This is a genomic window from Paenibacillus agaridevorans, from assembly GCF_003112455.1.
Lineage (GTDB): Bacteria > Bacillota > Bacilli > Paenibacillales > Paenibacillaceae > Pristimantibacillus > Pristimantibacillus agaridevorans.
Genome location: NZ_BDQX01000430.1, coordinates 147,000 through 204,670, shown reverse-complemented (window position 1 = coordinate 204,670; position 57,671 = coordinate 147,000). Strand labels below are relative to the sequence as shown.

37 protein-coding genes and 2 pseudogenes (1 of these 39 only partly in view) are annotated in these 57,671 nt (G+C 48.4%); 31 read left to right on the top strand and 8 right to left on the bottom strand.

The window, feature by feature from the left end:
* From PAT3040_RS33005 to PAT3040_RS32915, 19 genes are all read left to right on the top strand, one after another.
* Nucleotides 1–133, top strand: partial view of an ABC transporter permease gene (locus tag PAT3040_RS33005; protein WP_108996006.1) — the 3' portion only. The gene continues 1,175 nt to the left of window position 1, outside the view; only the last 133 of its 1,308 coding nucleotides appear in the window; the start codon falls outside the window, past its left edge; its stop codon occupies nucleotides 131–133.
* A gap of 58 nt (nucleotides 134–191) precedes the next feature.
* The gene (locus PAT3040_RS33000; RefSeq protein ID WP_146200626.1) at nucleotides 192–674 is read left to right on the top strand and encodes a small multi-drug export protein; all 483 of its coding nucleotides are present in this window, start codon (nucleotides 192–194) and stop codon (nucleotides 672–674) included.
* 377 nt (nucleotides 675–1,051) lie between these two features.
* Entirely contained in the window at nucleotides 1,052–1,819 is a 768-nt protein-coding gene (locus PAT3040_RS32995) for a sialate O-acetylesterase (protein ID WP_181376992.1), read from the top strand.
* A 486-nt stretch (nucleotides 1,820–2,305) separates the two neighbouring features.
* Nucleotides 2,306–3,259, top strand: coding sequence for an ABC transporter permease (locus PAT3040_RS32990; RefSeq protein ID WP_108996004.1), 954 nt, complete (start codon nucleotides 2,306–2,308; stop codon nucleotides 3,257–3,259).
* Between the two features lie 11 nt (nucleotides 3,260–3,270).
* Entirely contained in the window at nucleotides 3,271–4,158 is an 888-nt protein-coding gene (locus tag PAT3040_RS32985; RefSeq protein ID WP_108996077.1) for a carbohydrate ABC transporter permease, read from the top strand.
* Nucleotides 4,159–4,247: 89 nt separating this feature from the next.
* Complete coding sequence (locus PAT3040_RS32980; protein ID WP_108996076.1) at nucleotides 4,248–5,864, top strand: extracellular solute-binding protein; 1,617 nt, start codon at nucleotides 4,248–4,250, stop codon at nucleotides 5,862–5,864.
* 73 nt (nucleotides 5,865–5,937) lie between these two features.
* Complete coding sequence (locus PAT3040_RS32975) at nucleotides 5,938–8,178, top strand: helix-turn-helix domain-containing protein (RefSeq protein ID WP_108996003.1); 2,241 nt, start codon at nucleotides 5,938–5,940, stop codon at nucleotides 8,176–8,178.
* A 164-nt stretch (nucleotides 8,179–8,342) separates the two neighbouring features.
* Nucleotides 8,343–10,433, top strand: a complete 2,091-nt coding sequence (locus PAT3040_RS32970) for a glycosyl hydrolase 115 family protein (protein WP_108996002.1) — start codon at nucleotides 8,343–8,345, stop codon at nucleotides 10,431–10,433.
* Nucleotides 10,434–10,767: 334 nt separating this feature from the next.
* Nucleotides 10,768–18,081, top strand: coding sequence for an Ig-like domain-containing protein (locus PAT3040_RS32965; protein WP_108996001.1), 7,314 nt, complete (start codon nucleotides 10,768–10,770; stop codon nucleotides 18,079–18,081).
* A gap of 437 nt (nucleotides 18,082–18,518) precedes the next feature.
* Nucleotides 18,519–19,532 carry a LacI family DNA-binding transcriptional regulator gene (locus PAT3040_RS32960; protein WP_181376991.1) on the top strand — a complete coding sequence of 338 codons (1,014 nt, stop codon included), beginning with the start codon at nucleotides 18,519–18,521 and terminating at the stop codon, nucleotides 19,530–19,532.
* A gap of 118 nt (nucleotides 19,533–19,650) precedes the next feature.
* Nucleotides 19,651–21,009, top strand: a complete 1,359-nt coding sequence (locus tag PAT3040_RS32955) for an FAD-dependent oxidoreductase (protein WP_108995999.1) — start codon at nucleotides 19,651–19,653, stop codon at nucleotides 21,007–21,009.
* Between the two features lie 130 nt (nucleotides 21,010–21,139).
* Entirely contained in the window at nucleotides 21,140–26,140 is a 5,001-nt protein-coding gene (locus PAT3040_RS32950) for an S-layer homology domain-containing protein (protein WP_108995998.1), read from the top strand.
* A gap of 178 nt (nucleotides 26,141–26,318) precedes the next feature.
* Entirely contained in the window at nucleotides 26,319–28,025 is a 1,707-nt protein-coding gene (locus PAT3040_RS32945) for a hypothetical protein (protein WP_108995997.1), read from the top strand.
* A 254-nt stretch (nucleotides 28,026–28,279) separates the two neighbouring features.
* The gene (locus PAT3040_RS32940; RefSeq protein ID WP_108995996.1) at nucleotides 28,280–29,926 is read left to right on the top strand and encodes an extracellular solute-binding protein; all 1,647 of its coding nucleotides are present in this window, start codon (nucleotides 28,280–28,282) and stop codon (nucleotides 29,924–29,926) included.
* 91 nt (nucleotides 29,927–30,017) lie between these two features.
* Entirely contained in the window at nucleotides 30,018–30,986 is a 969-nt protein-coding gene (locus PAT3040_RS32935) for an ABC transporter permease (RefSeq protein WP_087566199.1), read from the top strand.
* Nucleotides 30,987–30,998: 12 nt separating this feature from the next.
* A complete protein-coding gene (locus PAT3040_RS32930) occupies nucleotides 30,999–31,880 on the top strand; it encodes a carbohydrate ABC transporter permease (RefSeq protein WP_087566200.1) in 882 nt (293 codons plus the stop codon).
* On the top strand, nucleotides 31,880–32,929 hold the full coding sequence (locus PAT3040_RS32925) for a zinc-dependent alcohol dehydrogenase (RefSeq protein WP_108995995.1): 1,050 nt from the start codon (nucleotides 31,880–31,882) through the stop codon (nucleotides 32,927–32,929). The genes PAT3040_RS32930 and PAT3040_RS32925 overlap by 1 nt, the downstream gene beginning before the upstream one ends.
* A gap of 78 nt (nucleotides 32,930–33,007) precedes the next feature.
* The gene (locus tag PAT3040_RS32920; protein WP_181376990.1) at nucleotides 33,008–34,405 is read left to right on the top strand and encodes an extracellular solute-binding protein; all 1,398 of its coding nucleotides are present in this window, start codon (nucleotides 33,008–33,010) and stop codon (nucleotides 34,403–34,405) included.
* 155 nt (nucleotides 34,406–34,560) lie between these two features.
* Nucleotides 34,561–35,187, top strand: a complete 627-nt coding sequence (locus PAT3040_RS32915) for a LysE family transporter (RefSeq protein ID WP_108996075.1) — start codon at nucleotides 34,561–34,563, stop codon at nucleotides 35,185–35,187.
* On the opposite strand, the gene PAT3040_RS32910 is transcribed toward PAT3040_RS32915, so the two are convergent.
* Nucleotides 35,176–36,528, bottom strand: a complete 1,353-nt coding sequence (locus PAT3040_RS32910; RefSeq protein WP_108995993.1) for an amino acid permease — start codon at nucleotides 36,526–36,528, stop codon at nucleotides 35,176–35,178. The two genes, PAT3040_RS32915 and PAT3040_RS32910, sit on opposite strands and share 12 nt — an antisense overlap.
* 230 nt (nucleotides 36,529–36,758) lie before the next feature.
* On the opposite strand from PAT3040_RS32910, the gene serA reads away from it, so the two are divergent.
* Together serA and PAT3040_RS32900 are read left to right on the top strand one after the other, a co-directional pair.
* A complete protein-coding gene (gene serA / locus PAT3040_RS32905) occupies nucleotides 36,759–38,351 on the top strand; it encodes a phosphoglycerate dehydrogenase (protein WP_108995992.1) in 1,593 nt (530 codons plus the stop codon).
* Between the two features lie 22 nt (nucleotides 38,352–38,373).
* Nucleotides 38,374–39,117 carry a YggS family pyridoxal phosphate-dependent enzyme gene (locus PAT3040_RS32900; RefSeq protein WP_108995991.1) on the top strand — a complete coding sequence of 248 codons (744 nt, stop codon included), beginning with the start codon at nucleotides 38,374–38,376 and terminating at the stop codon, nucleotides 39,115–39,117.
* 19 nt (nucleotides 39,118–39,136) lie between these two features.
* Here the strand turns inward: PAT3040_RS32900 and pdxR are convergent, their stop codons facing one another.
* From pdxR to PAT3040_RS32880, 4 genes are all read right to left on the bottom strand, one after another.
* A complete protein-coding gene (gene pdxR / locus PAT3040_RS32895) occupies nucleotides 39,137–40,570 on the bottom strand; it encodes a MocR-like pyridoxine biosynthesis transcription factor PdxR (RefSeq protein ID WP_108996074.1) in 1,434 nt (477 codons plus the stop codon).
* A 168-nt stretch (nucleotides 40,571–40,738) separates the two neighbouring features.
* Nucleotides 40,739–41,386, bottom strand: coding sequence for a glycosyltransferase (locus PAT3040_RS32890; RefSeq protein ID WP_108995990.1), 648 nt, complete (start codon nucleotides 41,384–41,386; stop codon nucleotides 40,739–40,741).
* 81 nt (nucleotides 41,387–41,467) lie between these two features.
* The gene (locus tag PAT3040_RS32885) at nucleotides 41,468–41,707 is read right to left on the bottom strand and encodes a translation initiation factor 2 (RefSeq protein WP_256975478.1); all 240 of its coding nucleotides are present in this window, start codon (nucleotides 41,705–41,707) and stop codon (nucleotides 41,468–41,470) included.
* Nucleotides 41,708–41,913: 206 nt separating this feature from the next.
* Nucleotides 41,914–42,882: a metallophosphoesterase family protein gene (locus PAT3040_RS32880; protein WP_181376989.1), complete on the bottom strand. Its 969-nt coding sequence runs from the start codon at nucleotides 42,880–42,882 to the stop codon at nucleotides 41,914–41,916.
* 142 nt (nucleotides 42,883–43,024) lie between these two features.
* Between PAT3040_RS32880 and PAT3040_RS32875 the strand changes: the two genes are divergently transcribed.
* Entirely contained in the window at nucleotides 43,025–44,128 is a 1,104-nt protein-coding gene (locus PAT3040_RS32875) for a hypothetical protein (protein WP_108995988.1), read from the top strand.
* Here the strand turns inward: PAT3040_RS32875 and PAT3040_RS32870 are convergent.
* The gene (locus PAT3040_RS32870) at nucleotides 44,117–44,980 is read right to left on the bottom strand and encodes an AraC family transcriptional regulator (protein ID WP_181376988.1); all 864 of its coding nucleotides are present in this window, start codon (nucleotides 44,978–44,980) and stop codon (nucleotides 44,117–44,119) included. The two genes, PAT3040_RS32875 and PAT3040_RS32870, sit on opposite strands and share 12 nt — an antisense overlap.
* A 151-nt stretch (nucleotides 44,981–45,131) precedes the next feature.
* Between PAT3040_RS32870 and PAT3040_RS32865 the strand changes: the two genes are divergently transcribed.
* Complete coding sequence (locus PAT3040_RS32865; RefSeq protein ID WP_373863996.1) at nucleotides 45,132–47,618, top strand: glycosylhydrolase-like jelly roll fold domain-containing protein; 2,487 nt, start codon at nucleotides 45,132–45,134, stop codon at nucleotides 47,616–47,618.
* A 119-nt stretch (nucleotides 47,619–47,737) separates the two neighbouring features.
* On the opposite strand, the gene PAT3040_RS32860 is transcribed toward PAT3040_RS32865, so the two are convergent.
* Nucleotides 47,738–48,607 (bottom strand): helix-turn-helix transcriptional regulator, encoded by an 870-nt coding sequence (locus PAT3040_RS32860; RefSeq protein WP_108995985.1) that lies wholly within the window; start codon nucleotides 48,605–48,607, stop codon nucleotides 47,738–47,740.
* Nucleotides 48,608–48,807: 200 nt separating this feature from the next.
* Here PAT3040_RS32860 and PAT3040_RS32855 point away from each other — a divergent pair, with 200 nt between their 5' ends.
* Complete coding sequence (locus tag PAT3040_RS32855; protein ID WP_108995984.1) at nucleotides 48,808–49,965, top strand: Gfo/Idh/MocA family protein; 1,158 nt, start codon at nucleotides 48,808–48,810, stop codon at nucleotides 49,963–49,965.
* An 18-nt stretch (nucleotides 49,966–49,983) separates the two neighbouring features.
* Nucleotides 49,984–50,091: pseudogene (locus PAT3040_RS39345) on the top strand (Gfo/Idh/MocA family protein); the annotation flags it as partial.
* Between the two features lie 263 nt (nucleotides 50,092–50,354).
* Here the strand turns inward: PAT3040_RS39345 and catA are convergent.
* Nucleotides 50,355–51,086: pseudogene (gene catA, locus PAT3040_RS32845) on the bottom strand (type A chloramphenicol O-acetyltransferase).
* A gap of 236 nt (nucleotides 51,087–51,322) precedes the next feature.
* On the opposite strand from catA, the gene PAT3040_RS32840 reads away from it, so the two are divergent.
* The 6 genes from PAT3040_RS32840 to PAT3040_RS32815 all read left to right on the top strand — a co-directional run.
* A complete protein-coding gene (locus PAT3040_RS32840; protein ID WP_108995982.1) occupies nucleotides 51,323–51,922 on the top strand; it encodes a TetR/AcrR family transcriptional regulator in 600 nt (199 codons plus the stop codon).
* Between the two features lie 71 nt (nucleotides 51,923–51,993).
* Nucleotides 51,994–53,208: an MFS transporter gene (locus tag PAT3040_RS32835; protein WP_108995981.1), complete on the top strand. Its 1,215-nt coding sequence runs from the start codon at nucleotides 51,994–51,996 to the stop codon at nucleotides 53,206–53,208.
* Between the two features lie 278 nt (nucleotides 53,209–53,486).
* The gene (locus tag PAT3040_RS32830) at nucleotides 53,487–53,852 is read left to right on the top strand and encodes a hypothetical protein (protein WP_108995980.1); all 366 of its coding nucleotides are present in this window, start codon (nucleotides 53,487–53,489) and stop codon (nucleotides 53,850–53,852) included.
* 504 nt (nucleotides 53,853–54,356) lie between these two features.
* Nucleotides 54,357–55,235: an ABC transporter permease gene (locus tag PAT3040_RS32825; RefSeq protein WP_256975492.1), complete on the top strand. Its 879-nt coding sequence runs from the start codon at nucleotides 54,357–54,359 to the stop codon at nucleotides 55,233–55,235.
* A complete protein-coding gene (locus PAT3040_RS32820; protein ID WP_108995979.1) occupies nucleotides 55,235–56,104 on the top strand; it encodes a carbohydrate ABC transporter permease in 870 nt (289 codons plus the stop codon). The genes PAT3040_RS32825 and PAT3040_RS32820 overlap by 1 nt, the downstream gene beginning before the upstream one ends.
* A gap of 45 nt (nucleotides 56,105–56,149) precedes the next feature.
* Nucleotides 56,150–57,671 (top strand): extracellular solute-binding protein (locus tag PAT3040_RS32815; protein WP_108995978.1); only part of this gene is annotated, 1,522 nt, incomplete at its 3' end.

Below are 57,671 nucleotides of genomic sequence, written 5' to 3'. Positions count from 1 at the left end.
CGGCATCCTGCTCGTCTCGATCTACGTGTCGGTATACGTCTCGGCTAAAATCTACCGCACGGGCGTGCTGATGTACGGCAAACGTCCTTCGTGGAAAGAGATTCGTAAGGCTATGAAGGCTTATAAGATTTAAACATCGCCATTGTAATCGATGGTAGTAAAGGTATGACTTGGAAAAGGATGATGACAAGTTGGAACAATTTTTGCAGCAGCTGCAAGATTCAAATCCGATATTACAATTCTTTGGGGTTATGATTGTGGGAATGATCCCATTCATCGAAGGATACTTTGCAGTACCTGTAGGGATTGCGATCGGGTTCCCAGCAGTGTTGACGATCGTAGCAGCAATCGTCGGGAACTGGATTTCGGTTATGGTTGTTATCCTGGCTAGTGATCGCGTTAGGCAGTGGCTGCAAAGAAGAAAACCTTCTGAACGTAAACAAGAAAAGCACAATAAACGTCTAGAACGCGGGCAGAAGCTATTCCAAAAGTACGGTGTTCCCGGAGTGTCGCTTCTAGGTCCTTTGTTGATAGGAGATCATATCGCGGCTTTAGTTTGTATCGCATCGGGTGCATCGAAACGATATGTGATGATTTGGCAGACGATTGCCATAGTAGTATGGGCTGTTGGAATGGGGATTCTGGTGTTGTTAGGAATTAATGTTGTAAAGTAGTTATGAAGAAATATCGGATTATTCGGATTTGAAATGAACCCAAATTGAATCCAGGACGTCTCAAAAAGCATGCTTTTTGAGACGTGTTTTTTTTCCTGGTTTTTACGTTTCAAAATGCCATGATTTGAATAATGAAACGTTTCCTCTTATCTAAGTAAATTTTGAGACGATTATCATGGAGGAATAGTATGAAGCTTAAATATGGCAGGGTTTTGGCTAAGGATCAGAATCCAGAACGGCAGTTCGTCAAGTTTCGGGAATAGTTTTTTATTGACAAGAAGAGTGGTAAGAATTTCGAAAGACCAATAGCTTTTCAAAAAATTAGATATAACTTATATTAATGAGATAGAATTTTCAGAGGATGGTGGTAATAAAGAATGATCGACGTCGATTTAGTCATGTTCATGGGACAATCCAATATGGCTGGCAGGGGGACTGCTGCCGATGCGCCTGATGTACCAAGTGGATTTGGTTATGAGTTTAGGGCGATATCTGACCCGACTAGGCTATACCCCATAAAAGAACCATTTGGAATAAATGAAAACAATGCGATAAGCGGTGTTACAGAATCAATAAAAACGGGTTCAATGATCTCTTCCTTTGTTATAGGGTATTACAAAATTACACAACGTCCAATTGTTGGTGTATCGTGTTCCAAGGGAGGAACCTCAATCAACTTATGGCAGCCGAAGGGGGCATTTCTAAACGATGCAATTGCAAGATTTAATGCGGCCAATAATTGGCTCACGGCAAACGGCTATACGATAAAAAATAAATTCATGGTTTGGTGTCAAGGTGAGACGGATGGTGATAACGCGATGTCAGAGGGAGAGTATACAATCAAGCTTAAGACAATGGTTGATGGCATGATAGAAGCCGGCCTCGAAAGCTGTTATATCGTTCAAATCGGAAACCATCGAGATCATACAACGCTTTATGCTCCAATTATTCAGGCGCAAACAGCTTTTTGCAATACATACGAGAAAGCGGTTTTAGTCTCTACCAAATTTTCGGGAATGGCGGCAGCTGGATTGATGAAGGACCCGTTCCACTACACTCAAGCTGGCTATAATATAACTGGCACTGATGCTGGTAATAATACGGCGGTTCATATTACTACAAGAAATATTGAAAATGCCCCCTAAAGGTATTTTCTTGTCAACATTATATGAAGTATGGATGGTCGCACTCTCATTGGCGACGCTTAAGTTCTAATTAAACAAGAGCAATCTGATTAAAGGAATACCTATAAGTAGAATGATTACTAAAGCATGAAACCCCGTCGACCTCGGCGGGGTTTCATGTTTTTTCAGCGGTTTCCTATAGCATGCTCAGGGAGCAGTTCATTTTAGATCTTTCGGCCTAAAAAACTGCCTTCCTTATACCTCATATTGTTTATTCTTTTATTATTAATTAGTCGTTTAAACTTTAAAAGCCTTTCCGATGACCGAAGACTACTGAGCTTAAAACCCAGTCATACCAAGGCTTTCGGAATTCGGAATATGTGCAAGAAAAGAGTCTATTGTCCCATAACGTACGGCTCTCGTATAGTGTGGTTAGTCGACTTGGTCCTGAACATCAGTGAGCAAGCCAACAGACTGATACACAACATAGAGAGAAGGGCTGAGCGAATGGATCGGAGAGCGACACCTGCACCAAACAATTCTCTGCCGTTAGTAAAACGCCGGCAGGCAACAGGGATATGGAAGGATTACCAGCTGTATCTTTTGCTCATTCTTCCAATCGCTTATTTTATTCTATTCAAGTATGTACCGATGTACGGTGCCGCCATTGCATTTCAGGATTACAGCATTTTTAAAGGCGTAACGGGCAGCGAATGGATCGGTTTTGAGAACTTCAAGGAACTGTTCAGGATGAGTCAGTTTTACGAAGTCGTTCGAAATACGTTAATGCTAAACTTCCTGGATCTTGCATTTTCATTTCCAGCTCCCATTATTCTAGCTCTTCTTCTCAATGAGTTGAGCGTAGTCTGGTTCAAAAAGAGTGCGCAGACGCTTCTCTATTTACCGCATTTTATTTCATGGATTATTATTGGTGGTCTAGTGTACCAAATGTTCTCCAATCAAGGCGGTCTTGTCAATAACGTGGTGAACGCTCTCGGATTCGATTCGATTCCATTCCTGACAGAGAAAAATCATTGGCTGCTTGTGTATCTAGGTACGGGCATATGGCACAGCGCCGGGTGGGGTACAATCATTTATTTGGCAGCTTTGACCGGAATTAGTCGAGATTTATATGAAGCTGCGGACGTTGACGGCGCAGGTCGACTGAAAAAAATGTGGCATATTACACTTCCAGGTATTCGTCCTACGATTGTCGTCATGTTAATTATGCAACTTGGTCATATTATGACGATTGGTTTCGAACGGCCGTTCGTTATGGGTAATGCCCTTGTTATGGATTATGCTGAGGTTATCAGTACGTTCGTTTATAAAGCTGGCTTACAGTCCGCGCAATTCTCACTTGCGACAGCAATGGGATTGTTCCAAGCCTTGGTCGGACTTGTGTTCGTTGTTATAGCTAACTCCATTGCCAAGCGCTTTGGAGAACAGGGAATATGGTAGGGGGCGAGAGCATGACAAATACAAGCACAGCAAAATTAAAACGAATTCGGTTATCGGACATTGCGATCATGATCATTGTTGGGATAGCCATGCTTATGTGTTTGGTTCCGTTCCTGCATATTATCGCCGTTTCGCTCAGTTCAAAGCAAGCGATTATATCCGACCAGGTGACGATTTTTCCAGTGGGATGGGACTGGGAATCTTATAAAATTGTATTCCAGGACGCCAGGATGCTGCGTTCAATGGGTATTACGATCGTTCTAACGGCTGTATATACCGTGGTCTGCATGATCATGAGTATATGCGCGGCTTATCCGTTAACCAAGCGCCAACTGAAAGGTCGCTCGTTTTTTATGATGATCATCGTCTTTACGATGTTTTTCAGCGGCGGGTTAATTCCGGATTATTTGCTAATCAAAGAATTGGGGATGCTGGACAGTATGCTTTCGCTTATTTTGCCAGGCATGATTAGCGCGTTTAACTTGATTATTTTGCGTTCTTTCTTCACTTCGATACCAGAAAGCTTGGAAGAATCCGCCTACCTGGACGGTAGTTCGCATATTGGAACCTTGATTCGAATTGTGCTTCCACTTTCGCTTCCCGTTCTGGCGACCCTAAGCTTATTTTACGCTGTATCCAGATGGAACGGATTTATGGATGCACTGTTCTATATTAGCAATTCCGAAATGTACCCGATTCAATTAAAGCTGTATCAAGTCGTCATGAATAGCATGGTTACCGATCTGACCGCTCAGGAAGGCGCCATTGCAACGGAAGTCATGCCTGAGGGACTCAAAGCGGCCAGCATTATGTTCGCGACGGTACCCATACTAGTCGTTTATCCTTGGCTGCAACGCTACTTTGTATCCGGCGTTATGGTTGGCGCGGTTAAAGGTTAGAATGCCGTTACATGATTTTGGTTTATCCCTTTGCTTCGCAAAAGGTGATAACATATAGCAAGGCACATTATCGAAAAGGGGATTTGTACATGCAAGTAAAACTAAAGAAATGGTCTGCAACATGGATAGCCGTTATGCTCCTCGCGACACTGCTGTCGGCGTGCAGCGGTTCGAACGGGAACAACAATGCTACGGATTCTGCCTCTCCGGAGAGTACGTCAGGTGCCAGCAAAGAGAAAGTTACTCTTAAAGTCGAAGTATTCGACCGCGGTAATGCACCTGCTGGTGCCGGTCCCGTTACCGACAACTTCTGGACGAAATGGATCCAAGAGAACTTTGGTGATCCCAACAATATTAAGCTGGAATTTGTGCCTGTTCCTCGTAACCAAGAAGTTGATAAGTTAAATGTGTTGATGGCTACAGGGGATGCTCCTGATTTAGTATTTACTTATGACATGAATACGATTTACAATTACGTGAAAGACGATGGCCTGACCGATCTAACTTCGCATATCGAGAACGCGCCTAACTTGAAGCAGTTCCTTGGCGATGATGTTCTGAACTACGGGGTATTCAATGGAAAGCAGTACACTATCCCGGCGAAGAGACCTCTTCAGTTCACGCAGTCAACCTATATCCGCAAGGATTGGCTGGATAAGCTGGGACTGCCGGTTCCGACAACAACCGAACAATTCTATGAAACGTTAAAAGCGTTTAAAGAGAAAGATCCTGGCCAAACCGGTGGCAAGGTCATTCCTTATGATTTCAGCGCGATCAACGGAACTTCAATTACGACGCCGTTCGTATTGGTCAATTCCTTCGTGAAGAAGATGACGGACGAACAATTTTATACCTTGACCACGTCGAGTCATATACCGGAAATTACGAAGCCTGGCTACAAAGAAGGCGTGCTTTATTTGAACAAGCTAAATCAAGAAGGTCTTATTAATCCGGATTTCGCTTTGGACAAAGACGGAAAACAATTCGAAAGCGACATTGCCAACGGCATCGTCGGTTCGTTCACTGCGCTTGCCGCTCATCAAAACCTGATGTCGCCGGGCAAAGTGTTCGATACGCTCAAGCAGAACGTTCCGGGCGCAGAATATATAGCCATTGATCCATTCACGGACGAAGAAGGCAAGACACCTAAATCGATTTACGATCCTATCGGTATGCATATCATGATTCCGAAGACAAGCAAACATGCAGCAGAAGCTATTAAGTACTTGGACTGGATGGCCCAAGAGGACGTTCTCTTTACCCTTCAGAACGGCATGGAAGGGGAGCATTACACACTGGAGAACGAATTCCCGAAAGCGATTGCCACGGACGAAGCGAAGAAGACGTTCTACAATAACAACGATATCGCACTTATTGCGAACGGCAAAGACTTTGGTTCTACTGATAAGAATATTGAGGCTGCTGCTTATGCATTCCCTGGTTATGAGGAAGTCGCTCAGCAATCAATCCGAAACGCGCTTAAAGACGGTTATACGATGCCGCGCTTCGACCGTCCAATAGAGGCAGAGATTAAATATGGAAATACGCTTAAAGAGAAAGCCTATGAAACCATAGTGAAAAGTGTCCTGGCCAAACCGGACCAATTCGACAAGATCTTTGATGGAGGCGTAGCCGAGTATATGAAGCTTGGCGGCCAAGCGATTCAGGACGAGCGTCTGGCGGCTTATCGAGAAATGGAGAAATAAGGATGTCTAGGCAAACCCCATTTAAATCGATGGGGTTTGCCCCTATTTCTATGGACAAAAGGATGGAGAAAATATGAAAATAAACAACAACTATATTATGAGGATGCTTTTTTCATATCTACCCATTCTGTGTATGACAATCGGCGTACTGATCTTTATTTTTTTTGCGATTATCAACCAATTTAACGTAAGAAACGCCTTGCAAGCCAATCATTTGACAGCCGAGTATATTACGAACATGGTTGACAGCTCTCTTAAAAATATTTCGTTGGACACGCAAAAAATGATCGGGACGGGGGGCAGCTTGGAGCCGTTTCTTGAAACGCCATCGGATAAAACATTGGACTTTGAGGCATCGAATGCATTAAGCCAGCTGATGGTTCGTTATGGTCTAATCGATTCCGTTTATTTATACCGGGCACAGGACGGCAAAGTGCTGGATCAGAGCAATCTGCGTCCGTTAGATCAGTTCGCGGATCAAGCTTTTGTCAGAGGGGTATTGGATCAGGCGTATACGGGAGTTTGGTCATCGCCTCGTCTGAAAGAAAATCTAGTCCAGCATTCCGCGTCAAAGGTTCGCGTCACTTCATTGGGGTTCAAGGTTCCGCGTGATACAGGAAGTCTTGGGTATCTGATCGTTAATGTTAAAATAGCATCGCTTCATTCCTTTATAGGGGAAATGATCGACCGGACGATTACAGATGCGCAGTTGTATGATGCCAAGGGGAATTCTTTTTTTGAAACCGGGCAAACGCCTGCAACCAGGAGCAGACTCAGTGCAGACGTCGTGTCGGATTATACCGGATGGACATACCGGATTAGCATTAAAGGCGGGCAACTGCTCGATTTTCTATTCCGCGGTAGCACGATGTGGGTCTTATTCGGAATAAGCGCTATTGTTCTTGCGATTGGCTCTATGTTCTATGTCACACGTCGTCATTATAAGCCCATTGAATCCATTCTGCACCGGATTGAACGTTTCTCCATTCCTATTAAAGCAGCGGAGTCCAAAGGGAAGGGAAACGAATTTGCTTTTATCGACCAGGCAATCGAACGGTTGATTACGAAAAACATGACCTTTCAGGAGCAGCAGCAAGAACATATGGTCATTCGGAGACAACAGTTTTTGCAAATCCTCCTCAAGGGCGAGTATAAAGAAGATCCGTCCGCCTGGGAACAGGAATGGCAGCATTTCGGACTTTCGTCTGGCCACTTTATCGTCGCGCTTCTTGAACTTGATCATTATGTGCAATTCGGGCTGAAATATAGTCCGGGCGACCAGTCTCTGTTTAAGTTTATCGTAAGCAGCGTAGCGGTTGAAACAGCCGAGCAGAACGGACTAAAAGTCGTCGTCGAGTGGATCGCCAAAAATCAGCTTGTCATTCTTTTGATCTCTAAAGAAAGCGTCGGGTTGGAGCATCGTATTCTGCACCTCTCGGAACAAATTCGCTCATGGGTAGAGGGACATCTCGACTTCACAGTGACGATAGGCATCGGAACTCCTGCTGATGATGAGGCTTCCATAGCCCGTTCCTACGAGGATGCTGAGGCGGCGGTCAGTCGCAAGGTATCTGTCGGAGTCAATCAGATTATCGACTCCATAGAAGTGACAGGAAAATCGAATGGAGAATGGTTCGAATATCTCGAGATCATCCGCACGATAGTCCGCCAACTCCGTATGTTGGAGTCAGGCTGGCAGAATGAGCTTAAGCGTTTATTTCATGAAATGACCGTTCAACGTCTGGGCAAGGATGACGTGAACCGCCTCATGCACTACTTTATTTTTCATCTTGAATATGAGCTTGACGCTGCATTGCCCGAGGCGATGAAATCGTGGCAACAAGAGGGGAAATCGCGTCTCATTGCGGCAGCGGAACAATTGGACACGCTGGGTCAACTGGAGCAGGATTTCGTAGTCACATTGGTGCAACTCTCGGAGCATATCGAGACGTTCTCCCAAAGCCGGAGGCATAACGCCCTGATGAGAGAGATCCGCGATTACGTCTCGGAGCATTTCATGGATCCCAATCTTTCTCTCACGCTTCTCAGCGACCGTTTCCAGATCAGTCCGAAATATTTGAGCCAGCTGTTCAAGGAAAGCATCGGACAAAATTTCAGTGAATTTCTTATTGGACTGCGAATCGACTATGCCAAGAGATTGCTGAGGGAAACCGATATGACTGTACAATATATATCCGAAATGATGGGTTATGCGAATCCCACGTCTTTCATACGCGTATTCAAAAAAATGGTTGGCCTCTCTCCAGGGCAATACCGGGAATCTCTTCTGATAGACCGCACACCGAATGAATAGTCAAATCGTCAACGTCCAGATACTTTCATCTGGACTTTTTTTGTGAAACAACAATTCGGACAGCCTTTCGGATTGCGGCTCATGTCCGGAAAAAAGTCTATTGTGCCATGCACTCTTGAGTTCTTATAGTAGACATACATTTGATGAAAGGATGTTGATGGTATATGACTCAGATTGACCCATTAAAGCTGGAAGGAATCGTATGTATATATGCGGCGATCGAGCTTCATTCTCCGCTTCAATATACGTTAAGCATATTGCAACGGGACTTAGAAAAGGTATTAGATACAAAGCCCGTAACGGTCGCGTCGTCGGATGAAGCCAGGTTGATTATCCGGTTAGCGGAAGAGCAAGATAACTGCCCTAATCGGCCAGAGGCCTTCAGTTACCGTTTCAGTAAGGTCAATAATCATGTTCAAATGATGATTATCGGCCGCGATGAGCTTGGGATGGTGTACGGCATATTGGAGTTTACTCGCCGGTTCTTAGACATTCAACCCTTCTGGTTTTGGATGGACCAAACGATCGAGCGACGCAGTGAAATCCTCATTTCATGTGACAGCTACGACTCGCCAGAGGCGAAGGTTCGCTTCCGTGGCTGGTTCGTGAACGATGAAGTATGCCTGATCGGATGGAAGAAACCTTACCCACCGAGTCGCGAAGTTTGGGAGCCCGTGTTTGAAGCGCTGCTTCGTTGCGGAGGAAATATGATCATACCGGGCACGGATCTGCCAAGAGACGGCGTACATTATAAACTTGCCGCAGAGATGGGCCTTTGGGTCACGCATCATCATGCGGAGCCTCTTGGCGCGGAAATGTTCTTAAGAGCCTTTCCCGGTCGAATGGCCAGCTACCAGCAGGAGCCGGAGCTGTTCGAGAGCTTATGGCATGAGGCGATCGAGGAGCAGAAGGAATGGAAGGTGTTGTGGGTATTGTCCTTCCGCGGGCAAGGTGATGCGCCGTTCTGGATGAACGATCCTTCATTCGATACGTCCGAGAAGCGCGGCGCCATGATCAGCAAAGTCATTAAGCGTCAATACGACATGATTAGCGGCAAGGTAGCGAACCCGGTCTGCTGCGTAGCTTTGTACGGCGAAATCTCCGAGCTTTATAAGGGCGGGTATATCGAATTGCCGAAGGGTGTCATCAAGATTTGGGCGGATAACGGTTACGGCAAGATGGTTTCGCGAAGACACAATAACCTGAATTATCGGGTTCATTCGCTTCCTTCGACAGATGACGACGGAAAACACGGCGTCTATTATCATATAACGTTTCATGATTTACAGGCATCCAATCATTTAACCTTGTTTCCGGGGTCTGCCGCATTTCTGAAGCAAGAAATGGAGAGCGCCTTTGCAGCCAGAGCCAGTGAATATGTGCTCGTGAACAGCGGCAACATCCGTCCCCACATCTATTCATTGGATATCATGCGGGAGCTTTGGCTTGCCGGCGAGATCGAGGTTGAACGGCATCTGGAGCGATTTGTTAACAGTTATTACTCCGAACAACATGAGGATCTGGTTGATCTCTACCGAAGCTATGCGGAATCAGCTACTCCTTATGGTCCTAACGAAGACGATCTCGCCGGCGACGAGTATTACCACCACCCAGCTAGACAGATCATAGGCCGCTGGCTGCAGGGGAATGACGCGGACCCGGATCCAAGATTAATATGGGCTACGGGAGAAGTTCCGTTTGCCGATCAAGTAAGAGGCTTTGAAAAGCGTCTGGAGCCCGCAATCGGTAAGTGGAGTAAATGGCTAAACCTATGTGACTCCGTGCTTTTTAAACTGGGAGCGGACGACCGACGCAGAGCTATCGACCAATTGCGTTTTCATGGAGAATTGCATCTGTCAGGCAGTGAGGGCTTCTACTGGCTTTGCCGGGCTTACCGAGAATTTGGTGCTAAGCGATATCCGCAGGCCTTTGTCTGCGCTTCTGAATCGTTGTGGTGTTATAGCAGAGGGCTTGCCGCCTTGCGAGAATCTGAGCACGGGAAATGGAAGAACTTCTACCAGGCGGACTGGCTGACGAACATTTCGAGTACAGTGCAAAATGTCGATACGCTGCGAAGATACATTCGGATGCATGGAGACAGTCCAGATTTCTTCCTCTGGTATAAGGAATATCTCATGCCGGAAACAGAAAAGCATATCTACTTGGAAAACACGCATCGTAATCCTTTATCCGACGATGAACTCGCTAATCAGTTGAAACAGTATTTCTCGATTGCAAGCAATCATGATCTTTAGCTAAGTAGCCGTTTTGCCGGTACCCGGTAAAGCGGCTTTTCTGCTAAAAATGACTTTATTCCGCCCGAAATGAACCGTTTTCTGCTTGTCTCTCTAGCCGGGCCAAGCATTTTAGAATAGGGTGCATGGGCAGAAATGAGACTATTGTTCCTTTGGAAAGCTCCCTCTATAGTGAAAATGACCCAGGGATCACTAAACGGATAAAAAAGGAGTGGGAGGCAGCCGAAACATGAGAGATAGTAAGTAAAGAAGTATGTTTGAAAGCGCTTTACCTTGTTTGTGGTTCATTTGACATTAAGTATGCTAGTCGCTATTCCGAATAGGGGGAATATTCATGTGGAAACAAATGATGTCCTGTTTACTATCTGTGACGCTATTATTTTCAATAGTTATCGCGAGCCCAGTTGTTGCTGTGTATGCACAAGAAGTGAAAGCAGAGGGAGCTAACCTGGGATTTGAATCAAATTTAGAGGGCTGGAATGCAAATGGCAATGTCACGATACAAACGAGTGGCGGAAAGAACGGTAAGTCAGCTTTACTGAGATCAGGTTCTTCTTTAAGCAAAACGGTCACTGGAATCCCGCAGGGTAGTTACACAGTTAGCATGTGGGTAAAAGGGGCGACGAGCAGCAACTCCGCCAACTTATCGATTCGAGAAACAGGCGGCCCTGATTCTGTACTTCGCATCGATACATTGATTGACTCCACTACATGGAGGGAAATAGCACATAGGAACGTACTGGTTTATAACGGTCAAATGACGATTCATGTAAATGCGGGAACTTCAAACGGACTCCAAATCGACGAGATGATCATTACGCTTGATTCAAATGATTATAATCCGTTACAGAACTGGAGCTTTGAAGAAGGACTTCAAGGCTGGCAAACAAAAGGTAGTGCTGCCATTGATACACTTCAATCTGATACAGGCGCGAATGCAGTGAAACTAGCTGATCAGTCTGAGGTTAGTCAAAAAGTATCGATAAAACCTAATACCGATTATATTGCGACAGTAAGGATGAAAGTGGATGAGCAAGACAAGTTCAAATCAACAAAACAATATAATCTAACCGAATCATCCGTGTTTGGCGTCTTTGTAGAAAGGGAATCGTTAGGGAATCGTGTTAATCTTGGCGTCAGAGGAATGGACGGCGTTGTTTTGCGGCAAGCTCCTGCCAGTACCGAGGGGTATGCACTTGTCACAATTGCATTTCGCACGGGAGAGGATCAGTCAGAGGTAGAGCTTTATGCGAATACGATATACGATCAAAACTATCTCGACTCTGTGACCGTTTATGAAAATATAGATGAGGACCATCCCTATCCCAATGGATGGAAACGGCCGGATTTCACAGAAACGGAAAACGCTCACCCTGCAGACGATTGGAAATCGAACGGCAACAAATTTGCTTATGTCGACAATTTTAACGTATTTGAAATAAACAATGATTATATCAAAGGCGCTGACATGACGCTTCTACAGGTTATAGAGGACAGTGGAGGGAAATATTTCGCGAATGGCGTACAACAGGATGCATTGCGAATTCTGGCCAATCATGGCGTGAATTCGATTCTGACCACGGTATGGATCAAGGCGGGAAATCCGGTTTATGACTGGAATACTTTAACTCCACTAACTACTCAGGCCGTAGGATATGATGGAGAAGTGGTAACCGGCCGACAAGTCGTAACCGGATACTTCGGGAAAAAGCATAGCGTTGCTATTGGCAAACGCGTTACCGAATTAAATATGACCTATACGCCTAGCTTCCATTATAGCGATACATGGATTAGCGCGGCCAAGGCACACATGCCTTATGAATGGATTGAAAAGGATTATGTTGGGAAGCTGTCCAATCCCGATATTGGGATGCTGGAGACGGCCGTTTATAACTATGTTTACGATACGCTTAGCGAAATGAAGACTGCGGGCGTCGATATCATTTCCGTGAAGCATGGGAATGAACAAGATGGCGGCTTGCTATTCCCGGTAGCAATGGGTTCGAAATACAATGAACATGCTGCCATTATTACAGCTTCTACTCGCGCGGCAAAAAGCGTTTATCCCGGAGTCATTCACACGATACATACGAATACGGGGTACAATGCAGCGCAAATCTCAGGTTTTTTCCAGGCTTTCGCGAATCGCGGCGCCGAATTTGACGGAATGGCTTTTTCGCTTTATGGAGGACGGGAAACGACCGGCCAATTCATCATGATGAACGCTGCGATGCAAAATAATGCAACAAAATTCTACGACTATATTAACGTGGAAACAGGTTTCTCATTTACGCGAGAGTCCCCCATTACGGATACTGAAAGCACGATGGCATTGACGCAATATTACAGTGCTTCTCCGTCAGGCCAGTACAATTTTTTATTGGATTATATACAGGCCCCGCTCGATATGCCCAATCCATACGGCACAACAAGAGGCTTTTATTATTGGAATGCAGAGCCAATCGCGATATACGGAGCCGGCCACAAAGCTGGAGAAACAGCTGGGGGTAGTAAACGTATATTGTTTAACAATGGAACGGAAAGCATAAAAGAAATGGGCAGTTCGCAGAGCGGTAAACCGGGCGATATGATGGACAGCATGTTTGCTTTTCTGCATAGGGGACATTCAAAAAAAACATCGGATGCCGTATATAATCCGTTGAGGTATAATGGCACGAATTATGAAGTTGAAGAAGTAACCGACCTAACCTTTTCCAACAACGACTTGACTTTGAAAGTTGGCGAAATCAGCCGCTTACAGCCTACAATCGCTCCAGTGGACAAATTGCTTAAGGATTACAAGATTCGTTACACATCAGATGATCCCACTGTAGCCGAAGTATCGAATTACGGTTTTGTGAAAGGCAAGTCTGAAGGTACAGCCCTCATAACGGCAACTATTGGAAGCATCTCCAAATCTGTAACGGTGACTATATTAGAAGCCGATCAGGCCAGCGATATTCAAATTTCCTATGAAGTCATAAGAAATAGAAGCAGCATTGATTCGGGAATCATATCGGCAGGGACTACGATTAATGCGAAACCATACGATAAGATCAAGTTTAAAACTGTACTTGCTGGCAATCCCACCGATAAAGCCGTTGTTTATGCCGTATCCGATCCTGAAGTCGCCTGGTGGTATGGCGACACTTGGGAAACCGATGACAGAGTCATGCGTACGCTTAACGATAAGCTCTCTTCCTCCAAATTGGAACCAGTGGTTCAGTTGAATCCCGCCAAAGGCGGAACGGTTACGGTTACTGCTACATCAAGCGATGGAGCTGCTGCCGTGAATTTTAGTGTAATGGTAGCTCAAACGGATGTTGCGGAGGTATCCATCCATCAAGAGGACAGTTTGGTACGCGCTGGGAGGAACTTGCAGTTAGCCGCTTCCATAACTCCTAATGATGCATCCTTCTACAAGGTGAATTGGCTTAGCGATAATGAAAATATTGCTAAAGTGGATTCAAATGGATGGGTTACCGCCATTACCCCTGGTGTCGTAAAGATAACGGCTATTTCCGATTCGAACCCTACCATAAAGGACTCTATTACGATCACTGTAACAGACGTATTGGTGGAACAAATCCTGCTCTCCAACAATAAGATAGGGATACTCGTAGGACATAACAAAACACTCGTTCCTATGTCGCTGCCGGATAATGCAGTGAACAAAAATGTTGTATGGCGTGTGAAGCCGGGAGATGAAGGGATTATTTCCGTCGACCACAATGGTACTGTGACTGGGCTGCAGGAAGGTTCGGGTACAATTATTGCGACTTCGGCGGACGGTAGCGGTGTAACCGCGGAGAGTGTGGTAACGGTAGTGAAGCAGCCTATTTCTCCAGTTGCTATGGGGTTGTCGGCTAATGAGCTGTGGATAAAATCCAATTATTTTTCTCCTGATTCGGCGGGTAAAGGAGAGATAAAGCCTGTTAATCAATTGGTAGCCGTCTTTTCACCCGAGGAAGCTACAAATACTAGCGTTGTCTGGTCCTCTAACAATGACGCGGTTGCTTCAGTTGACGCAAATGGCATCGTAACCGCCCACAAGTCTGGTGTGGCCGTGATTACAGCTGAAGCTTTGGATGGAGGATATACTGAAAGCGCTACAATTTACGTGCCAAATATTAGTGACGACTGGGAGAACTACGAACTAGGCTCTAAAGGCGGATTTACGGATAGCCATACATTTGCGTATGAAGTGGTTGATGTGGACGGAGATAAAAAAATGCAAGCTGCCGTTAAAAGTCAACGAGGCAACGGAGCGCCACCTACGCTAAGCCGGAGAATGTTTACGCCGGTAAGCGGCGATCAAGTGGTTGTTGATTTTGATTGGAATGTAGGGTCTTTCACACCGGATAACCGGTCCAGGGGCGCACATATTTCACTCGAAGATGCAAGCGGTAATACGTATCTGGCTTTAGCCACGTATCCTAGCATATCCGGCACGGATTATGAAATGACATTTTACATGTATAATGGCTCAACAGCAATGCCAACAAGAAACGGGGATGTCAATGGAATTTTCAATTACATCCACGGGGGCGGCGGAGCTGGTGGAACGTATTCCGATACGGCTAATGTAGGTCACGGATTAAAAGGAGCAAACAAAGAGTACAATGTTCGGGTCAAATTGGATTTCAAAGCCCGAACGATCAGCTTTACCGTGACAGATAAACAAAAATCTGACATTATCGCTACTGTATCGGACATCGTTATGGATTCCAGGGTTAGCTACTCAAACAGCATAGGTGCGTTAGCCTTTTCGCATTATTTCAACTCCCTAGCATCATGGACGACGACGATTGATAATTTGGCTGTGTATACGACATCCATACGTCCAGAAAAAATTGAATTTGACGTGCAAGCGATAAACAAGAACGAAAGCGAAGGGATCAAGCTGGTTCCGGTCAGAGGGGCTTTGAGCGCTACCGCGAAGATCAATGCGCGCGTCATTCCGTCCGTAACAGATCAGAACCTTGTGTTCACGCCTCTCGGAGATTTAGCAGATAAGCTGGCAATTGAATCGGACGGTACAATTGGCTTGAACGAAGCTTTATTCGTTGACTATGGCAACTACGAGGCGATTCAAAGCACTACTGACTACATTCGAATTTCTTCGTTAAGCACGCCTGAAGTCTACGAAGATGTGAAAGTCACAATAGGGAGACCAAATGCTTCTGAAGTGATCCAGGTGTATGCGGATGGCGAGGAATACCTTGGCCCCGTAGAGCTGGCAGTAGATGCGAAGCCTAAGTTGACCTTCATTGCCACAGGGGGAGACGGCACTTCTGATATTTATTCTTACAATTGGAAGGTAACATCAGGGGATGCAACAATAAATGAGCAGGGCGAACTATCCGCTGGGTCAACGGGACAGGTAACCGTTACTTTTACGCTGGATTTCTTCCGCAAAGAAGAAACGCGTACATTGGTATTTATCTTTACAGATGGAGAGGAGCCCAATGCCGTTGTATTAAACGATCCCGGTTACCCGATTTCCAAAGGCAGAACGGTACAGTTGGAGGTTGAAGCATCGAATCTGCCGTTGCAGTGGAACTCTGATAATTCGTCCATTGCGACTGTAAATGAGATAGGGGAGCTGACAGCAGTCGAGAGCGGTACTACAGCCATTACCGTCAAAGATGCCCTAGGGAACGAAGACGCTATTCTGATTGAAGTAACCGAGGATATTTCCTCGTGGTATGATTATCAGGGAGGCTTGGTGAGCGCTACAGCATCAGCGACCAACCTTGGACCAGCCAATCCTTTAATCAATGCCCGCACCATGTCCTATCGGGATACGGCGTGGTCACCTGGCGGGAACACGGAAGCTTCATGGAACCTCGACCTTGGCGACATTGGGACGCTAACAGACATTTATATGGTTTCGTGGGCGCCACAGCGGTATACAATCAGCGTGTCGGAGAATGGCGCAGATTGGGAAACTGTGGTTGATCGCAGTGACGATTTCCATGGTGAAGCGTTCGATGCGGCAAGACAATCGGATAACTCGAACGGAATCCGTTACAGAGTATCGGAAGTAATACCCCCAGAGACGAATACAAGATTTATCCAGCTGACCGTTCTTGAAGCGCAGGGCAGCGGCTGGATTGGAGTCGAGGTCTTCCAAGCTAAAGGAGGATTCGGGCCATCTACATCTGAGCCTAGCGATGTGCCAGTAACAGGGGTAAGCGTCTCTCCAACGGAGCTGACGTTGACGGAGGGAATCACCTCACAACTGTCGGCAATGGTAGCGCCGGCGAACGCGACCAATCGAGCCGTAGTCTGGAGCTCGAGCCAATCGGATGTAGCGGAGGTAAGTACGAGCGGCCTTATTGTAGCGAAACAGGCAGGAATAGCTGTTATCACCGTGACAACAGCTGATGGCGCGTTCACAGCGACAACACAAGTCACCGTACAGGCTGCTGGCAATAATGGCTCCTCCTCGTCAGGCGGTAATTCTACGTCTCCTTCAAATCTGGACATCATCGACGGGAAAGGAGTTTGGACAACTGCTCCGGATGCTAAGGGAAATATCAAGGTCCAGTTGACCGAATCCGAAACGGTCAGCATCCTTAAGGAAAGCAGTAATGAGAAATTTAATATTCAGATTAATTCAGATCACCTTGGCGCTTTTCTGGATCTGACTTTGCCTGTTCAACGACTGTTGGTGGGGCCTGAGCGTATCTCTACCATTGTGGTTGAGTACGGCACGGTAAGAATTGAAATTGACGTGGACGAGAGCTCCAAAATTTTGACCAGGGAGAGCCAACAATTGCATTTCACCTTGCGTATGGTTGATTCGAAAACGTTGTCTACTGAAGCGGCTGCACAAATCGGCAACCATCCGGTATACGATCTCAGTCTTCTGATCGATGGACAAACGCCAATCTTTGCCAACAATGTTAAGGTCAATTTTTCGTACACCCTTCAAGCAGGTGAAGTACCAAGCAATTTAGTAGTTTATTTCGTAAACGATAGTGGAAAGCTGGAAGTCGTTAAGAATAGTCAATTCAATGCCGAAGCGAAAGAAATAACGTTCCAGCCGAAGGATTTCAGCTATTATGCAATCGCGTATGTGCCAGACCTGTTTGAGGATTTGGAAACGGTGCCGTGGGCAAGAGAGATGATTAAATCTCTGGCCGCCAAACAAATTATTGAGGGAGCATCTGCACAATCCTTCCTTCCTAATCGTGCAATCACCCGTGCTGAATTCCTGAAGATGATTTTGAAGGCACTGGATTTGACATCATCATCTCAATCACCCGTTGATGCATTCGAGGATGTCAATTCAGACGACTGGTATTATGAAGTGGTATCGGCCGGATATCGGCTCGGTATTGTCAACGGAAAGTCTGATCAACATTTTGGGGCTAATGATGCCATTACACGGGAAGATATGGCGGTCATGATATTCCGTTCCATTCAGATTGCGGGAACAACTAGTTTCAATCATACAAATACTTCGGCGACATTTGTAGATCATAGTACCATATCCGATTATGCGTTCAAAGCAGTAGAAAGTCTTCAAGCTATCGGAATTGTGAATGGGATGGATGACGGCGCATTCTGTCCGAAGCAGCTAACCACCCGTGCACAGGCAGCAGCTGTTGTCTTTCGTTTATTGAATCTAAAATTCTAAATTTTTTCAGACCTCACATCGAATGCTTCATGGGATGTGAGGTCCCTTTTTTGTCAATACAATTGAAAGAGGGCTATACCTGGGATCATTCTACATCTAGGAGCAGTTTGCCTGAGCGGCGGCTGCTCCTTTTTTAAGCTATTAAGGGCAGGATAGCGAAACAATTAAAGACTACTAACGTTTATAAGTAAACCGCGACAACGAATGGGAGTGGGTTTCTATATATAAAGTCATAAGGGATGCTTTTTGAGACGTATTTTTTTTGGCCATTTTTTGCGCATCAAAAAGACGTTGACAAACAAGACCGGAATAAAGGATACTAGGAATATAAAACAATTTGGAGCGCTCCCAATTTTGGGGCGCCACTATAGAACCTTCTTTACGAATGGCAATTGGGCAGCTTGTTGGCAAGAAGGATATGGTGTATGGAGGTTGCAGTGAAGCATACATTGGAATCCATCGCAGCTCTCGCGGGAGTTTCCAGAGGCACCGTATCTCGGGTCATTAATAATCAGCCGAGCGTAAAGCCGGAAGTGCGGCAGAAGGTGCTGGCTATTATCGCCGAGAAGGGATATACGCCGCATCCCCAGGCGCGCAGTCTGGCTGGCGGCAAAACCGGGAATATCGGCGTTATCGTATTTGGCGCCAAGCTGGACTTTTTGACGCACCATATTTTCTATGAAGTGCTTCAAGGCATTCAGCTTATAACGGCTATGAACAGCTATGATTTGCTGCTGTTTTCCAATCGAAGCGATTATGATCACGAGTATTGGAAAAAAATCGCGATCAGCCGCAAAATCGACGGGCTCATTATTATGGGCGAAAACATCCGTGAGGAGTATTTGCAATTTTACAGAGACCAGGGCATTCCGTTCGTGCTCATTGGAAAACGCATCTACGATGGGCTGCCGCTTGCCTGCGTAACCTCCGATTATCGCCAGGGGACGTACGATGCAACGAATTATTTGATCAGCCAGGGCAAACGATCGATCGTATATATTCAAGGCTTGATCGGCACTCCGCATGAGGAGGAGCGTTATGCCGGCTACAAGCGGGCTTTGCATGACGCGGGCATTGAGTTTAGGCAGGAATGGGTGGCAGTCGGCAAAGCCGAGCAGGAGGAAGCGCGCAAGCAAATGGATCGGCTGATTGCGGAAGGTCTTGCATTCGATGCGGTGTTTGCCGCCAACGATCTAATGGCGCTGGGCGCCATTGAATCTTTAACGATGCATAACTACCGCGTTCCGCAGGATATCGCCGTTATTGGTTATGACGATATTCAAGCCGCAGCCTTTATGAACCCGCCGTTGACCACGGTCAGACAGCATAAGCAAAAGCTTGGGCAGCATGCCGTGGAACTGTTGCTGGATATGCTGCGGGGCGAGTTGGACTGGCACGCGTCCAAGGATGTCGTTATTGAAAGCGATTTGATTATTAGAGGAACAGCCTGACGAGGAACATTACGGGGACACGGCTGACGGCCGATGTCCTATCTTTACAATAAAAAATGGAGCGCTCCCAATTCCTAAATTGGGAGCGCTCCAAAAAACGATTTGGAGTTGATTTTCTATGCACGACTTGGAAAAATACGATGTGGCGGTTTTGGGAGGCGGCCCGGCAGGCATAACCGCAGCGATCAGCGCTGCTCGTTCCGGCGCCAAAACCATTCTGATAGAGCGTTACGGCTTTCTCGGCGGCATGTCCACGGCAGCGATGGTCTACCCGTGGATGACCTTTCACGCGGCTTCCGGAGAGCAAGTGATTAAAGGACTGGCCCAGGAAATTGTGGACCGGCTGATGGCGCTCGGGGCTTCGCCGGGTCATCTGCGGGATACGATCGGCTTCACCCATACGTTAACTCCTTACCATCCAGAGGTATACAAAGTATTGGCCTGCGATATGCTCGCGGAAGCTGGCGCGGATATTTTGCTTCATACTTCCGTTATCCATGTAGAGACCGAAGGGGAGCGCATCGGCGCCATTAGGTTATATGGAAAAAACGGCATCAGGGAACTGAAAGCAAAGGTATACGTTGACGCGACAGGAGATGGCGATGTCGCCTATATGGCCGGCGCTCCTTGGGAGAAAGGCAACGATAATGGGAAGCTGCAGCCGATGACGATGAAGTTCCGCATGCGCGGCGTAGATTTGCAGGCAATCAAACAATATATGAAAAATAACCCCTCGGAATTTTACGAGAAGTCGTTGATTTCCGAGCTGGACCGGTTGCCGTTAACCGGAATTATGGGGTTTTACAGCAAGTGGAGAGAGGCGCGGTTGCCTATCTTGCGGGACGGACTATTGTTTTTCAGCGGCCCCGGCGAGGACGAGGTGCTAATTAATACGTCCCGCGTGTCGGGACTGGATCCTACCAATAGCGAGGATCTGACCAAGGCGGAGATTGAAGGGCGCAAGCAGGTGCTGGAGCTGGAAACCTTTTTGCAGCTAAACATTCCCGGCTTTGAGCGCGCCTCCGTTTCCGCCGTCGGCACCCAAATAGGCGTCAGGGAGACTCGGAGAATGATCGGGCAGTATGTGCTCAGCGGCCAGGATGTGCTGAGCGCCCGCAAATTTGCGGATGTTATTGCGCGCAGCGGATATCCGATCGATATTCATAATCCGGAAGGAAAGGGAGTGACCGCCAACTTTATCCGGGAGGGCGGTGCCTACGATATTCCTTACCGGAGCATCGTTCCGCTCCAAACGGCCAATCTGCTGCTGGCGGGCCGCTGTATTTCCACCTCTCACGAGGCCCAGGCTACAACGCGTCTGACGCCTAGCTGCATGGCGATCGGGCAAGCGGCCGGCACGGCGGCGGCGTTGGCGGCTCAGCTGCGTTGCGATACCCGCGATGTGCCTATAGATCTCTTGCAAAAGCTGCTGCTTGCAGGTAATGCGGAACTTGGCATAACCGAAGCCGCGGTATGACGGCGAAGGGCGCAAATGGCCAATGATAGAGAGTTCTTACTAATCCAGGGAGGTGAATGCATGATTCATTTTTAAAGCTCTTTGCCTGGTACATGGGAATACCAAACTTCAATTAACGGGGTGCGTTCTAATGAAGAAAGGTTTAATGAAACGATGGTTCTGCGTCATTCTTTCGTTCTCGCTGGTTTTCTCGATGTCATCCATGCAGGCGTTTGCCGAATCTGCGGAGGCTGCGAATCCGGTCATCGTCAATCCAGGCTTCGAAATGGAGGACGAGTCAGGCAACATTCCGGGATGGCGGCTGATCACGACAAATGAAATAAGCTTTTTGGCTCCAAGCACCGAGTTTGCGCGGACTGGACAAAAAAGCATGCATTTCAATAATCCGACCGATCAGGAACAATTGCAGGTTGCAAGCGAGAAAATAGATGTCGTGCCCGGCGGCGTTTATAACGCCAAGGCGTGGGCGTACGTGGTCAACCAATCGCATAGCATCGGATACGAAATTCATTTCTTCGCTGCCGACAATAAGTCGATTACGCCGTCGTCAACCTTCAAAAATTTTGCGAAAGGCACATTGGCGCTTAATGACTGGAACGAGCTTCTTGTTCAATTCACGGTGCCGGAAAATGCCGCCAAGGTCGAGTTGCGGTTCAATTCCGGCAAAGCGGCTACGCATACGGAAGCTTATTTCGACGATGTGTCGATAGAGGCGGTCAGCTTGCCCGGCCAACCGGAGGAGCCGGAAGAGCCTGAAGAGCCGGAGGGACCCGGCGAACCTGTGCGGAATCTGGACTTTGAGATGGAGCCGAAGGCGTCCGGCGTCATTCCCGGATGGAGTCTGAAGGCGCCGACGGTAGGGGTGCTGGAGCTTGCGAGCAGTCCGGTTCGCGGCGGCAACCATAGCCTTTATTTTGCCGATCAGTCGGACACTGCGCGCACCCAGGCGTATAGCGATCCTCTGGACGTGAACGAGGGGGACAAATATGTGGCCGGCGCCTATGTATACGTCATGAGCCAATCCCACAGCATAGGCTTTGAGGTTCATTTCGAGAATGATCTGGGAACGGCGGTGGGCAGCCCGACTTTCCTTAACTTTACCGCAGCACAGCTGTCCGGGAAGCAATGGTCTTTGATGGAGGTGCCGTTCACAGTGCCTGCCGGCGCAACCAAAGCGCGGCTTCTCATCAATTCCGGCATTCCAAGCTTGACGGAGGCATACTTTGACGACCTGTTCATAACGAAAGAGGGCGGCGGGACGCCGGTTGACTTGCCGAATGAAATTCTGAACCCTGGTTTGGAGCTTCCGTCCGATACCGGCGGGATTCCGCATTGGAGTGTCGGAGCCGGTACGGCAGGCGTGCTCGAAGTGAGCACGGAACGCGTCAGAAGCGGCTCGAGCAGCCTTTATTTTGCCGATCGCGATTCGGGGCAGGGCTTGCGGGCGATTAGCGATCCGTTCCGGGTAGAAGGCGGGGAGACCTATATTGCGGGCGCTTATGTAAACGTAATCAGTCAATCTCATAATATTGTGTTGGAAGCGTATTATTTTGATGCCAACGATGCTCAGGTCGGCGTGAAGACGGAGTTGTTCAGCTCCAACTCGCTGGGAACGAATCAATGGTCGCGCATGAGCACGCAGATGGAAGTCCCTCAGCATGCCGCCTATGCCAGGGTGGCGTTATACTCGGGAGGAGTGAGTATTACGGAGGCATACTTTGACGATGTTTCATTTGAAATCCTGCCCAAAGAAGAGCCGTTGGACCGCGTTTATCAACAGGCGGTTCAACTTGGCGACATGGTAAGCGTCAATTTGGGCCAGGCGGGACAAATTCAAACGAACAGTCTTGGAGAGAATGAGGTTTATTTCCATTCCAACGGTTTGCCGGGTCCATTCTCTGTCCTGGATGCCGAGACGGGGGAATTGAAGTTTTCGCAGCTGATTCCGAATTCGGAAGCGATGTGGGCTATGACGATCGGTTCGGATAAAAACGTTTATTTTGCCGCAACCGGAGACGGGCTGCTGTATCGTTATCTTCCCGCGGAGAAGCGGATTGAATCGCTAGGGGTCAATCCTGCCGACAGCTGGGTCTGGGATTTGGAAGCATCCTCCGACGGCAAAATTTATGGAGCGACCTTCCAGGATAAAGGGATAGGCAAAGTGTTCGAATATGACATTGCCTCCGGCACGTTCAGAAACTACGGAGGCGTCATGAGCGGCATGGACTACGTCCGGGGCATTGCGGTGCACGGCGATTATATTTATGCCGCGCTGGGCGCCAATGTCCATCTGTTCAAGATCCATCGCGTAACAGGGGAGAAAACCGAGATTCCGATTGCGGGGTACAGCGGCACCGTTGGCACGATGGCCGATGTCTTCGTGGTAGGAAATAAGCTGTTCGCGTCGGTCAGCACGATGAATATGGTCGTAATGGACTTGGACACATATGAGGTTCTCGGAGGTTTCCAATACAGCAACATGCTATCGGAACCGAATCCGCATAACGAAAACGAGATTTATTACAAGAACGGCAGCGAGCTGTTCAAATACGATTTGGCGCAAAATAAATCGGTCAAGATTGCGCTACCGTTCCCTCTGCCGGACACGCTGCGCGTTAAGGATATGACATGGATTACGCTAAAGGAAGGCGCGGGAGCTGGAGAAACGGTGCTGGCCATGATCACGCAGTACGGCGAGTATTGGTACTATAATCCGAAGGACAACTCCATTAAATTCGTTGATTTGGATATTGCATCTCAATATGTAAGGATTCAGGCTCTCGAAAGCGGTCCGATGGACGGGCGCATTTATATGGGAGGCTATCAGCGGGGGATGAGCGTCTACAACCCGTTCACCGACGAGATGGATATCAATATTGCGGCTTTCGCTCAACCCGAAGGAATTGGGTTTTTGAACGATCATGTTTATTACGGCACGTATGTCGGAGCGGTTATGTACAAATACGATCCGCGGAAGCCGGCCGAAATTGGCAGCAATCCGGTGCTGTCTTATGACATCGGACATCATCAGGACCGACCTTTCGCGATTGCATCGGGCGGAGGCAAGCTGTATGTCGGCACGGTAGCGGACTACGGCATGCTCGGCGGCGTGCTTGCCGTCTACGACGAGCGGCAGGACAATTGGACGCAATACGACGATGTGGTCGAAGATCAGGCGATTATCGGGCTGGCTTACAAGGACGGCCTGTTGTACGGGGGCACTACCGTATGGGGCGGCCTCGGTATCTCGCCGACGCAACAGGCAGCCAAAATCTTTGTATGGGATGTGGCTCAAGGCAGGAAAGTAGCCGAATTTACGCCTGACATTCCGGGCATCGACGAAACGCCGAAGATGATCGGAGATATTTCATTCGGGCCGGACGGCCTGTTATGGGGCGCGGTCGACGGCACGATCTTTGCGATGGATGTAGAAACGAAGGAAGTCGTGAAGAGCAAGATGATCCGTCCAAGCCTTTACAACTCCAGCAAATGGAAGCCATATCATTTGAGATGGAGCCCGGACGGCATGCTGTATACGACATTGTCCCGCCAACTGACCGTCATTGATCCGGAGACTTTGCAATACAAGGTGATCGACGGCACGTTTACGAACGATATGACGATCGGTCTTGACGGAACCATCTATTATGCGCCGGATGCGGGAACGGCATTAGTGAAAATCCCGGTGCCCGAGACGGATGCGACCTTGCGTTCCGTAACCATAGACGGCAAGCCGTTCGCGGAATTCTCGACGGGAGTCACCAGCTATGTGAAAGAACTGACGGCGGATTCGACGATTGAGGCGACCCCGTCGCAGCAAGGCGCGACAATTGCGATTGAAGCGATGAACGCCAGCGAAAAAACGTTGATCAAAGTTACGGGCGCAGACGGCAAATCCAGGCTGAATTATACGTTGTATTGGAATGAAGCCGCGCGCCAGAAGGACAGACCTGGCGCAGAAAACCCGACCCCTCCGGTCATTCCGGGGCCGTCGGCGCCATCCGCGCCTTCTGAACCGGCGGTAGAAGGAAGACAGATCGTTTCCGAGAACGAGCTTCGTCCGAACGCCCAGGGCGAGGTTGCAGTCGTGCTGGAACCTAACGCGGACCACGCGCTGCTTCCTATTAACGCGGGCGAATTGGCCGGCAATCGGTCGATCAAGCTGGACGGCGGAAATTATGCCTTCGACGTTCCGGCGGAAGTGATGGAGCAATTGAAGCGGTTGGCGGAAGGCATGACGGGGGCGCGAATCAAAGTGACCTTCGAACGGGCGAGCGAGCAAGACGGGGAGGCGCTTGCTCACGCCGCGTCGACACGGTACTCGGCGGACGTTGCTGCGCGAAGCGATATTCGCAGCATCCTTCTGTCCGTTGTCGGACAAGAAGGCGGCGAGAAGAAGCTCGGGCAATTTGCCGAGCCGGTGACGATCGTCTTTGATTTGAATGGCGATATCGATCCGGATGCAACCGGTGTCTATCGCATAGACGATAACGGGGTCCTGTCCTACATCGGCGGAGCGATCAAGAACGGCCGCATGGTTACGGAAGTGACGACATCCGGACGTTATGCAGTTATGCAATTCGACAAGACGTATTCGGATGTGCCTTCCGGCCACTGGGCCTCCCGAGCGATCAAAAAAATGACGGCTATGCTGATGGCCCAAGGCGTAAGCGAGGATCGCTTTGCGCCCGAGAAAGTGACGACAAGGGCGGAATTTGTGGCGTTCGTCGTTCGGGCCTTGGGATTGGAAACGGCGGAAGCGGGTTCGGGCAGCTTCGCCGACGTAGCGTCCGACAGCTGGTACGCGGCGGAGATAGAGGCGGCGTTCCAGGCGGGCATCGTGAACGGAACAAGCGGCAATACCTTTGCTCCGGGAGCTGCGGTTACAAGAGAGCAAATGGCTGTTATTCTCTACCGTGCCTACGAGTACAAGCGCGGCAACGGCGTGGTTTCCGGCGCGAGCGGCAGCTTCGCGGATCAGGATGCCGTCAGCCCGTGGGCTGCCGACGCCGTATCGGCCGCTCAAACCTTAGGCCTGGTGCGCGGACGCGGCAACGATAAATTTGCGCCGCAAGCGAATTTGACGAGGGCGGAAGCCGTGCAAGGGGTATTGAATTTGTTTGACAAATAAAAGATTGCGGGTGATGCGGGCATTGTCCCGCATTACCCTATTCTATGGAACTATGGAGCACCTATTGGGATAGAAGGAGAGAAGCGGTCATGGCCGATATGCTGGTTAAGGGAATGTTGAGATAGCGGGTCGATTTCATTCGACTCGTCTTTATCGTCGCGATAGGGAGGGATACAAGATGGGGAAACTTGCGATCAGACAACTGAGAGCGCATCCGGTATTAAACTTTGCAAGCGAAGAACTGCAAGCGATCAGCGAGGTCTATGCGGGGGCAACGGCTGTCTGCGCCAAGCAGTGGATTATCGGAACCTGGAGCGATTGCGAGCGGCATTTGTTGGCTGCCCCGTTAGACCCGGTAGCGGCAAAGCCGGCATGGCCTTGGCAAAAGGAATCGGAAGGCGGTCAGGAACGCGCGGGAGATGAGTACCCGGAGGACGCCTACGTCATTCTGTGTCGGGAGGACGTTGTTATTCTTGCCGGCCGCTGCGAAAGGGCGGCTTTGTATGCGGTGTACGCCTATTGCAAAGAGGAATTCCGGATCGAATGGGTTTATCCGGGAGAAGCGGCCGTTCGCGTCTCGCGGCAGGCAGACGGCCCGGAGCGGGAGCAGACTCGCGCGCATGACGCGGATAGGCCGGCCGTTCAAGTTCCGTCCATGCGGCGCAGAGGGTTTGTATACGAGAATTTGAGGGACGAGCCGTATTTGCTGGCGGTGATCGATTGGCTGGCCAAAAACCGCATCAACGAGCTGTTTATGACGTTCATGCTATGGGATGAGCTAGGTTCGGCGCTGGCCCCCGAGTTGGCTAAACGCGGCATCGCATTGACGCTCGGCGGCCATAGCATGAAGTTTTTCATGCCGGAATTAATGGAGAAAAATCAGTTGGATTATTCCGACCTGAGCTGGCAGGACGGCGTTATTGCCGGTATCGTGCAATATTGCGGAAAGGTTCCGTCCTCATTGACCCGAATATCGCTATGGCCGGAGGATGCCGCGATCGCCGATAACGAGGCGGAGAAAAAACGGTTTTTATCCGGCTATATCCGGTTCACGGAACGCATAAAAGAAGCTATGAGCGCAGCCGGCATAGAAATTGCAGTCGAGCATATCGCCTATAATGCGGGCTTGTCCTGGGATATGCTGGAGTTGCTTGACGGAGTGGAGGCGTCGGAGCGCAACGATGTTCTGTTTGCCTATTGGGGCAGGGACTATAGCCGGCCATGGTCTTTCTCGGATAGCCGTGCCGAGGACGCAAGAGCCGCAAGAGCTTTGGAACGATGGGCTGCAAAGGCGGCCGATAAAAACAGGAATATATGCGTGTTTGAATATTACAGCGACCACTTTATGTTAAGTTCGTTATTCCCCGCTCTTCCGGAGCGCATCTATGACGACCTGGAGCTGTTTAAACAGCTCGGCATCGATTCCGTCACGAATCTGGTTGTTCCATGCTCTCACGCTGGCACTGAATATTCCTGGAAGTGGGCGCAAGGCTATAACAGCTATTTGTTCGCGAGATGCGCTTGGGGCGATAGCGCCAAAGCGGCTTTAGCTGATTATTGGCAATATGCGCCGGCAAGCGAGCGCGCATTCCTCAGGGCGGCGGTAGACCGGGTGGGGAGCAAGCTGGCCCGCCTGACCCGCTACAACTTTCCATTGTTCCCCGCAAGAGTGGTGGATGGGAAGAAACTGACGGCGCCTGTTGCGGAAGCAGGCGATATTCGGGCTGAATTGAAGCAGCTTGAAGCGGATGTCCAAACGACCTTGGCTCATTTGCTGCGCGGCGAGGGCGCTGGGCTGGAGCCGTTTAGAACGTATTTCAATCATCTTGGAGAGACGATAGGGGAATTGAGCCGAGACTGGGCCGAAAATGAAGTGCTCGGATAACCGGTTCTCCTTTATTTGCAACCACATGCGCAAACGGAAAGTCTAGGTCACGAGCTAGTGTACTTCTCGCATTTAAAAAAGGGTTGACACTTGGGGTTACGGGTTATATTATTTGAATATGCACTAGATATAAACTAAATTCATTTATGGAAACCGTTATCATATCAGGAAATGACATCAAAACAATGGTTTTCAATTCGTTAACTGGTCGTCTAGTGTATTTGTAGTACAAATCATGATTGGGGGAACGGAATATGACAAGCAATAAGCTAAAAGAAACAGCTTCCAAGATGGCGCTTGCACTGGCGCTTGTAATGGTGGTTACCGCCTGTTCGGGGAAATCGAATAGTCCGGCGGCGTCGCCTAGCGCGTCGCCATCGCCAACATCAAGCAACGAGGGGAATGAAGGCAAGCCCGAAGCCGGAGCGCTGCCGATCGTGGCGGATAAGCTGACATTGGATACATGGGTTGTATCGGACGGCAACTTCCGCGGCCAGAATTATAACGAAAAAAATTCTTTCGTCAAGATGGAAGGGCTTACAAACATTAATATCAACTGGATTCAGGGCAGCGGCGCTGACGGCGTCGAGGCGTTCAATCTACTTATGGCAGGCGGCCAAATTCCCGATCTTGTCGCTTACAGCAACATGGTGACGGAAGGTCCAAAGTACGGACAGCAAGGGGCATTCGTCGAGCTTACCCCTTACATTGAGCAGCATGCCCCTAATTTCAAAAAAATTCTGGACAATAATCCAGAGCTGAGAAAGCTGCTGACGACGGCCGACGGCGAAATTTATCAGTTCCCCCAATTGAACTTGCATGAATACAATCTGGTTCAGATGTATCCGCAAATTCGCCAGGATTGGCTGGAAAAGCTGAAGCTTGAGGAACCGAAAACAATCGACGACTGGTATACCGTTCTTAAGGCTATCAAGGAAGGGGACCCGAACGGAAACGGCATTGCGGACGAGATTCCTTATGTAGCTGTGAACTTGCAGCATATCATCCGCACTTTCGGACCTGCGTTCAATACCGATTGGGAGTTCTACGTGGATAACGGAAAAGTGAAATTCGCGCCGTACGAGGCGGAATACAAGGAATTGCTGCAATGGCTGAACAAGCTGTACAGCGAAGGGCTGCTTGATCAGAACTATCTTGTAGATACTGACTTTAAATTTTTGACCGAGAAGGTAACAACAGATCGCGCCGGGGCATGGGCAGGCTGGTCCGGATCGTATATGCGATCGTTCACTGATTTGATGTCAGATCATCCGACGTTCAAGCTGGTTGGCACGGAGCCGCCGGTTGGGCCGAAGGGCGAGCAAAGATTCGGCTTCCACGCATGGCCGCTTGGAACAGTAGGCGTAGCGATCTCCGCCAAGAGCAAGCATATTGAAGAAGCGGTCAAATGGCTTGACTTCCAATATTCGGAGGAAGGCATTATGCTGAACAACTTTGGCGAAGAGGGCGTATCGTACGAGATGGTTGACGGTTATCCGAAGTTTACCGATGCCGTGTTCAACAACCCGGAGGGGCTCAATTCCACGGAATCATTGCTCAGCTACACCATTGGCGGCGGAATGTGGTCGACGGTTGCAGACGAGCGTTACCTGGAGCAATATGACATGGAAGAAGCTATTGAAGCTAAGCAGAAGGTAGGGAAATACATCAATTTTGACAAGGCGTTCCCGCCAATTACGCTGACTACACAGCAAAACGATAAAGTCGCATCGCTGCTGGCGGATATTCGCACCTACCGCGATGAATATGCCAACGGTTTCGTGATGGGCAACCGTTCGTTTGATGAATACGATCGCTTTGTACAGCAACTGAAGCAAATGAAAATCGAAGAAATCATTGCCGTCTATCAGGAAGCTTACGACAACTACCTCGGCAAGTAACGGCATGCAAGGCAGGCGCGCCCCTTAAGCTTTTGGGGCCGCCTTTTTAACCAAATGAGCATTAACGGGCTTCCCGGAAAGGAACGGGCATATGAACGCTAACGCGGCTAAATCGAATAACAAAGTTCCGGATCGTTTGAAAAAAGGCGTCCGGCGAGCGACATTCCGAGGAGTTATTAAAAACCGATCGCTTTATATCATGCTGATTCCCGTTGTTTTATATTTTATTGTCTTTCATTACAAGCCGATGTACGGGGCGATTATTGCTTTTAAAGACTTCAAGCCCTTCCTCGGCATTGGAGACAGTCCATGGGTCGGCTTCAAGCATTTTCAGCAATTTTTCGAAAGCTATTTTTTCGTCCGCATATTGCGGAATACGATTGTGATCAGTCTGTATCAGCTTATATTCGGATTCCCGGCGGCCATTATATTGGCGTTGCTGCTTAATGAACTCAAAAATCAAATCTTTAAACGATTTGTGCAATCGATTTCGTATTTGCCGCATTTCATATCGCTAGTCGTCGTATGCGGCATGCTGATTGACTTCCTGCAGCCGGACGGCATCATTAACCGTTCCTTGCTGGCAATAGGCGTGATCGGCGAACCGATCAATTTTATGATTCTGCCGGAATGGTTCCGGATCATCTTTGTCGGGTCGGGCATATGGCAAAGCGTAGGCTGGAGCTCCATCATTTTCCTCGCTGCGCTATCGGGAATCAATCCTTCTCTTTATGAAGCGGCGGCAGTCGACGGGGCGGGACGGTGGAGACAGATGCTGAGCATCACATTGCCGGGCATCATGCCGACCATCATTATTCTGCTTATTATTAATATCGGAAATTTCATGGTTGTCGGTTTTGACAAAATCATTTTGTTATATAACTCTGCAACGTATGAGACGGCGGATGTGATTGGAAGCTTTGTTTTCCGCAGAGGCATTACCGAAGCCAACTACAGCTTTACCGCTGCCGTAGGCCTGTTCAACTCAGTGATTAACTTTACGCTGCTTGTACTGGTGAATCAATTGGCCAAGAAGAAGGCGGAAAGCAGCTTATGGTAGGGGGAAACGCAGATGACTTACAATAAGTCGATTGGGGAGCGCCTGTTTGACGCTTTCAATATAGTATTGCTCGTGGTTGGATCGTTTCTATTTCTGTATCCGCTTTGGTTTGTCATCGTGTCCTCGGTCAGCGATGCAGCATCCATTGCGTCCGGCGCCGTTTCATTATGGCCCAAAGGATTTAATCTGGAGGCTTATGAACGGGTATTCAACGACTCTCGCGTATGGCTCACGTACCGCAATACGATCTTCTATGTTCTTGCGGGCACGCTGATCAACCTCGTCCTGACGACCTTGGGCGCCTATCCGTTGTCGCGCAGAGATTTGTACGGCCGCAATGGCGTTATGCTTTTTATTGTATTTACGATGTTTTTCAGCGGCGGACTTATCCCGATGTATTTGAACGTGCGCGATCTTGGCTTGTTCGACACGCGTTGGGCTCTGCTGCTGCCGGGCGCAATCAGTGCCTATAATCTGATCGTGATGCGAACCTTCTTTCAATCCACCATACCCGACGGACTTATCGAATCGGCCAAAATGGAAGGAGCGAGCGAATACCGGATACTGTGGAGTATTGTGCTTCCGCTCTCCATGCCGGTTGTCGCCGTCATGACGTTATTTTACGCCGTCTATCATTGGAACAGCTGGTTTGACGCCATGATTTATTTGCAGGATCGTTCGTTGCATCCGCTTCAATTGCTGCTTAGGGAGATTCTCGTTTCCTCGCAGACCAACGATATGCTCGGCGGGGTCGGAAGCGGCGACGTAGTCGGCGTATCCGAGACGATCAAATATGCGACGACAGTCATAGCGACGTTGCCTATTCTCGTCATCTATCCGTTTCTGCAAAAATATTTTGCCAAAGGCGTTATGCTTGGAGGAGTAAAAGAATAATGATAAATCCATTGCAGATAAGCGAAACGATAAAGCTCGACAGTCCTATGAAGACAATATTCAGCTACAAAGGCAAGGCGATTGTGCAACAGGTACCTGTCCCCGAGGTGAAGGCTCACTCCGTACTTGTTCGGACCGTATATTCCGGCGTAAGCAACGGTACAGAGCGGCTGATGCTGATGTCCAATCATCAGCAGCCCGCTGCGCTGGGCTATAGCGCATGCGGCATTGTAAGCGCGGTGGGGGAGGGTGTCCATCACGTCAAACCGGGCGATCGCGTAGCCTGCTACGGCGCGCCTTATGTTCGTCATGCCGAATATATGCTGGTGCCCAAGCATCTTGCTACGCTTGTGCCGGATGATGTGGATATGAAGGAAGCCGCATTTGCCGGACTCGGCGCTATCTCCATACATGCGCTGCGGCAGGCCAAGCTGGAGTTCGGCCAATCGGTCGTTATTGTGGGGATGGGCATTATCGGCCAGATTACAGCCCAAATTGCCAGCGCGGCGGCTTATGATACGATTGTTTACGATTTGCAGGCGGAGCGTTGCGCCTTGTTCGAATCGCTCAGCAAAGGCAGAACGGCCCAAACGCTAGAAGAGCTTGAAGCCGTCATTCATCAAGCGACGTCGGGTTGCGGAGTGGATGCGGTGCTGCTCGCGGCCAATGGCAAAAACAACGGGTTGATTGACGGAAGTCTGGACTGGATACGGGACCGGGGCAACATCGTCATTGTCGGCGATCTCGAAATGGATTTTTCAAGAGAGAAAATGTTCCGGAAAGAGGCGGAAATTCGCATATCGCGAGCCGGCGGTCCCGGACGTTACGACAGCAACTACGAAGCCGACGGTCAGGACTATCCGCTGGGTTATGTACGCTGGACGGAAGGCAGAAATATGAGCGAATATATTCGGCTCTTGCGGGAGAAGCGCATCTCGATCAACCCTCTGGTTAATCAGAGCGTGCATATTGACGAGATTCCCAGCATGTACGAGGGTTTATTTATGTCGGTTTCGCCTGCTTTAGGCACATTGATAACATATGAATAGTGATATATACTACCAAGTATATAAGGTACCGAAATTTTGCAAGATATGTCCGGTATTATACGAAGGGTAGTGCATTGTATGGAAAAGCCAAGCAGAACCACGTTTCGAGTGCGGCTCGAGACGATGGTTCATCAGCTTAGAGAAGATATACTTAGCGGGACCCTGGCTCCGGGGAGTTATTTGCCGTCGGAGGACGTGCTGGGCGAACAGTTTCAATTGAGCAAAAAATCGGTTCGCAAAGGGTTGGAGGAGCTCGTAAACGAAGGGCTTATCGTCAAAAAACCGAAAATCGGCAATATGGTGCTGAAGCCGGGCGAAGGAAGCGGCAGGACGAGCATTCGGTTCTGCTATTACCCTGAAGTAGACCAGGAGATCGACATGGCGGCTTTGCTGGATATGTTCGAGCGGAAGCATCCGCATATTCAGGTTAAGCGCATGACGATGCATACGGATCATTACGCCGATCAAGCCATTGAGTTTATGGAAGAGCAAATGCTGGATGTCGTTTTGTTGAACTTTTACGATTTTAAACATTTTCATGAAACATCCCGCTTGCAAATGCTGATGGAGCAGCCGATTGACGAAGCCATCTATCCGTTTCTCAATCGCGCGTTCACCATTGAAGGCCGGAGTTATGTCAAGCCGTTTTCTTTTTCGCCGGTTATTCTTTGTTACAATAGAAGACACTTTCAAGAAGCCGGGCTGGCGGAGCCGGACAGCAGCTGGACCTGGAGCGACTTTTACAGAGCCGCTGAAGTATTGTCCAAGAACGGGGAAGAGCATAAGCGACTGGGTTTCTTTTTTTATCCTTATTCCAACAATCGATGGCCGCTTTGGCTGCTGCAGCATGATTTTCAGTTGCAAAGGGACGAGGCGGGCCAGTTTAATTTTCGAAGCGAGCCGTTCACCAAAAGCATTCACACGTTAAAAGAGCTGTTTACGAACGAATACACGGCGCCATCCCTTGTATTCGAGAACTCGCAGGATCCGGAGCGTTTATTTTCGGAAGAACGAACATCGATGATTGTCACCACTTATTTCAGATTGAATCAACTAAAGCAGGCGTCGTTCGAATACGATATCTCGCCTGTTCCTTATGTAGAGACGCCAAAAACGCTGCTTCTGAACGTAGGAATCGGCATCAGCAGTCAGTCGGCCCATAAGGAGGCGGCGAAATTGCTGGTTGATTTTTTAACATCGAGAGAAGCGCAGATGTTTATGAGAAATCAGACGTTGTCCATCCCTAGCGTTAAAGAAGCGGCCCAGTCGGAGCGGCAGAACAAACAGGGCGAGCCCAAACGATATCAAATGTTCCGTGAAATTATGCCAAGCTACCGATACTACTCCGACATGAATATGAAGCGCTCCCAGCTGACAGCTATGGTTCATCATCTCAAGTTGTATTGGGCGGGGCTTGAAACAGCCTCGAATGCAATTGCAAGCATAGAGCAGGCTCTTAATCAAGAGCTTGAATAGTATGCGTCTTGAAGCTTACCCACAATATGCTTTCCACGAAGCCCGCTGCCATTAGCGGGCTTTATTTGTTTGTGTTGCTCAAGCCAGGTTCTAGTGCAGACAAGTCCTCAATAGGATGTACAAGTACAGGTATCTCTGTCGAATGGGGTATGCGCATGAACATTTTTTTAAGTTACGTTTTGCTTGGTTTTTCTTTGGCGGCGCCTATCGGTCCGGTTAATGCGGCGCAGCTTGAGAAGGGCATCAAACATGGCTTCTGGCACGCTTGGCTGATCGGTCTTGGCGCGATGGCCGCGGACGCGGTATTTATGCTGCTCATTTATTTCGGATTGGCTCATTTCCTGGAAACGCCGTTTGCCAAAACATTTTTGTGGCTGTTCGGCGGGTTTATTCTTATTTATACAGGCGTAGAAAGCTTCAAAAAAAACGATAGGTTATCCTTATCGGAGCAGCGTTCCAATGAATCGCATGCAAAATCCTTTTACGCCGGTTTTCTTATGACCTTTTCCAATCCGGTCAGCATTTTATTCTGGCTTGGCATTTACGGCTCGATTTTGGCTACGACCGCCCAGAGGTACGGCACGTTGGAATTGCTGCTATACAGCTCGGGCATATTTATCGGACTCATGCTGTGGGATGTCGCCATGGCTTCCATCTCCAGCGTATTCCAAAAGTTTCTGCATGAAGGCGTGCTTGTGTTTATTTCGCGAGCGGCGGGCGTTTGCTTGCTGGGCTTCGGCTTCTATTTTGAGTGGCAAGCGATCCAGGCCTTATTTTTCTGATTCGGCCCATTGTTTGCGCATAAAAAAGGTGACGATGCCGATGGCGCTAATGAATCCCAGACTAATAAAAAAACCGGGTCTGGTTGATCCGTCAAACCATGTACCGACTACCGCGGCAAGCAATAATGCAATTGCGATATAGCTTTGCGCGCGTTCCCACGCATTCGGCTTCAAAAGCTTGTACGAAGCGAACAAGATATAGAGCCACGTGTATAACAACATAAGTCCGCCGGCCGTTGTAATAAATTCGTATACACGATTGGGAAGCAGCAAAGCAACCGTGATGGATACCGCCATTCCCCCTAACGTCAACAGGAGAGAGCCGTAGGGGAATTTTCGTTTGCGGGTTTTTTTGGAAAAAAACTTCGGCGCATCGCCTTCGTCCGCTATCATCGACATCACGAGAGTAACGGAATAGAGGGATGCGACGAGGCCCGAAAATCCGGCGATGATCAGGACACCGTTGAAAATATGGACGAGCACTTCATAATGCAGATCCTTTAATGCCGTTACGAAGGGGCTTTCTTGCGTGGTGATTTGATCAATGGGCGTTACAAAGAGCACCAGTCCGATGGAAACAACAAAAAGGAACGTAATGATGGCAATCATCAAACGCCCCGATTTCGGCGCCTCTTTGGGTTCTTTTAATTCCGCTGCCATAATACCCATCACTTCAATGCCCGAAAAGCAGAAGAAAACGTAAATCAAGCTTGTCCAAACGCCCATCGCACCGCCTTTGAAGATGCCTTGAAACGAATTTGGCGCATGCGTATGCGCATTCTCCGAACCCAGAAAACCGGGAATGACGAGGCAGGCCAATAGGATAAACATTACGATTGCCGCTACTTTGACAATAGCCAGCACATTGACGGTTTTCTCGAACCAAGCCGTACCGAGCAAGACAACTCCGACTCCTAATACGGCATAACCGCTGGTTAGCATCCACAGCGGGAGATTCGGAAACCAGAATCGCGTGAATAAACCGATGGCGGTCAATTGGCTTCCGAGAATAAGCATCTCGGAGGACCAGTATACCCAGCCGTGACTGAAGCCCGCCCAATGTCCGAATGCTTGCTTGGAATACGTTCGAAACGACCCTTTTTCGGAGTGCAGGGCTATCATTTTCGCCAGTGCCTGAAATACGATAAAGGTACCGACGGCTGCAAGCAAAAAGTTGAGAATGACGGAGAAGCCGCCTTTTTCAATGGCCAAGCTGGAGCCCAGCAGAAATCCTGTTCCCGTGGTTGTCCCCAAACCGAACAAGGCCAATTGCCACCAGGACATATTGCCTTGTTTGTCGTCTGACTTCGATGCGTGACGCTTCGATGCGGAATCGCTCATGGACATGGGCTCCTCGATTGACTTAATGGGCGGGCTACATTATTTTAACAAACTGGACTCGTTGTTATTCCAAGTCGTTTCAAGTCGTCTCAAAAGCATGATTTTTGAGACGATTTTTTTTATGGGATTTTTCATTTTTTATTTGGACTGCTCATTTTCGTTTTTATGGATATGTATATCCAATCCATCGACTGATATACTGGCATGGTATTCTACGAGGAGGGGATCGTATGTTTAAAGTTCTGGTCACAGATCCTATAAGCGATTTTGGATTACAGCAATTGATAGGCGCTGAAGATGTAGCGCTGTCCCAAATTACAGGACTTTGCGAAGAGGAGCTTATATCCATTATTTCTTCCTATGATGCGCTGCTGGTTCGTTCTCAAACCAAAGTTACCCGCCGCGTCATGGAGGCTGGAAGTCGTTTAAAAGTAATAGCCAGAGCAGGTGTAGGAGTAGACAATATTGATTTGGAAGCCGCCACAAGCAGGGGAATTATTGTGGTTAATGCGCCTGACGGCAATACGGTTACGACATGCGAGCATACTTTTGCGATGATGATGGCACTGGCAAGACATATTCCGCAAGCTTATGCCAAAACAATTGCCGGCCATTGGGATCGCAAATCATTTCTCGGCGTCGAATTACGAAATAAGGTGCTCGGCGTGCTGGGGCTTGGCCGCATTGGCATAGAATTGTCCAAACGCGCTGCGGCGTTTGGAATGGATATTGTTGGTTATGATCCATATCTATCAAAAGAGAGAGCAGACAAATTGGGCATCAAACTTTTGACAATGGACGAAATCATCAGGACTGCAGATTTTTTGTCCGTACATACGCCATTAACAAAAGAGACGCATCATTTGATTGCCAGACCTCAGTTTAATGTTATGAAGCGGGGGATGAGAATTGTTAACTGCGCTCGCGGAGGCATTATTGACGAAGTTTCGCTTATGGAGGCGCTGGACAAGGGAATTGTTGCCGGCGCTGCTTTCGATGTATTTGAAAATGAGCCTCCAGTGGCAGAACACCCCTTCTTAAAACATCCCAAAATCATTGTTACTCCGCATTTGGGCGCGTCTACCTTGGAAGCTCAAGAGAATGTAGCTCTAGATGTGTCCGAGCAAGTTATTCATATATTGCGAAATGAACCGTTTAAAAATGCGGTCAATATGCCCGTTGTTCCAAAAGAACTTCTGAACAAATTGCAACCCTGCTTCGCATTGTGCGAGCAACTTGGAAAATCACTGGCCCAGATGACCGACGGAGCGGTGCGTGAAGTTGCGGTAGAATGCGAAGGGAACCTTGCCGATCTGGATACATCGCTGCTGATTCCCTATGTGCTTAAGGGATTGCTTTCCCATCATCTCGGTTCGGAGCGGGTCAATGTCGTCAATGCCGTTCACTTGGCAAAATCGCGGGATATTCATTTGCTGGTACGAAAATCAGTCTTGGCCCAAAGTTCTACAAGCGAAATTACGATTCGATTAAAGACGACGATTGAGGAGAGATGGGTATCGGGTTCTGCTTTACCTGGCGCTCAGGGAAGGATTACTCGAATCGGGCCATATCCGGTCGACATTACTCCCGAAGGGTATGTTTTGTTAATTTCACAAAATGATAAACCGGGCATCATTGGACGCGTTGGAAATTTGCTAGGCAATAACGGTATTAATATCGCAACGATGCAAGTGGGTCGCAATGAAATAGGCGGTTCTGCGGTCATGATTCTAAAAATTGATAATAAGGCATCTGCAAATGTCATAGAAGCTTTGCTGGAAATTCCTGAAATCAAACGTGTACGAGAGATTATCTTTGACTGACGCGATTAAGGAGGGGGAAAACATGGATCAGTTTGTGGAGGAAAACCTAAAGACAATTAAGCAGGAGATGGAGTCGGCCTGCCGCGCTTCCGGTCGTCGCATAGAAGATGTGAAATTGTTATTGGCAACCAAAACCGTTCCGCTAGAAAAATTGAACAGAGCTATGCAGGCGGGAGAAACGTTATTTGGTGAAAATAAAGCGCAAGAACTGCGGGACAAGTTCCCGCTTATGCAGCAGCATCAACAGGTGGAATGGCATTTTATCGGACATTTGCAAACGAACAAAGTGAAGGATGTTGTGAAATATGTGACACTCATTCACTCTGTGGATCGTTTAAAGCTGGGGCTGGCCCTGCACCAACAGCTCACTAAAATGAACAAAACCATGGATATTCTAGTGCAAGTCAACACGTCTTATGAGGCTAGCAAATTCGGAGTCCCACCGGAAAAAGCGCAGAATTTGATCGAACAATTATCCCAATTCGAAACACTAAACATAAGGGGTTTGATGACAATTGGTAAATTAAATGCCACAAACGAAGAAACACGGCATTGTTTTCGATTGTTAAAAAACATTCAAGCGCAAATGGAAGAGAAAAAATATCCCGGCGTAAAATTGGACATTCTCTCGATGGGGATGTCCGGTGATTTCAAAGCGGCTATTGAAGAAGGAGCCACCATTATCCGGATAGGGACAAGTGTATTTGGCCAACGCTACTTGCCGGATCGATATTACTGGAACGAAAACAAACGCGGGAATGATTAGGAAAAACTGGCAAGGATACTTATTGTAACAGTATCCTTGCCAGACGCTCAATACCTTGCTCGATGGCGGCTTCATCTACTTTAGCAAATCCAAGCACCCATCCTTTACGGTCGCTTTCGATACAATATTTGCTTAGCGGGTAGATACGAATGCCCTCTTTATACGCCAATTTTGTCACTGCTTTTTCGTCAAACGAACGAGCAGCCTCAAGAAGCATATGCAAACCGGTCTCGACGCCGCTTAGCGTAAAGCGTTCGCTCAACCCAGCCGCGGCAATGGCCTTCGTCATGGCTTCATGCCTGCGTCTATACACATTTCGCACTCGCCTCATATGGCGCATAAAATGACCTTGTTCAATAAAATGTGCAAGCGTTAATTGTTCCATAATGGGAAGATGGCGATAAGTCAATTCATGGACCTGGGTAAGCCGATCAATGGCTTTATGTGGCCCGATAATGGCTGAGATCCGAATTCCCGGTGCGACCATCTTGGAAAAACTCATCATGTACAATGTATTTTGAGGCCGCTGACTAAACAAGGTAGGAAGCGGGTCCCCGCGATAACGAAATTCGCTGTCGTAATCATCTTCTACAATCCAAAACTGAGATTGAGCAGCCATCTGTACTAATTGTTGTCGGCGTGGTTCTGACAAAATGACACCTACCGCACACTGATGGGATGGTGTAACAAACACAAGCTTGGTTTGCGGGTCAATCTCGTCAACGCAAAGGCCAAATTCATCAACTGGCGCGGGTGTAACATGCATTTTCCGATAACGCATCGCCATCCATGCAGCGGGGAATCCTGGATCTTCAACGGTGACGGCATCCCCTTCTTGCAAAAGGGCTTGGGCAATCAAATCGATGCTATGCTGAGCGCCAGATGTCAATAGAATTTGATCGACGTGAACATGAATGCCTCGTTCAAATGACAGGTATCGTTGAATCTGTTCCCGCAGGGGCAGATAACCTTTGGCATCGCCGTAAGCCCAAATATTCAAATCAGTTCCTGTTGAAGCTTGTAAATAGGACTGTCTCCAATTCCTTTGAAATTGTTCATCTAAATAAGGCTCATGGGGACTGAAATCAATTTCGGGATTAACCCTTTCTTTATTGCCAAACCAACTATGTAAATGGCCTATGGAAACATGAAGGAATGGCAAATCTGGTAGATCGGGTCCTTTGATTTCCCCATCCTCTAATGGAGATACGGCACGGATCCGCTGATTAACTCTTGTTCCTCCCCTACGGGAAGTTACTGTGTATCCACGGCTGAATAACTCTTCGTAAACAATCTGAACAGTAGAACGGGAAACGCCAAGCTGTAACGCGAACTCGCGAGAGGGGAGCAGCAATTCGCCTGGTTTCCATTTTCCGGTCGTTATATGATGGATCGCTTGATCCAGAAGCTGCTGCCAGATGGGACGGGCATCTTCACGGTCTACTTTTAGTATTGTTTTCACCACCAAAGTTTTGGTTGATATATTATCATAGCAATCCTTTGTTTTGCAACTCTATATATAAACAGACCCACTCAAAAAATCTCCCTCCTCTAAACTTCCGAACGGACGAAAGTGAGCGTAGAGGAGGGAGATGAATCGAGTAGTTCGCTACCCTATTCTTTAGAATTTTTCCGGAAACTGTTTGACAATACCCTCTGTGAGCATATTGGCCAGTTTAATCATATGTATTTCATTTTTATCTGTTACTGCAATATTGGCTTTCCAGTCCCCTTTGAGATAACTCAGCACCATTTCCGTAATGTATTGGAGATGCGTGTACAGCATGTCCTGAAGCTCTTTAAACGACCAATTTGGATTTGCGGAACTTAAAAACTTTGCTATTTCATCCGCATTTTTATGCCAAGCAGCCTCTAACTTCTTCACGTCAGCCTGATTGTTAGCTTTAGCAGCAGTAATTATTTTTCCTGCGATAAGAATATGTTCCCGAAGAAGCTCGGCCAATTTATTGCCAGCAGCGTCACCGTAATAAGGCTTAATAAGATCGCCTATGTCTTGTTGGTTCCGCAGGAGCCGTTCCAAAACAGCCGATTGATCTTTTAGATTCGATATTGCGCTGACAATGTAACTTCTCGTCCAGATTGTATGGTTGATCCAAGCTTTCTGCATATCGCTCGTCAGTCTCATGATCTCCGGGCTAATGCATTCCGTTTTCTTTTCCTCACTTGCATGAACAGAACTTAATACCGGCGTTACAGTGAAAACAAGCGCAGTGCTCAACACTAAAGCAACAATCCGTCTTAATATCATGATTATGGGCTCCTTTCACGTTTTTACTATTATGTGACTGGAAACCCAATTTATACAGATGGATTTAGCGTTCTGATCCACTTATCCCACTGTATTCCTGATTTTAATCAGCTCGTTAATAAAGTGATCAAGCTGTCGTTGCGTTGATCCGCCATCCAGAAGATTACGACTACGATTTTGGCCTTGAAAATCTTGCTCTAATGCATCTAACGCCAATCCGGCTGCAAGAGCGGCAATCCCATCGCCTAATGTGGCTATGGAGGCCCCTAAAAATGCAAGCCGGGCGATTTCGATATCACGCAGTACCTTTTCGGTGTCCAAATAAATCCCCTCCCGATTCACGCTTATTTAATGTATGTGCGCTAAGCCCGGAGTGACACTTTGATGAGGGGGATTTAGGTAGCAGACACTCGTTAATGCTTACTTGTACAACTTACTTCGCTTATCCACTCTAACGATTGAGCAAACGTAGCATTTATGATTTTTTCCTTTAACCTGCTGCACATTTTCGCAATAGACGCATCTCATCACGGATTCACCTCCGAGGATATTGTATCCAGTGGAGGTACCTGGCTATTCCGCAAATCGATAATCGTATGCGGCAATATCCATCGTCTTTTTAGATGTTCCCTTTTTTTAATGATTATCCGATTACGGTACACCTCTACCGCCAAGCTTTCGCTTTTATCGACTTTGTTCTTATCCCGAAGAACATTTCTGACGGAACCGCTCTTAATCATGTGAATATGCCCGTTACTCACTGGTTCAGGCTGTTCGAGATCCTGATGAGTATGTCCCGAGAACAGGAATACTTGCCTCTTCACATTGTCCAGTATGTTAAATAATCCTTCATCGCTTGCAGATATCGTGTTCTCTATGGGCTGATGCAAAAAAACAAAAGTAGGAATCATCTCATTGTCTTGATGAGAGGGCTTGTCTCGAAGACGTTCCTCTAACCACCGTAATTGCTCCTTGCTCAAATAAGCAGACTCCCCAACGGATTTGTCTACATCCCTGTATCGCTCGCCGCTTAAAAATATAAAATGGCAGCCGTTTAGCCAAGTGTCATGGAACACTTGATTGTATTTAAAGTGCGATAAAAATAGTTTTTTGGCTTTTTCGCTGGACCAACTTGGGTTAAGTTTTTTTCCAAAATGGCGACGGTCCCAAAGCTGATAATAATCATGATTGCCCATCGTAGCAAAAAGGTTTGGATGCGGGACTCTCCGCAACAGATCCTTCAACTTCCGATAATCATGATCGAAACCATCCGTCAAGTCTCCATTAAGGATGAGCAGCGAACTTTGCGGACTAATGGACTTGTGGTCCTCAAGTGAACGGAGAAACAGCTGATGCGATTGGCGATCAAATGATTGGATATGAATATCGCTTAATACGGCAAAGGAAAATAAAAAATCCTGATTTGTTGCCGAAGTGGATTCCTCTGGAACAAGCACAAAGAAGAGGATAATTAAGCAAACCATTATAATTCTCAAGTAATCACACATCCGATCATTATTTCTTTAGCTGAATAGCCATTTCATGTTGTCACCATACTAAACCCCAAGGTTCGATTTTCACTTGTAGCTTTACCAATTAGGCTCAATCCATCCCATTCTTCCATAAGGAGAATAAAACATGTGCTATAACAAGTTGTACAAAAAAATGCTCCCCTATTTTCTTATTATTGCTGTATCCGTATTGATTTTTACATATCAGCCCAGTACGTCGCATGCTGATAAACCGGAAATACAAATATCCGTTAAATCGTCGCCTGATGCCCAATATTCGTCTAGTCGCAAGCTGTCTTGCGTCTTGCTAAATAGTACAAAGGACTACGAAAAAAAATATGCTTTTCAGGCCACTGACGTTACTCTTCATGCGAGCTGCCATGGGGAAAATATGGATTTCATATTGGATACCTCGGGAAATCTCCATGAGAGCAACGGAAAAATGGTCGAGCTTAAACCAAAAGCTCGTACTGAACTGCTTAATCAAGCCCGGTTGCTTCGAAGCCAACATTATGGCGAACCTCTTCGCTGGAGTGAAGTAAATGAGCTGCTGCCTCGCCTGGCAAAATTTACGGTTATCGATCTTGAAACAGGGCTGAGGTTCCAAGGTCAACGGAGAGCGGGAAGTAGTCATGCCGATGTCCAACCTCTGACGAAATCAGATTCGGAAACGATGAAAAAAATCTATGGAGGAAAATGGAGTTGGAGCCGGAGGGCGATCCTCGTACAATCGAATGGTCGATCATTTGCGGCGTCAATGAACGGGATGCCTCACGGAGGCGACGGTATTCCAGACAATGATTTCAAGGGCCATTTTTGCATTCATTTTATTGGAAGCACAACACATTCCAAAAACAATGTCGACTTAGGTCATCAAATAATGGCAAACAAGGCTTCAGGAACTTTAAGTGCATTGATGATGAGATTGACCCCTTATCAAATCATTGATGCGTATTTTCTTGCCGGCCATTATCGGGATCAAGGACTGATGTCTGCGCTCATGCCGGTCTCAAGCACTAATGTAACCCCTATTTTTTCAGGAGATAAAATAGTTAAACATCGTATCTTAGAGCCGGCCCCCGATCACGTATCTGAGCTTGCAGTAGATATTCCCGTCGAGAGTTGTGAAGTTCATTCGGGAACTTGCATAAATAAATCAACAAAAGTATTCCACCTTAGAAGACTCACCTTTGTGGATGCCTGGCAGATCGAAAACATCTCACAACAGTAGTTCTTTCCGATACTCCCTCGGTGAAATGCCCGTTTTTTTTCGGAACAGCTTATTGAAAAAAGTAATGTCCTGGTAGCCGACGGAAGAAGCGATGTCGGCTACTTTGCGATCGGTTGAACGGAGCAGGCGGCATGCTTCGTCGATCCGGACCGATTGGACATAATCGATAAACGTCATGCCGGTTCGACTCTTGAATTTTCGATGGAATTGTCGCTCCCCAAGTCCAGACAGCTCAGCCGCTTCTATTAATGTAAGGGGAGAATGGAAGCGGTTATGGATAAAATGGAGCGCCGCCTCCATATTTGATAAACCGGCTTGCTGCGTAGTTGCAGACTGCCCGTCCTGGTAACTATGCAGAAACAGAAGCAGCTCGATGACGGCCAAGTGCAGTCCGGTGTTCCAGCCTGGACGCCTCGTTGTGTAGATATCGTACAGCTTCAGAAACAACCTACGGAATTCACCGAACGCATCGCGGTATTGTCTCCAATCGGGTTCATCGAGCAGTGTCGCAAGCGCAACTCCTCCCGGGAAGCTCAGCAGCAGAAGGCGAATCGATTCTTGCGCCATCACGCAGTTGTAGACGATGAGTGGACGGCTGATTGATGTGGTAGCAGGACGAAATACATGGGAGACCCCGACTGGTATCAGAAATATATCTCCTTGATGGACTTGCAACGTCTGATCACCGATATAATGAGTGCCGGAACCTTCGGCGACATAGCTGATTTCAATAAAGTCATGTCGATGTTCGATTTTGTAAAAAGATTCAACCGCCCTGTTCACGAATATGGGAACTTCGGGTCGAAAATAGTTGTCGCCTTGAGATAAGTCGATTGTGCGTTGAATAGTCATCGTGATCACTCCATATTTCGAATGTAAAATGTCCGAAATGTCCTGTATAAAAGTCAGTATAACCCGAAATTTCAAGTGCAACGTCATCTTATAATGAAAAAAACGGATAGGCAAGTGTCCATCAGTGTATATTTCGTAAATAAAGATCGGAGTGAGACGTTTGCATCAGCTACATGTTTTGAAAAAGCAATTTGATAACCCGCCGACAGAATTTAGCCCGCTTCCGTTCTGGTTCTGGAATGACGAGCTGTCAGCAGAGGGGATCATCGGACAAATTCACGACTTCCATGCGAAGGAAGTGGACGGTTTCGTTATTCATCCACGGATGGGGCTGCCAAGATCGATGCCTTATCTGTCGGAGCCTTATATGGAGCTTGTCGAATTGGCGGTGACCGAAGCGGATAAGCTGGGTATGAAGGTTATTCTTTATGACGAAGGCATGTATCCTTCCGGCTCTGCCTGCGGGATGGTCGTAAAAGAGAACTCGGATTACGCCAGCCGGGGTCTGCAAGTAACGGAATGCGCTTGCAAGGGGAGCGGAGAACCTGTTGTAATCCCGATTGAACTGCTGCCGGAGCAAAATCTGGTTTCTGCGCTTGCGGTTCGCAAACTTTCCGGGGCGGAGATTGATGCGAGCAGCACGATTGTCCTTCATGCCGAACAGGACAACATCCGGTTTACCCCTCCTGCCGCAGGGAACTGGTCGGTTTTATTATTTATCGAGACTCCTTCCAAGGGAACCATTCGGGGCGTTCATCCTGGCAAGGATGACGGCGAGTCCGACGCTCCTTTGGCCGCTGACTTATTAAATCCCGATGCGGTCCAGACCTTTATCAGGTTGACGCATGAAGCCTATTACAAGAGGCTGAGTCGCTATTTCGGAAACACGGTTATGGCCATGTTTACGGATGAGCCGAATTTGCTCGGGCGTTGCCATGCGAAGGGGTTAAAGCCCTGGACGCGGGGGTTCCTTTATGAATATCTGGAGAGCGGGAGCCGGGAACAGGATCTGGCGGTGCTTTGGTTCGATGCCGGAGAGACGACGACAGAGATCCGCGAAGCTTACGAGACGGTTATCCGCAATCGGCTGGCCCGGACGTATTATAAAGCGTTGGCCGATTGGTGCGAAGCCCATGGCATAGGGCTGACCGGTCACCCGGCGGCGAGCAACGATATCGGACTGTTGGAACATTTCCATATTCCCGGACAAGATGTGGTCTGGCGCTATATTGCGCCGGAAGCAGGCAAAGCAGTGACAGGCACGCATAGTACCATGGGCAAATGTTCGTCGGATTCGGCGCGCCATCGTGGCAAACGAAGGAATTTAAATGAAACCTTCGGCGTCTGCGGCATCGAAGGCGGTTGGTCGCTCAGCGCCGATAATATGAAGTGGTATTTGGATTGGTTGTTCGTCAGAGGCGTCAATCTGATCGTTCCGCATGCGTTCTATTACTCCATTCGCGGGGAACGCAGGGATGAGCGGCCGCCGGATGTAGGACCAAATAATATTTGGTGGCAGGATTATGCCCAATTTGCGAGATATATCAAGCGGATGAGCTGGCTGATGACCGATGGGCGAAACGGAGCGGAAACGGCAGTAATCGCCGGTTCTGCCGAGCTGCCTTGGAGAATCGTCAAGCCGCTGTTCGAAGAACAAGTCGAGTTTAATTATTTGGAAGAAAGCTTGCTAGGCAGCGCGATCGAATGTAAGGATGGGGTATTATCGATTGCTGGTTACCGTTACAAGGCGGTTTTGGTGGAGGATGGCAAGCGGCTGACGCCGGACAGTTGGCGGATTCTGCAAACCTTTGCCGAACAAGGCGGATTGGTCATTGAGCTTGCCGATGATGTTCAAACAACGAAGGGCATCGGTCAGGTTCGGGTAAAGCACGAGGATGAAATACCGGCGCTTCTGATACGTACGCTCGGTCAAGATACCCGTCTTGAGCCTGCGTCTGCTTCTATTCGCATCAGTCGGATTACGAAAGACGGCATCCTGTTCTATGTTATCGTTAATGAAGGCGAAGCTGGTTACGAAGGAACGCTTGAGATAAGTCACTCCGGATATACGGAATGTTGGTTGCCGTGGACAGGTGCAGTTCAACAGACAAAAGTCGAACAGGCTGCGGAAGGCCAGAAGCTGCATGTAAGCCTCGAGCGTCGGGAATGTCTGATTATCGCCGTAGATCCGAATATGGAGCAGGGCGAAATGAAGGATGAACCTGGAGAAGTTGAGGTTAACGAGTTGTCAGCCGATTGGCGAGTGGTGGAAGGTCCGGTGAGCGGGGAAATTCCGGCTCTCTCTTCTTGGACGGAATGGGATGGCTTAAAACATTACTCCGGCACGGTTACGTATGAGAGAAGCTTCGAGCTTGACGATCCATGCGCTTGGTCCGGCGCCAAACTTGATCTTGGCGAGGCTCATGAACTGGCACGGCTATGGGTCAACGGTCGGGAAGCGGGAGTGCGCATGTGGAATCCTTATGTGTTCGACATTGGAGCCTACCTAAAGCCAGGGACGAACGTGTTAAAGGTGGCGGTTACGAACAGCTTGGCCAACCTTTACGATGGCAAGTCATATACATCCGGACTAATTGGGCCGGTGCGGCTTAACGGCGAGCGGAGGAACGATATTTAACAAGGAGCATTCCATTCGGCGCGAGCATCAAACAGTCCCCATCTTGAAAAACTAGATGAGGGCTGTTTGCCGTCCTTAACAACAGGGCAATAAGGTTGTTCCTATTGCGCAGGGGGTTGTTAGTGTCGAGTCCATTTCTTGCGGTATTGATGCGGCGTAATCCCCATATGGGATTTGAACAATTTGCAGAAGTAAGAGCTGTTCGTAAGTCCGATCTCCTCGGCGATGAGAGAGACGGGCTTATTCGTCGTGATCAGCAGCAGCACGGACTGATGGACTCTCCGGGTCGCCATGTATTCCGAGATGTTGATGCCCGTAGCCTCCTTAAACAAGTGGGACAGATAAAACGGAGACAGGTGCAGCGCCCGAGCCATGCGGTCCAGGGAATACGGTTCCGAATAATGGGTTTCGACCCAGTTCAGGATATGCTCCACCTGATAGTTTTTGCGGCGCGTCCGGTAGGCCGGGGCATGCTCATTCAACTGCTCCCACTCTTGTTTAAGCCAGCGATATAAAGGGATCAGGAAAAGAGAGCTTTCTTCGTGCCTGTCCGTATCCCTCTGCGTGTGCAATTGATTATGCATGTTTCTGAACAGACCGTCGAGCAGATCGGCATCATGAAACTCGTATATGCACGGGGAAGGCAGCTTCTCCAAATGAATATATCGATAGAAGGAATGCAGCCGCGGCCATTTCTCGAAATAAGCTTCGAACATGGTCGGTTCGAAAATAGCCAACGACCGTTCGAAGCATTGGCCATCCGTATAATCGAGCGTTAAATGATGGAGCTGGTTCGGCTGAAAGATACAAAGCATGCCCGACTTGATGTCGTAGCTGTTATTGTCTACGATCATCGTTCCTCTTCCCTGATGGATATACAATATCTCTACGCCCAGATGGGAATGGAAGGTTTCCAAATGCTCGTTATTCACGCTCTTGCGTCTGTAGGCAAAATATAACGGCTCCTCGCTAAAATTGCTTGTCGACATTGGCAAGAGACCCACCCTTTCCGTCCAGAAATAAACGATCAGCTCTACCTTCAATATAGCAAGTCGTCCAATCTGGTTCAAGCCGGACCATGAGTAAAAACCGCAATCTAGCGTCATTTTTCCAACTATGCCATATCACAATTGGGCGTCCGGCTACGTTAAGATACTCGTAGGATATCAATTCCCAGGAGGACAGAGCCATGATCAAAGTAGCCATTATCGGCGCAGGAGCGATATCGTCCGCTCATATCGAAGGATATTTGCAATTCAAGGAGCGTTGTCGGATCGTCGCCTTGTGCGACCTGTATCCCGAGAAAGCGGAAGCGAAGCGGGAGCAATACGGCTTGGATGCCAAAGTCGTAAAGGATTATAAGGAATTGCTAGGGGACGGGATCGACCTGGTATCCGTGTGCATGCCTCCGTTCGTGCACGCCCCCGTTACGATCGACTTCCTGAACGCGGGCAGCCATGTCATCGTGGAGAAACCGATGGCGGCTTCCCTTGAAGAATGCGACGCGATGATCGCGGCGGCCGAACGGAGCGGAAAAGTATTGTCCGTTATCGCTCAGAACCGGTTCAGAAATCCCGTCATGAAGCTCAAGAGCGTGCTGGACAGCGGCTTGGCCGGAAATATTCTACATGCCCAGGTCGACTCGTTCTGGTGGCGGGGTCACTGCTATTACGACTTATGGTGGCGCGGCACTTGGGAGAAGGAAGGCGGCGGACCTACGCTGAACCATGCGGTACATCATATGGACGCCATGTTGTGGATGCTGGGACAGCCAAGCGAGATCCAGGCCATTATGAGCAACGTCGCGCATGACAATGCGGAGGTGGAGGATCTCTCCATCGCGATGCTCCGGTATCCGAACGGATCGCTCGGTCAGATTACGAGCTCCGTCGTGCATCATGGCGAAGAACAGCAATTTATATTCCAGGGGCAGAACGCGCGGATCTCGGCGCCATGGAAGGTAACGGCGTCGGTATCGAGGCCGAACGGCTTCCCCGAACGAAACGAGGAGCTGGAGGAGCAGATCCAGGATCTATATAACAAGCTGCCGGACCTCCCCTATGAGGGGCATACCGCGCAGATTGACAACGTGCTTGGCGCACTCGAGACCGGAACGCCGGTATTGATAGACGGAGCTAGCGGCCGCAGTACGCTCGAGCTCATCATGAGCATCTACAAATCGGCGAGCACGGGCATCAAGGTTCAGCTCCCCCTGCAGCCGGACGATCCCTTTTACACGCAGGAAGGCGTCAAGGCGAACGTGCCTTACTTCTACCAAAAGGGCGAGAGCGTCGAGAACTTCTCGGATCAGAGCATTACGACGGGCAGCTTTGCCGACAAAAAATAAAGCGGGGGTTATAAAAAGATGCAGAAGCATGACGGCATGAATTACGCGCCGTAAGGAAAACCGAATCCGGTCGTAAAGCCGGGCGAATTTATCATCGCCGCCTTTGGGCTCAATCACGGCCATATCTAAGGCATGGTTAATGGTCTGATTGGGGACAATGGCGCCTGCCTGAAAGCTCAGCAGCTAGCGATTCGAATTACGAAATAAGTAGTTATTTCCTTCGCAAAACGGTTGAAATTCTAACAGACATCAGCGACGCTATTTGCCCGTTTTTGTCCTAAAACAATTCCTAACAGACAGGAAAGACGTTATTTGCTCGGAATCAAGCCAATTCGAGTTCGGATGATGCGAATAATGTCGTGTATGTCCGTTAGATTTTAGAAACATCATCAAATCAAAGAATAGCGACGCTCCTGTCCGTTAAAAGTTAAAAAACCGACTGTGAACTGCACAGCCGGTTTTGTCTACTTTTATATAAGCCAACCATCGGATCTATCTGCCAAATCTTGAACTGAGTTCATAAACAATCCGGCATGATAACCATCACAAACAGAGTGATGGACTTGAAGAGATAGAGGTAAATATATTGAATTACCTTTATTTATGAATTTCCCCGCAGTAATAATGGGCAGAAGATACTTGCTGTTATTATTAATATTTAGGTTAAATCCAGTAAACGAAGTCCATGGGATAATAGAAATAGAAAAAGTGTTTTCAGGTATAGGTGTCTTGGGAAACAATTTCCCTGAACCATTATAAATTCCGACATCCTCAAGGTAAGAGTCATAAAATTTTTTGAAGTCATTAGTTCCAGTAGTCCAAATACCAGAAAATGTTTCAGATGCACGATCAAAAATTGTATATAGCGGGTCTAACTTATCCCAAAAACCTAAATCTCCATCACGACTATAACCAGTCCTAAAAGCCGTATTTGAGTTTACCACACTTGTCACTAAAAAAATAAATGCAGGATAAAATTTATATTTTTTTTGTTTTAAATTTTGGTATAGGACACTAATATCAATTTCCGTGGTAATGCTAAAAGTCGTATGTTGGTTCAAATAATGATTAAATATCTCTTTTCTCTTCCAATTGTTTAAATCAATTTTATTAAACTTCATTTGATTGGCCTCCTAAATTTTTGTCTAAAGCGGATTTAGGAGGCCAACTCGTCTGCTTTCTTCATTAGAATCAATCCTTCTTAAAGAGTCGAATATTATTGTATCATATAAAACAATTTTAAAAACAATCCACTACTGACCATTAAAACAAAACACTTGGCAAATGCATTCGATTTCGTTATAATACTGAATATATTTTCAGTGTTATTTGTCAATCGGGGAAAGGCGGTTCGCCTATGAATAAGAAAAAGCAGCAAACCGAGCAGACCAAGAAAAGGATCGCCGATGCGTCCAAAGCGTTATTCGCGCAAAAGGGCTTTAAGGCGACGTCGATAGAGGATATCGTAAAAGCGACCGGATGCAGCGCGGGCAATATTTATTATCATTTTAAGAGCAAGGAAGGTCTCTTCTTTCATTTGCTGGATGATTGGAACAGGGAGTGGGAAGACAATTGGCTTGCTCGGGAATCGATGTATGCGTCCACGATTGACAAGTTGTATGGGATAGCTGAGCATTCGGCTCTTGATCATTTAAACCATCCGCTTAGCAAAGCGGTCGATGAATTTTTTTTCAACGCGGATAATGATCCGGTGATTGAGGAGCGCATTAATGACATGGTTGGAGGTTATATTGAATTTAACCGGCAGCTGCTTCAGCAGGGAATCGACAACGGCGAGCTGGAGATGGCTGACGTAACGGGGATCGCCACGATTTTGGATATTCTCATGTACGGATTAAATCAACATACCCGAAAGATGGGACATGAGGAAGCGCTGGCGGCATACCGGCTGGCTATGGACGTATTTTTGCATGGCATTGCCAAGCGGCCGCGCTAGGCTCTTTTTTTGAATTAATTTAGAATAAATATTCAGTAATATTAGCAACATGACAACTGGAGGAAACTGCGATGGCATTACTGGTCAAAAAACGGGGAGCTTTGCTCATCCTGATGCTTAATTTATTTCTAGCTTTTACGGGTATCGGTCTTGTCATACCGATTATGCCTAAATTTATGGAGAGCTTGGGCATAACAGGCGGAATCGTCGGGCTGCTCGTGGCCGCCTTTTCGTTAACCCAACTGCTTTTCTCGCCGCTGGCCGGACGTTTTGCCGATAAATTCGGCAGAAAACGTATGATCGTGATCGGCATGTTGGTTTTTGCGCTGTCGGAGGTGTTGTTCGGATTCGCGCATTCTCCTGCCTTGCTCTTTGTTTCCAGGCTGCTTGGGGGAATTAGCGCGGCCATGATCATGCCGGCCGTCATTGCTTATGCGGCTGACATTACGACCAAAGAAGAACGCGCGACAGGAATGGGTTATATTAACGCGGCGATTACGACCGGATTTATTATTGGACCAGGTATTGGTGGTTATATTGCGGAGTTTGGTATTCGCGTTCCTTTCTATTCTGCGGGGGTGGCCGGAGTTATAGCGGCGATTCTCACCTTTTTTGTTTTGCAGGAATCAGTGCCTGCCAAGTCAGCCGAAGACGAATCTGGCGTTCCGTCCGCCGACAAGGCGCATGGAAGTCTGCTGACTCAGCTAAGGTATTCCTACCGGGAGCCTTACTTTTTGAGCTTAATTATCGTATTTGTTATGTCCTTTGGATTGGCCAATTTCGAGACGGTGTTCGGCTTGTTCGTTGACCATAAGTTTGGTTTAGAACCAAGCGACATCGCGTTTATCATTACGTTCGGCTCCATCGCCGGCGCCGTCGTGCAGGTAACGGCCTTCGGCTGGATTCTCAGAAGGTTCGGCGAACAAAACGTCATCTCGGTTTGTCTTCTTTTCGCCGGAATCTTTATTTTCCTGACGCTGTTCGTTCATCGCTTCTGGATGATATTTGCCGTGACGTTTATTATCTTCCTGGCAATCGATATCCTGCGGCCGGCCATCAGCACGCAGATGTCCATGGTGGCCAAGGATCAGCAAGGATACGTGGCCGGTCTTAATTCGGCCTTTACGAGTCTCGGCAACATTGTTGGACCTATCGTGGCGGGATTTTTGTTCGATCTGGACATCAACTTTCCGTACGCAATGGCTTGCTTGATCCTGTTGGTCTGTTTCGGAATGACGCTGAGCGCGAGAAAGCGCGGATTGCAAAAGGTTAAATCGGTTTCGTAGGGCAGATACTGGGGAGTAGAAGGGCAGGGGGCATGTCGATTGAGACATGTCCCCTGCCCTTTTGTAGTTTGATCCTAACGCAGCGCCAACTCATATTCGATTTCCCGACTCACATTATAGTTAAACCTTAAAGCTCGTATTATAAGCTTTTTTTCAAATGATACAGTATTGTTAAAGGATTAGAAGGGCTAACATTAGAACTTGCGCCAATGTTGTACAATTGTTATAGATGCGTTAAGGGAACCTATCTTTAAATATTGAAGGAGGATCGTGCCGGCATGGTAATCGTTACGAACGAAGAGAAGTCGGAGTCCATAAAATCGTTGCAATCAACGATAAGAAAACTCGAGAGCGCCTTGTCCCAGATGACGCAAAGCGGGGCGAATACGGCCTTGGTCCAAAAGCGACTCCGCGCAGTCGGCATCGGTCTCGCTGTGCTTGAAAACCTCTGGCATCAAAAACCTCATTCTTACACCCCCGATGAATTGAATGAAGCTCGCGAAGCGCTCGTCGGTCTAACTCCGTCTGTCGAAAACAGCTACGCAAAGTCTAAGGCAGGCAGTCCGCAGAAGACGCTGCTGACAAGGAGATTAAAGGCGCTGGAACTCGCGGTTCAGGCGATGGACGACCTTTCCGCTAAGTAAATTCCGCTAAATACGCGACATGGCAATGTACATAAGGCGTCGCGAATCGCCGATGCGAGTCTAACCGCGATACGCTATCGATTTCTATGGGTTCTTGACCGTTCAGCATTGCTGAACGATCAAGAGCTTTTTTAGTTGGACGAGGAACGAAATATATAGTCTTATGGCAGCCGGTCAGGGAGCGGCTGCTTTTGTTTTGCCAATCACATCAGGGTACAGGACGTTAAGTGATATACCCATCCTCCAAACGACTAACCAATGCGACAGGAAGCCTTGTCCCATATAGCAATTTCCCAGTATTGGCGCGGCGCGAGGAATTGTTCATGCGCTAGAGAAACCATCGATTGTGGAATCGCTGTCAGCGGGGGTACGATAGCCGTACTTAAGCAAAGGAGGGTCGCAAATATGGCAGAATGGGTTGGCCCCACGCAGTCAGGCTCCTCAGACGCAACCCCTCGTCATGCAGGGAAGCATGCAGCTCCGAAGAACCGAATTCTCGGTAATATGAGGAAGCACTGGATTCTGTATCTGATGATCCTGCCGGGCATCTTGTATTACGTCGTGTTCAAGTATGTGCCGCTTGCGGGAAGCGTCATCGCGTTTCAGGACTTTCAAATCTTTAAGGGCATCGGGGGCAGCGAGTGGGTCGGACTTAAGAACTTTAAGTATATCTTCTCGTATCAGGACTTCTACACCGTGCTCCGCAATACGGCGGTCATCGCGCTCTACCAGCTGCTCTTCGGCTTCCCGGCGCCTATCATTCTCGCCTTGTTGTTCAACGAAGTGAGGCTGATGATGGCCAAAAGGTTCGTGCAAAGCCTGTTTTATTTGCCCCACTTTTTGTCGTGGGTCGTTGTCGGCGGCATCGTGTTCGAGCTTCTGTCGAGCCAAGGCGTCATTAACGCGCTGAGGGAATGGCTCGGCCTTGAGCCCATTCTATTCATGCAGGAGCAGAAATACTTCCGTTCCATCGTCGTTCTATCCGCCATCTGGAAGGATGTCGGTTGGGGAACGATCGTGTATTTGGCTGCAATCGCGGGGATCAATCCGAATCTATATGAGGCGGCCGTTATGGACGGCGCGAATCGCTGGAAGCAGACGGTACACATTACATTGCCAACCATGTTCCCGACGATCCTGGTTTTGTTCCTGCTCAATATCGGCAATTTTCTTGAGCTTGGCTTCGACCAAATCTACAATTTACTTACGCCGATGACGTATTCGGTCGGGGATATCATCGAAACGTACGTATACCGGGCCGGGGTCTTGCAAGGCCAATATAGCGTAACGACCACGATCGGTTTATTCCAGTCAATCATCGGCTTTATTTTGTTATGGATCTTTAATCGGATGGCTCGAAAAACGGAACAGGGGTTGTGGTGATGAAGCTAACCAGAGGCGACAAAACATTTCAGTTGTTCAACTACTTATTTCTGTTTGCCGCTGCGGCCACCATGCTCATGCCGCTATTGCAGCTGCTGGCGGTTTCCTTCAGCTCTCCGATCGCTGCGGATTCCAAGCAAGTATTCCTGCTTCCGGTCGAATTTACGACGGCGTCCTGGAAGCATGTCCTGCAGAACGCGGGGTTATGGAAGTCCTTTGGCATCACCGTGTATATTACGATCGTGGGCACCGTACTTAGCATGTTATTCTCCGTGCTGACGGCCTATCCGCTGGCGCATAAGGATTTTCTGCTGAAAAGGCCGATTATGCTGGGCATTATCATTACGATGATCTTTAACGCGCCGATGATTCCGTTCTTTTTGACCGTGCGCGAGCTCGGCATGATGAATTCCTTGTGGGCGCTCATCTTGCCGGGCATTATCGGGACGTTCAACATGATCATTATTCGGACTTTTTTTATGGGGCTCCCCAAGGAGTTGGACGATTCGGCCCGAATTGACGGGTGCAGCGACGCGGGCATCTTATTCCGAATCTATCTGCCTCTGTCAAAGCCCGTGCTGGCTACGGTAAGCTTGTTTTATGCGGTAGGCTACTGGAATACGTTCTCGCGGGCCGTATTGTTCATACGGGATCCCGAGAAGTGGCCGCTTCAGATGAAGCTCAGAGCTTATCTGACTTCGCCGGAAGAGCTTGCCGCCGTCAATATGTTTTTGGGAGACTACGATTTCAACACGACGACGCTTAAAGCGGCTACCATTCTGTTCGCAACGATTCCGATCGTATTGGTCTACCCGTATTTGCAGAAGTATTTCGTCAAAGGCGCCATGTTAGGTTCATTGAAGGAATAAGAGCTGAATTTTTGTTTTTCACCAAAAAAGGGAGGTATGACAAAGATGAACAGAAGGTTTGGAAAGTCGACGAAAACGGCGGCTATGGCGGCCGTGCTCGCCGTATCGCTAGTGGCTGGCTGTTCGAATGCCGGCAATGCGCCGAAGAACACGGGAACAAACGGCGATGGGGAAAAGGCGGTTACGGTTAAGGTGTTTAAAAGTCATATGGGAGTCGGGACGATCCCGGACGCGAACAACGAGCATGTGAAGTACGTGCAGGAAAAGACGGGCGTCATCTACGAGATGATGACGACTCCGCCGGGCTCCGAGCCGACCGAATACTTGAATCTGATGATCGCGTCCGACGAGTTGCCCGACATTCTGCGTCCGATCGGAGGCATCGAGCAGACGTTGATCAAGCAGGGCGGCGCGCTGCCGCTGGAGGAGCTATTGCCCGAATATGCGCCTAACGTATGGAAGAACATTCCGCAGGAAGCCTGGGACGTCGTACGTTCGGCATCGCCGGACGGACATATCTACTACGTGCCCAAAGTGTTTCTCGTCCCCGAGCGCGCGCCGATGATCCGTCAGGATTGGCTGGATAAGGTGGGGCTGTCGATGCCGGCCACGCTGGATGAATATAAGGATGTGCTGCGAGCCTTCCGAGATAATGATCCGAACGGCAACGGCAAGGCCGATGAATTGCCGACCTCCGGCCGGGAGTTCGGCAAGTGGATGGACCACCTGTTCGGCATGTTCGGCGTTGCCATGTGGGAAGGCGTGCCCGAATGGGACATCTACGAAGGGGAGATCGGCTACGCTGGCGTATCCGACAACATGAAGGCCGCCATTACTTTTATTCGCGAATTGTACGAAGAGAAGCTGCTGGACAACGAGACGTTCCTGAACAAAGGCGATGTATGGACGGCCAAAATCAACAATAATCTGGTCGGCAGCTGGTATCACTTGCCCGCCAACCTGAGAGACCGCTACACGGCGATGCTGCAAGGTGCGCCCGATGCGTATGTCAAGGGTATGCCGATGCCGGAAGTCGAAGGCTACGATGGTTTCGTCACGATGAAGAGCATGGGAGAGCCGGAGTGGGTCATTCCCGCCGGCGCCGAAGCGAAGGCTCCCGATGCGCTCAAGCTGCTGGACTTCTTCTATGACAATAACAACGACGAGTTTGTTCGTTTCGGCATCGAAGGGATGCAGCATGAGGTCGTCGACGGCAAGAAGACGCTTCTGCCGCCGGAGGACAGCCGCCCGATCGCACTTGGCATGCGCAACCTGACGACGGAAGAGGATATGGCGACACGAATAAAGGAAACGATCCCGGAGGATATGCAGCAGATGGTGACGGACGTCTTCGAGGTGAGCAAGGCCGACGCGCGCCGCATTGCCGGAGACGGATTGCCGAACACCGTATACGAGGGTTATCCGGATATTCAGTCGCACAAGCTGTTCCAGGAGTATCTGACCAAGATCGTGATCGGGGAGTGGCCGATCGATAAGTTCGACGAGTTCGTCGAACGCTGGAACAAGGCTGGCGGCGACAAGGTTACGGAGCGGGTAAGGGAATGGT

What these genes read in the sequence shown, in the direction of transcription:
- PAT3040_RS32925 (WP_108995995.1), top strand. Translation starts at nt 31,880, where the DNA reads ATGATAAATCCATTGCAGATAAGCGAAACGATAAAGCTCGACAGTCCT.
- serA (WP_108995992.1), top strand. Translation starts at nt 36,759, where the DNA reads ATGTTTAAAGTTCTGGTCACAGATCCTATAAGCGATTTTGGATTACAG.
- PAT3040_RS32950 (WP_108995998.1), top strand. Translation starts at nt 21,140, where the DNA reads ATGAAGAAAGGTTTAATGAAACGATGGTTCTGCGTCATTCTTTCGTTC.
- PAT3040_RS32985 (WP_108996077.1), top strand. Translation starts at nt 3,271, where the DNA reads ATGACAAATACAAGCACAGCAAAATTAAAACGAATTCGGTTATCGGAC.
- PAT3040_RS32860 (WP_108995985.1), bottom strand. Translation starts at nt 48,607, where the DNA reads ATGTCGACAAGCAATTTTAGCGAGGAGCCGTTATATTTTGCCTACAGA.
- PAT3040_RS32930 (WP_087566200.1), top strand. Translation starts at nt 30,999, where the DNA reads ATGACTTACAATAAGTCGATTGGGGAGCGCCTGTTTGACGCTTTCAAT.
- PAT3040_RS32825 (WP_256975492.1), top strand. Translation starts at nt 54,357, where the DNA reads ATGAGGAAGCACTGGATTCTGTATCTGATGATCCTGCCGGGCATCTTG.
- PAT3040_RS32965 (WP_108996001.1), top strand. Translation starts at nt 10,768, where the DNA reads ATGTGGAAACAAATGATGTCCTGTTTACTATCTGTGACGCTATTATTT.
- PAT3040_RS32990 (WP_108996004.1), top strand. Translation starts at nt 2,306, where the DNA reads ATGGATCGGAGAGCGACACCTGCACCAAACAATTCTCTGCCGTTAGTA.
- PAT3040_RS32915 (WP_108996075.1), top strand. Translation starts at nt 34,561, where the DNA reads ATGAACATTTTTTTAAGTTACGTTTTGCTTGGTTTTTCTTTGGCGGCG.
- PAT3040_RS32945 (WP_108995997.1), top strand. Translation starts at nt 26,319, where the DNA reads ATGGGGAAACTTGCGATCAGACAACTGAGAGCGCATCCGGTATTAAAC.
- PAT3040_RS32940 (WP_108995996.1), top strand. Translation starts at nt 28,280, where the DNA reads ATGACAAGCAATAAGCTAAAAGAAACAGCTTCCAAGATGGCGCTTGCA.
- PAT3040_RS32995 (WP_181376992.1), top strand. Translation starts at nt 1,052, where the DNA reads ATGATCGACGTCGATTTAGTCATGTTCATGGGACAATCCAATATGGCT.
- PAT3040_RS32975 (WP_108996003.1), top strand. Translation starts at nt 5,938, where the DNA reads ATGAAAATAAACAACAACTATATTATGAGGATGCTTTTTTCATATCTA.
- PAT3040_RS32980 (WP_108996076.1), top strand. Translation starts at nt 4,248, where the DNA reads ATGCAAGTAAAACTAAAGAAATGGTCTGCAACATGGATAGCCGTTATG.
- PAT3040_RS32870 (WP_181376988.1), bottom strand. Translation starts at nt 44,980, where the DNA reads ATGACTATTCAACGCACAATCGACTTATCTCAAGGCGACAACTATTTT.
- PAT3040_RS32935 (WP_087566199.1), top strand. Translation starts at nt 30,018, where the DNA reads ATGAACGCTAACGCGGCTAAATCGAATAACAAAGTTCCGGATCGTTTG.
- PAT3040_RS32920 (WP_181376990.1), top strand. Translation starts at nt 33,008, where the DNA reads ATGGAAAAGCCAAGCAGAACCACGTTTCGAGTGCGGCTCGAGACGATG.
- PAT3040_RS32820 (WP_108995979.1), top strand. Translation starts at nt 55,235, where the DNA reads ATGAAGCTAACCAGAGGCGACAAAACATTTCAGTTGTTCAACTACTTA.
- PAT3040_RS32970 (WP_108996002.1), top strand. Translation starts at nt 8,343, where the DNA reads ATGACTCAGATTGACCCATTAAAGCTGGAAGGAATCGTATGTATATAT.
- PAT3040_RS32835 (WP_108995981.1), top strand. Translation starts at nt 51,994, where the DNA reads ATGGCATTACTGGTCAAAAAACGGGGAGCTTTGCTCATCCTGATGCTT.
- PAT3040_RS32875 (WP_108995988.1), top strand. Translation starts at nt 43,025, where the DNA reads ATGTGCTATAACAAGTTGTACAAAAAAATGCTCCCCTATTTTCTTATT.
- PAT3040_RS32955 (WP_108995999.1), top strand. Translation starts at nt 19,651, where the DNA reads ATGCACGACTTGGAAAAATACGATGTGGCGGTTTTGGGAGGCGGCCCG.
- PAT3040_RS32840 (WP_108995982.1), top strand. Translation starts at nt 51,323, where the DNA reads ATGAATAAGAAAAAGCAGCAAACCGAGCAGACCAAGAAAAGGATCGCC.
- PAT3040_RS32900 (WP_108995991.1), top strand. Translation starts at nt 38,374, where the DNA reads ATGGATCAGTTTGTGGAGGAAAACCTAAAGACAATTAAGCAGGAGATG.
- PAT3040_RS32855 (WP_108995984.1), top strand. Translation starts at nt 48,808, where the DNA reads ATGATCAAAGTAGCCATTATCGGCGCAGGAGCGATATCGTCCGCTCAT.
- PAT3040_RS32830 (WP_108995980.1), top strand. Translation starts at nt 53,487, where the DNA reads ATGGTAATCGTTACGAACGAAGAGAAGTCGGAGTCCATAAAATCGTTG.
- PAT3040_RS32910 (WP_108995993.1), bottom strand. Translation starts at nt 36,528, where the DNA reads ATGAGCGATTCCGCATCGAAGCGTCACGCATCGAAGTCAGACGACAAA.
- PAT3040_RS32890 (WP_108995990.1), bottom strand. Translation starts at nt 41,386, where the DNA reads ATGATATTAAGACGGATTGTTGCTTTAGTGTTGAGCACTGCGCTTGTT.